This window comes from Sodalis sp. dw_96, assembly GCF_018449575.1.
Lineage (GTDB): Bacteria > Pseudomonadota > Gammaproteobacteria > Enterobacterales > Enterobacteriaceae > Acerihabitans.
On record NZ_JAAVUT010000004.1, the window covers coordinates 344,225 to 401,895 of the forward strand.

Annotated in this window: 54 protein-coding genes (2 of these 54 running past the window's edge); 23 read left to right on the forward strand and 31 right to left on the reverse strand. The window is 54.9% G+C overall.

The features are described 5' to 3' along the window. The 3 genes from HB631_RS09285 to dolP form a co-directional block, all read left to right on the forward strand. Nucleotides 1-273, forward strand: partial view of a YraN family protein gene (locus HB631_RS09285; protein ID WP_213990855.1) — the 3' portion only. Its footprint begins 123 nt before the window's first position; only the last 273 of its 396 coding nucleotides appear in the window; its start codon lies off the left edge, out of view; it ends in the stop codon at nucleotides 271-273. Between the two features lie 162 nt (nucleotides 274-435). Further along, nucleotides 436-1,026: a DnaA initiator-associating protein DiaA gene (gene diaA / locus HB631_RS09290; RefSeq protein WP_213990856.1), complete on the forward strand. Its 591-nt coding sequence runs from the start codon at nucleotides 436-438 to the stop codon at nucleotides 1,024-1,026. A 9-nt stretch (nucleotides 1,027-1,035) separates the two neighbouring features. Further along, nucleotides 1,036-1,611, forward strand: coding sequence for a division/outer membrane stress-associated lipid-binding lipoprotein (gene dolP / locus HB631_RS09295; protein ID WP_213990857.1), 576 nt, complete (start codon nucleotides 1,036-1,038; stop codon nucleotides 1,609-1,611). 32 nt (nucleotides 1,612-1,643) lie between these two features. Here the strand turns inward: dolP and mtgA are convergent, their stop codons facing one another. The 4 genes from mtgA to HB631_RS09315 all read right to left on the reverse strand — a co-directional run bounded on the left by mtgA (nucleotide 1,644) and on the right by HB631_RS09315 (nucleotide 6,693). After that, nucleotides 1,644-2,378 (reverse strand): monofunctional biosynthetic peptidoglycan transglycosylase, encoded by a 735-nt coding sequence (mtgA, locus tag HB631_RS09300; protein WP_213990858.1) that lies wholly within the window; start codon nucleotides 2,376-2,378, stop codon nucleotides 1,644-1,646. Further along, nucleotides 2,375-3,034: an isoprenoid biosynthesis glyoxalase ElbB gene (gene elbB, locus HB631_RS09305; protein WP_213990859.1), complete on the reverse strand. Its 660-nt coding sequence runs from the start codon at nucleotides 3,032-3,034 to the stop codon at nucleotides 2,375-2,377. Before elbB ends, mtgA begins: the two co-directional genes overlap by 4 nt. A 235-nt stretch (nucleotides 3,035-3,269) precedes the next feature. Next, a complete protein-coding gene (gene arcB / locus HB631_RS09310; protein ID WP_213990860.1) occupies nucleotides 3,270-5,606 on the reverse strand; it encodes an aerobic respiration two-component sensor histidine kinase ArcB in 2,337 nt (778 codons plus the stop codon). Between the two features lie 148 nt (nucleotides 5,607-5,754). Continuing rightward, the gene (locus HB631_RS09315; RefSeq protein ID WP_213990861.1) at nucleotides 5,755-6,693 is read right to left on the reverse strand and encodes a TIGR01212 family radical SAM protein; all 939 of its coding nucleotides are present in this window, start codon (nucleotides 6,691-6,693) and stop codon (nucleotides 5,755-5,757) included. A gap of 693 nt (nucleotides 6,694-7,386) precedes the next feature. Between HB631_RS09315 and gltB the strand changes: the two genes are divergently transcribed. Next, complete coding sequence (gltB, locus tag HB631_RS09320; RefSeq protein WP_213990954.1) at nucleotides 7,387-11,847, forward strand: glutamate synthase large subunit; 4,461 nt, start codon at nucleotides 7,387-7,389, stop codon at nucleotides 11,845-11,847. Nucleotides 11,848-11,857: 10 nt separating this feature from the next. After that, nucleotides 11,858-13,276, forward strand: coding sequence for a glutamate synthase small subunit (locus HB631_RS09325; protein WP_213990862.1), 1,419 nt, complete (start codon nucleotides 11,858-11,860; stop codon nucleotides 13,274-13,276). Between the two features lie 116 nt (nucleotides 13,277-13,392). Here HB631_RS09325 and sspB read toward each other — a convergent pair whose 3' ends face one another. The 5 genes from sspB to zapE all read right to left on the reverse strand — a co-directional run bounded on the left by sspB (nucleotide 13,393) and on the right by zapE (nucleotide 17,215). Continuing rightward, on the reverse strand, nucleotides 13,393-13,896 hold the full coding sequence (sspB, locus tag HB631_RS09330) for a ClpXP protease specificity-enhancing factor (protein ID WP_213990863.1): 504 nt from the start codon (nucleotides 13,894-13,896) through the stop codon (nucleotides 13,393-13,395). 4 nt (nucleotides 13,897-13,900) lie between these two features. Continuing rightward, nucleotides 13,901-14,542 carry a stringent starvation protein SspA gene (sspA, locus tag HB631_RS09335; protein ID WP_132923553.1) on the reverse strand — a complete coding sequence of 214 codons (642 nt, stop codon included), beginning with the start codon at nucleotides 14,540-14,542 and terminating at the stop codon, nucleotides 13,901-13,903. Nucleotides 14,543-14,869: 327 nt separating this feature from the next. Then, nucleotides 14,870-15,262, reverse strand: a complete 393-nt coding sequence (rpsI, locus tag HB631_RS09340; RefSeq protein ID WP_213990864.1) for a 30S ribosomal protein S9 — start codon at nucleotides 15,260-15,262, stop codon at nucleotides 14,870-14,872. A 15-nt stretch (nucleotides 15,263-15,277) separates the two neighbouring features. Next, nucleotides 15,278-15,706 (reverse strand): 50S ribosomal protein L13, encoded by a 429-nt coding sequence (gene rplM / locus HB631_RS09345; RefSeq protein ID WP_213990865.1) that lies wholly within the window; start codon nucleotides 15,704-15,706, stop codon nucleotides 15,278-15,280. Between the two features lie 381 nt (nucleotides 15,707-16,087). Further along, complete coding sequence (gene zapE / locus HB631_RS09350; protein WP_213990866.1) at nucleotides 16,088-17,215, reverse strand: cell division protein ZapE; 1,128 nt, start codon at nucleotides 17,213-17,215, stop codon at nucleotides 16,088-16,090. 434 nt (nucleotides 17,216-17,649) lie between these two features. Between zapE and zapG the strand changes: the two genes are divergently transcribed. From zapG to HB631_RS09375, 5 genes are all read left to right on the forward strand, one after another. Further along, nucleotides 17,650-18,054 (forward strand): Z-ring associated protein ZapG, encoded by a 405-nt coding sequence (zapG, locus tag HB631_RS09355; protein ID WP_213990867.1) that lies wholly within the window; start codon nucleotides 17,650-17,652, stop codon nucleotides 18,052-18,054. Nucleotides 18,055-18,222: 168 nt separating this feature from the next. Further along, nucleotides 18,223-19,599: a serine endoprotease DegQ gene (gene degQ / locus HB631_RS09360; RefSeq protein ID WP_213990868.1), complete on the forward strand. Its 1,377-nt coding sequence runs from the start codon at nucleotides 18,223-18,225 to the stop codon at nucleotides 19,597-19,599. Between the two features lie 94 nt (nucleotides 19,600-19,693). Continuing rightward, nucleotides 19,694-20,761 (forward strand): outer membrane-stress sensor serine endopeptidase DegS, encoded by a 1,068-nt coding sequence (gene degS / locus HB631_RS09365; RefSeq protein WP_213990869.1) that lies wholly within the window; start codon nucleotides 19,694-19,696, stop codon nucleotides 20,759-20,761. A gap of 384 nt (nucleotides 20,762-21,145) precedes the next feature. After that, a complete protein-coding gene (locus HB631_RS09370; protein ID WP_213990870.1) occupies nucleotides 21,146-22,306 on the forward strand; it encodes a hypothetical protein in 1,161 nt (386 codons plus the stop codon). A gap of 536 nt (nucleotides 22,307-22,842) precedes the next feature. Beyond that, a complete protein-coding gene (locus tag HB631_RS09375) occupies nucleotides 22,843-24,852 on the forward strand; it encodes a hypothetical protein (RefSeq protein WP_213990871.1) in 2,010 nt (669 codons plus the stop codon). A 193-nt stretch (nucleotides 24,853-25,045) separates the two neighbouring features. Here HB631_RS09375 and murA read toward each other — a convergent pair whose 3' ends face one another. The 7 genes from murA to mlaF all read right to left on the reverse strand — a co-directional run bounded on the left by murA (nucleotide 25,046) and on the right by mlaF (nucleotide 29,905). Further along, on the reverse strand, nucleotides 25,046-26,305 hold the full coding sequence (gene murA, locus HB631_RS09380; RefSeq protein ID WP_213990872.1) for a UDP-N-acetylglucosamine 1-carboxyvinyltransferase: 1,260 nt from the start codon (nucleotides 26,303-26,305) through the stop codon (nucleotides 25,046-25,048). 52 nt (nucleotides 26,306-26,357) lie between these two features. Further along, nucleotides 26,358-26,612 carry a BolA family protein gene (ibaG, locus tag HB631_RS09385; protein WP_213990873.1) on the reverse strand — a complete coding sequence of 85 codons (255 nt, stop codon included), beginning with the start codon at nucleotides 26,610-26,612 and terminating at the stop codon, nucleotides 26,358-26,360. 160 nt (nucleotides 26,613-26,772) lie between these two features. Beyond that, entirely contained in the window at nucleotides 26,773-27,081 is a 309-nt protein-coding gene (gene mlaB / locus HB631_RS09390) for a lipid asymmetry maintenance protein MlaB (protein WP_213990874.1), read from the reverse strand. Beyond that, complete coding sequence (gene mlaC / locus HB631_RS09395) at nucleotides 27,074-27,712, reverse strand: phospholipid-binding protein MlaC (protein ID WP_213990875.1); 639 nt, start codon at nucleotides 27,710-27,712, stop codon at nucleotides 27,074-27,076. Before mlaC ends, mlaB begins: the two co-directional genes overlap by 8 nt. 13 nt (nucleotides 27,713-27,725) lie before the next feature. Then, nucleotides 27,726-28,301, reverse strand: coding sequence for an outer membrane lipid asymmetry maintenance protein MlaD (gene mlaD, locus HB631_RS09400; protein WP_213990876.1), 576 nt, complete (start codon nucleotides 28,299-28,301; stop codon nucleotides 27,726-27,728). A gap of 4 nt (nucleotides 28,302-28,305) precedes the next feature. Then, nucleotides 28,306-29,088 (reverse strand): lipid asymmetry maintenance ABC transporter permease subunit MlaE, encoded by a 783-nt coding sequence (gene mlaE, locus HB631_RS09405; RefSeq protein ID WP_213990877.1) that lies wholly within the window; start codon nucleotides 29,086-29,088, stop codon nucleotides 28,306-28,308. 7 nt (nucleotides 29,089-29,095) lie between these two features. After that, nucleotides 29,096-29,905, reverse strand: a complete 810-nt coding sequence (mlaF, locus tag HB631_RS09410) for a phospholipid ABC transporter ATP-binding protein MlaF (RefSeq protein WP_213990878.1) — start codon at nucleotides 29,903-29,905, stop codon at nucleotides 29,096-29,098. A gap of 249 nt (nucleotides 29,906-30,154) precedes the next feature. Here mlaF and HB631_RS09415 point away from each other — a divergent pair, with 249 nt between their 5' ends. The 11 genes from HB631_RS09415 to npr all read left to right on the forward strand — a co-directional run bounded on the left by HB631_RS09415 (nucleotide 30,155) and on the right by npr (nucleotide 38,327). Next, the gene (locus HB631_RS09415) at nucleotides 30,155-31,111 is read left to right on the forward strand and encodes a calcium/sodium antiporter (RefSeq protein ID WP_213990879.1); all 957 of its coding nucleotides are present in this window, start codon (nucleotides 30,155-30,157) and stop codon (nucleotides 31,109-31,111) included. A 34-nt stretch (nucleotides 31,112-31,145) separates the two neighbouring features. Further along, nucleotides 31,146-32,132: an arabinose-5-phosphate isomerase KdsD gene (gene kdsD / locus HB631_RS09420; protein WP_213990880.1), complete on the forward strand. Its 987-nt coding sequence runs from the start codon at nucleotides 31,146-31,148 to the stop codon at nucleotides 32,130-32,132. 14 nt (nucleotides 32,133-32,146) lie between these two features. Next, nucleotides 32,147-32,710: a 3-deoxy-manno-octulosonate-8-phosphatase KdsC gene (gene kdsC / locus HB631_RS09425; protein WP_213990881.1), complete on the forward strand. Its 564-nt coding sequence runs from the start codon at nucleotides 32,147-32,149 to the stop codon at nucleotides 32,708-32,710. Next, nucleotides 32,707-33,285 (forward strand): LPS export ABC transporter periplasmic protein LptC, encoded by a 579-nt coding sequence (lptC, locus tag HB631_RS09430; RefSeq protein WP_213990882.1) that lies wholly within the window; start codon nucleotides 32,707-32,709, stop codon nucleotides 33,283-33,285. The genes kdsC and lptC overlap by 4 nt, the downstream gene beginning before the upstream one ends. Continuing rightward, nucleotides 33,254-33,853, forward strand: a complete 600-nt coding sequence (gene lptA, locus HB631_RS09435; RefSeq protein ID WP_213990883.1) for a lipopolysaccharide ABC transporter substrate-binding protein LptA — start codon at nucleotides 33,254-33,256, stop codon at nucleotides 33,851-33,853. The genes lptC and lptA overlap by 32 nt, the downstream gene beginning before the upstream one ends. A 17-nt stretch (nucleotides 33,854-33,870) precedes the next feature. Beyond that, complete coding sequence (lptB, locus tag HB631_RS09440; protein ID WP_213990884.1) at nucleotides 33,871-34,596, forward strand: LPS export ABC transporter ATP-binding protein; 726 nt, start codon at nucleotides 33,871-33,873, stop codon at nucleotides 34,594-34,596. A gap of 48 nt (nucleotides 34,597-34,644) precedes the next feature. Then, nucleotides 34,645-36,081 carry an RNA polymerase factor sigma-54 gene (rpoN, locus tag HB631_RS09445; protein ID WP_213990885.1) on the forward strand — a complete coding sequence of 479 codons (1,437 nt, stop codon included), beginning with the start codon at nucleotides 34,645-34,647 and terminating at the stop codon, nucleotides 36,079-36,081. Between the two features lie 23 nt (nucleotides 36,082-36,104). Beyond that, the gene (hpf, locus tag HB631_RS09450; RefSeq protein WP_213990886.1) at nucleotides 36,105-36,392 is read left to right on the forward strand and encodes a ribosome hibernation promoting factor; all 288 of its coding nucleotides are present in this window, start codon (nucleotides 36,105-36,107) and stop codon (nucleotides 36,390-36,392) included. A gap of 228 nt (nucleotides 36,393-36,620) precedes the next feature. Then, the gene (gene ptsN, locus HB631_RS09455; protein WP_213990887.1) at nucleotides 36,621-37,100 is read left to right on the forward strand and encodes a PTS IIA-like nitrogen regulatory protein PtsN; all 480 of its coding nucleotides are present in this window, start codon (nucleotides 36,621-36,623) and stop codon (nucleotides 37,098-37,100) included. 106 nt (nucleotides 37,101-37,206) lie between these two features. Then, nucleotides 37,207-38,058: an RNase adapter RapZ gene (gene rapZ, locus HB631_RS09460; RefSeq protein ID WP_132923576.1), complete on the forward strand. Its 852-nt coding sequence runs from the start codon at nucleotides 37,207-37,209 to the stop codon at nucleotides 38,056-38,058. Further along, the gene (gene npr, locus HB631_RS09465; protein ID WP_213990888.1) at nucleotides 38,055-38,327 is read left to right on the forward strand and encodes a PTS phosphocarrier protein NPr; all 273 of its coding nucleotides are present in this window, start codon (nucleotides 38,055-38,057) and stop codon (nucleotides 38,325-38,327) included. The genes rapZ and npr overlap by 4 nt, the downstream gene beginning before the upstream one ends. Here the strand turns inward: npr and HB631_RS09470 are convergent, their stop codons facing one another. From HB631_RS09470 to HB631_RS09515, 10 genes are all read right to left on the reverse strand, one after another. Further along, nucleotides 38,328-40,247, reverse strand: coding sequence for a PRD domain-containing protein (locus HB631_RS09470; protein ID WP_213990889.1), 1,920 nt, complete (start codon nucleotides 40,245-40,247; stop codon nucleotides 38,328-38,330). Between the two features lie 145 nt (nucleotides 40,248-40,392). Next, on the reverse strand, nucleotides 40,393-41,589 hold the full coding sequence (locus HB631_RS09475) for a lactonase family protein (RefSeq protein WP_213990890.1): 1,197 nt from the start codon (nucleotides 41,587-41,589) through the stop codon (nucleotides 40,393-40,395). Between the two features lie 26 nt (nucleotides 41,590-41,615). Continuing rightward, the gene (locus tag HB631_RS09480) at nucleotides 41,616-42,356 is read right to left on the reverse strand and encodes a KDGP aldolase family protein (RefSeq protein WP_213990891.1); all 741 of its coding nucleotides are present in this window, start codon (nucleotides 42,354-42,356) and stop codon (nucleotides 41,616-41,618) included. Beyond that, on the reverse strand, nucleotides 42,353-43,471 hold the full coding sequence (locus HB631_RS09485; protein ID WP_213990892.1) for a DgaE family pyridoxal phosphate-dependent ammonia lyase: 1,119 nt from the start codon (nucleotides 43,469-43,471) through the stop codon (nucleotides 42,353-42,355). Before HB631_RS09485 ends, HB631_RS09480 begins: the two co-directional genes overlap by 4 nt. Beyond that, a complete protein-coding gene (locus HB631_RS09490; RefSeq protein WP_213990893.1) occupies nucleotides 43,455-44,594 on the reverse strand; it encodes an amidohydrolase/deacetylase family metallohydrolase in 1,140 nt (379 codons plus the stop codon). The genes HB631_RS09485 and HB631_RS09490 overlap by 17 nt, the downstream gene beginning before the upstream one ends. Nucleotides 44,595-44,717: 123 nt before the next feature. Then, nucleotides 44,718-45,362: a DUF4310 family protein gene (locus HB631_RS09495; RefSeq protein ID WP_213990894.1), complete on the reverse strand. Its 645-nt coding sequence runs from the start codon at nucleotides 45,360-45,362 to the stop codon at nucleotides 44,718-44,720. 19 nt (nucleotides 45,363-45,381) lie between these two features. Beyond that, nucleotides 45,382-46,158, reverse strand: coding sequence for a DUF4311 domain-containing protein (locus tag HB631_RS09500; RefSeq protein ID WP_213990895.1), 777 nt, complete (start codon nucleotides 46,156-46,158; stop codon nucleotides 45,382-45,384). A 30-nt stretch (nucleotides 46,159-46,188) separates the two neighbouring features. After that, entirely contained in the window at nucleotides 46,189-46,485 is a 297-nt protein-coding gene (locus HB631_RS09505; RefSeq protein ID WP_213990896.1) for a DUF4312 family protein, read from the reverse strand. Further along, nucleotides 46,485-46,850, reverse strand: coding sequence for a glycine-rich SFCGS family protein (locus HB631_RS09510; protein WP_213990897.1), 366 nt, complete (start codon nucleotides 46,848-46,850; stop codon nucleotides 46,485-46,487). Before HB631_RS09510 ends, HB631_RS09505 begins: the two co-directional genes overlap by 1 nt. Nucleotides 46,851-46,868: 18 nt before the next feature. Beyond that, nucleotides 46,869-47,168, reverse strand: a complete 300-nt coding sequence (locus HB631_RS09515) for a glycine dehydrogenase (RefSeq protein WP_255556912.1) — start codon at nucleotides 47,166-47,168, stop codon at nucleotides 46,869-46,871. Between the two features lie 1,106 nt (nucleotides 47,169-48,274). Here HB631_RS09515 and HB631_RS09520 point away from each other — a divergent pair. Next, nucleotides 48,275-52,192: a DUF6543 domain-containing protein gene (locus HB631_RS09520; RefSeq protein ID WP_213990898.1), complete on the forward strand. Its 3,918-nt coding sequence runs from the start codon at nucleotides 48,275-48,277 to the stop codon at nucleotides 52,190-52,192. A 163-nt stretch (nucleotides 52,193-52,355) separates the two neighbouring features. On the opposite strand, the gene cybC is transcribed toward HB631_RS09520, so the two are convergent. Continuing rightward, nucleotides 52,356-52,745 carry a cytochrome b562 gene (gene cybC, locus HB631_RS09525; RefSeq protein ID WP_213990899.1) on the reverse strand — a complete coding sequence of 130 codons (390 nt, stop codon included), beginning with the start codon at nucleotides 52,743-52,745 and terminating at the stop codon, nucleotides 52,356-52,358. Nucleotides 52,746-52,758: 13 nt separating this feature from the next. Beyond that, nucleotides 52,759-54,099, reverse strand: coding sequence for a metalloprotease PmbA (pmbA, locus tag HB631_RS09530; RefSeq protein WP_213990900.1), 1,341 nt, complete (start codon nucleotides 54,097-54,099; stop codon nucleotides 52,759-52,761). Nucleotides 54,100-54,590: 491 nt separating this feature from the next. On the opposite strand from pmbA, the gene yjgA reads away from it, so the two are divergent. Further along, on the forward strand, nucleotides 54,591-55,139 hold the full coding sequence (gene yjgA / locus HB631_RS09535; RefSeq protein WP_213990956.1) for a ribosome biogenesis factor YjgA: 549 nt from the start codon (nucleotides 54,591-54,593) through the stop codon (nucleotides 55,137-55,139). Nucleotides 55,140-55,213: 74 nt separating this feature from the next. Here yjgA and HB631_RS09540 read toward each other — a convergent pair whose 3' ends face one another. The 3 genes from HB631_RS09540 to aaeB all read right to left on the reverse strand — a co-directional run. Further along, nucleotides 55,214-55,483, reverse strand: coding sequence for a hypothetical protein (locus HB631_RS09540; RefSeq protein WP_213990901.1), 270 nt, complete (start codon nucleotides 55,481-55,483; stop codon nucleotides 55,214-55,216). Nucleotides 55,484-55,582: 99 nt separating this feature from the next. Then, a complete protein-coding gene (locus HB631_RS09545; protein ID WP_213990902.1) occupies nucleotides 55,583-57,040 on the reverse strand; it encodes an NAD-dependent succinate-semialdehyde dehydrogenase in 1,458 nt (485 codons plus the stop codon). A gap of 59 nt (nucleotides 57,041-57,099) precedes the next feature. Further along, nucleotides 57,100-57,671, reverse strand: partial view of a p-hydroxybenzoic acid efflux pump subunit AaeB gene (gene aaeB, locus HB631_RS09550; RefSeq protein WP_213990903.1) — the 3' end only. The gene runs 1,387 nt beyond the window's last position; the window shows 572 of its 1,959 coding nt (coding positions 1,388-1,959); the start codon falls outside the window, past its right edge; the stop codon is at nucleotides 57,100-57,102.

A 57,671-nucleotide genomic window follows, 5' to 3' on the forward strand; every position in this document is an offset into this window, starting at 1 on the left:
AATATGCGGGTGCGCGGCGGCGAAATCGATTTAATCATGAAAGATCAACACACCTGGGTGTTTGTCGAGGTGCGTTATCGCCGCGATAACGCCTTTGGCAACGCCGCCGAGAGCGTCACTCCCCGCAAGCAGCGCCGGTTACTGCACGCGGCAGCGGTTTGGCTGTCGCGGCAGGGCGGGAGCCTGGACACATCCGCTTGCCGTTTCGATATTTTGGCAATTACCGGTTACCGGCTAGAATGGCTGCAGAACGCCTTCGGCGCATCGGGTTAATATACCCTAGAGAATTCAAGTTGCGGGAAGGCGGCAACGCAGCGAATCCCCAGGAGCTTACATGGGTAAGTGACTGGGGTGAGCGAGGAAAGCCAACGCATCCGCAACTTGAAGTATGACGGGTATAACTGTTTCCTCCATTACTTATTAGGTTCAACGACTGTGCTGGAAAGAATAAAAGGCTGTTTCACCGAAAGTATACAAACCCAAATCGCGGCGGCGGAAGCCTTGCCTGACGCGATTTCACGCGCCGCCACCGCCCTGGTGCATGCCCTGCTCAACGGCAATAAGATATTATGTTGCGGCAACGGCACCTCCGCCGCCAACGCGCAGCATTTCGCCGCCAGCATGATCAATCGCTACGAAACCGAGCGGCCGAGTTTACCCGCGATAGCCCTGAACGCGGACAGCGTGGTGCTCACCGCCATCGCCAACGATCGCCTGCAGCAGGAAGTCTATGCCAAACAGGTGCGCGCCCTCGGCCAGGCCGGCGATATTCTGCTTGCCATCTCCACCCGCGGCAACAGCCGTGATATTGTGAAAGCGGTAGAAGCCGCCGTGACCCGGGATATGACCATTATTGCCCTGACGGGATATGACGGCGGCGAACTGGCCGGATTGCTCGGCCCCCAGGACGTCGAAATCCGAATTCCCTCCCACCGCAGCGCGCGCGTACAGGAAATGCACATGCTGACGGTGAATTGTTTATGCGATTTGATTGATAATTCATTGTTTCCTCACCAGGACGATTAAGGAGCTCGAATGAAGGTGCATTACCCATTTGTACTGCTGTTCGCCGCCCTGATGCTTCAGGGATGCATCGGTGCTGTCGTGGTCGGCAGCGCCGCGGTGGCGACCAAAACCGCCACAGACCCCCGTACCGTAGGCACACAGGTTGATGACGGCACGCTGGAAGCGCGCGTGGGCAACGCCCTGTCCAAAGATCAGCAGATCAAGAAAGAAGCCCGTATCGTGGCAACCGCCTATCAAGGCAAAGTATTGTTAACCGGCCAGGCGCCCACCACCGAACTGGCCAACCGCGCCAAACAAATCGCCGTCGGCGTCGACGGCGCCACCGAAGTATACAATGAAATCCGCCAGGGCCAGCCGGTCAGCATGGGGCGCGCCTCGATGGACACCTGGATTACCACCAAAATCCGTTCACAGCTGCTGGCCAGCGACGCGGTGAAATCATCCAACGTAAAGGTCACGACGGAAAACGGCGAAGTATTTTTATTGGGGCTGGTGACCAATGCAGAGGCTAAGTCGGCAGCGGACATCGCAAGCCGGGTTAGCGGCGTACAGCACGTCACCACCGCCTTTACCATCCTGAAATAACCTTCTCCCCCGGCCACGGCGGCCGGGGTCGGCTACTGAAGATGGTTTTCCCGCAGGAATTGATCCCCGCCCATTTGGCGCATCTGCCGCAATATCCACTGCTGACGCATCTGCACATAGCGTGAGGGCGCCTCGGCGCGAAAATGCAGCGGGTTGGGTAATACCGCCGCCAGCAGTGCCGCTTCCGACGGCGTCAGGCGGGCGGCGGGCTTATGAAAATAGCGCTGCGCCGCGGCCTCGACGCCAAAGGTGCCGCGACCGAATTCCGCCACATTCAAATACACCGTCAAAATACGCCGTTTGGTCCAGACCGTTTCCATCGCCAGGGTTAAACCGGCCTCCAGGCCTTTTCTGAAGTAGCTGCGCCCTTCCCATAACAACAGATTTTTCGCCGTTTGCTGTGACAGGGTGGAAGCGCCGCGAATGCGTTCACTGCGCTGATTGTGCGCGGCGGCGGCCTGTATGGCCTCAAGGTCAAACCCCCAATGCCAGGGAAATTTTTGATCTTCCGCCGCAATCACCGCCAGCGCCATGGAGGGGGCAATATTATCCATCGCCACCCAACGGGAGTGGGCCACATAACCGCCGTCGCCGTGCAGCCAGGCCCCCACCTGGCGCTCCACCATCACCGCCGAGAAAGGCACCGGCAAGAAGGCGAACAGCAATATGGCCGCCACCCAGACAGCGATAATGGCCCCGCAGCCTATCAGCAGCCACCGTGCCGACCGGCGAAGAAGTCCATAACCCTCGCCGGACCGAAACTTCATTCGCACAATGCCAGCACCCGAGACACCAGTTTATCGATACCTTTGGCCAGTTCGACGAGGGAAGTGGCCAACATATATCCCGGAGTGGTGACGACTTTGTTTTCAGCATCCACCACGATATCGTCCACCGGACAAACCACATGGGAAGCGCCCATATCCTCAATCATCTCCGCCGTATCGCTGTCAGTGCCGACGGTTAACCTCAGGGGTTCGGCGGTATCGATGAGTTTCGGCAATAATGCCGGAGCGATGCAAATAAAACCAATTGCTTTATTTTGCTTATGTATTTGCCGGGTAAGCTGTCGTAAATCGGCATCAACTTCCCCCTCGATTCCCCTTAAGGCAATGTCGCTAAGGTTGCGCACGGCACCAAAACCGCCGGGCACAATCAGGGCATCGAGCTTATCCGCGTTCGCCGCCGACAGGGGGTGAATTTGTCCCCTGGTAAGGCGCGCGGACTCCACCAGCATGTTGCGTTTCTCCGCTGCTTCTTTGCCTGAAAGATGATTTATTACAATAGGTTGCATCTTATCCGGCGCAAAACAAATGACCTCGACGCCCGCCCGCTCCAAGGCCAGTAACGTCAGTACGGTTTCATGTATTTCGCTGCCGTCATACACCCCACAGCCGCTCAAAACGAGGCCCACGCATTTCATAGAAATCTCTCTTCTGTCATCTCGGTCAAAATCTTATTTCTATTGACAAAGTCTATTCTACATCCCAAATTTTAATGGTTCTTGTAACATTATCTCGTTCTTTTGCTATGTTAATTACTACCGCGTAATGAATTTTAGTAACTTGCCAACCAAGAACGCCCGATAAATAAACAGTGGCGAGAATCAGTTTCCCTGGTGTTGGCGCTATATTCGCGCACCCCGGCTAACGTCGGGGTCATTTTTTACCCGCTTCCTGTGTCCAATCCCGCAGTATCCGCACATCTTTCGGCCATTCCTGATGCAAATCATCTACCCAGCCCTGCACGTTATCCCACCACCCGGGCAATTCTGGCGACTGTATCTGTTGCGCCAGCCGCTGTAGATGCAATAAACCGATGGAACCGGCGGCGCCTTTAATTTTGTGCCCTTCCTCGGCAATACCGTGTTGATCCCGGGCGGCCATGACGGCGTCAAGGGCCGCCATATATTCCGGCATCATCTTCTCGAACATCTCCAGGCTTTGATTGATAAGCGATGGACCCACCAAATCCAGGTATTGTTCAAGCATGGTGGTGTCCAGGATGACAGGATCCTCATGTTCCGGCGCCGGTTCATCACCCTCATCGTGGGAAGCCTTATCCGGCTGGTCCCAGAATTTCTTGATCATGGCGGTGAGGGCTGAAACCGACAGCGGTTTGCTCAGCACATCGTCCATGCCGGCATCCAGATACTCTTTTTTATCTTTCAGCACATTGGCGGTGAGGGCGATTAACGGCGGCAAATGCCGTTCGCTGTAACGCTTGCGCAGCTGACGCGAAATATCCAGGCCGGTCATATCCGGCAACTGGATATCCAGCAACACCAGGTCGTATTCGTCCGGATCAAACATGGTCAACGCATCGTGGCCGTTCATGGCGACATCCACGCTGCTGCCCAGCTTTTCCAGTACCGAGCGCGCCACCACCACGTTGAGTTCGATATCTTCCACCAACAGGACATTAAGCGCCGGCAATGGCAGTTCATCCTCTTCATTTCCTTCGGCGGGAGCCACCTCCGGCGCGACAATGGACAAGCTGAAACAAGAACCCTCACCCCGCCGGCTTTTCACCTGGATATCGCCGCCCATGGCCTGCGCCAGGCGTTTTGACACCGCCAAACCGATACCGGTGCCGGTGGCGGGTTTGCCCCCCTGCTGGTCTTTGACCTGGTAGTACATGGCAAAAATTTTATCCTGTTCTTCCTCCGGAATACCGATGCCGGAATCCTGTACGTCAAAATACAGCATATCCGCGTCTTCCCGATGGATGCGGATAATGATTTTCCCCTGCTGGGTGAATTTCACCGCATTGCCGATAAGATTCCACAGGATTTGCCGCAATCGGGTACCGTCGGCGATAATATTGCGCGGCAGCGGTTCCCGGGTTTCCATCACCAGCTTCAGTCCTTTGGGCTGTACCAGCAGACCGGAGAGATTCTCCAAATCCACCAGGAAGGCGGTGAAGTCCAGCGGTTGATTATCCAGCTGGACGTGGCGGCGCTCCAGTTTGTCCATTTCGATTATATCGTTGAAAATATTGCCCAGCGTAATGGCGCTGACGTGAACGGTTTTCAAATAGTTGAGCTGTTCTTTGTTGAGGTCGGTATCCAGCAGGATGCGACTTAACCCGACAATGCCGTTAAGGGGCGTACGCAGCTCGTGGCTGATAGTTGAAATGAAGGTGGTCTTCTCCCTACTGGCGTTCTCCAGCGCGTCCTGGTAGCGCTTACGCTCGGTTATATCGCGGCCAAAACCCATAAGCCCGTGCCGTTTGCCTACGCGGTCGTAAAACGGCACCTTGCGCAGTTCGAAACAGGCCCGTCGTCCGTCTGGATAGGTCAGCCATTGTTCGTAGGTCAGCGAGACGTTGTGGCGGAAGACCTTTTCGTCGGTTTCAATCACTTTGTCGGCGATTTCCGGTCCATAGACATCCTTGGGCGTCAGGCCTATCAACTGCTTCTCGCTTTTGCCCACCAGCAGTTCCATCGCCCGGTTACAGCCGGAGAATTCCTTATTTTCGTTGCGGTAATACACCAGGTCGGGGGAAGCGTCCAAAAAAGAACGCAGCAGGGAGGATTGCTGTTCAAGTTCGATTTGCGCCTGTTCGCGCCGCGCCATTTCTTCGGTGAGCTTTTTCATGGCGCCCTGGCGGGCGTCTTCGGCTTTTTCGCGATCGGCGATTTCCTGGTTTAAATGAGCGATGTTGTCCTGCAATTGCTGATTGAGCAGTAGATCGCGGTTGCGCATCTCTTCCAGTTTATCCACCAGCCGGGCCAGCCGCTGACGCGATTCTTCAAGCTGTTCCACCACCACCGAGAGGAAATAGACCGCCCAGGGAGTAATCAGCAGACCGAAAAAGATTGATCGCACCACATCGATGCTTTCCACTTCGCCGCGCAATAGCATCGTCACGGCCATCTGCACAATCATCGCCAGCACCACCAGCGCCGAGGCCAGCAGGAGCGAGAAACGCACTAACCCCAATTTCACCATCAAATCGACGTAATATTGCGCCAGCAGGCGGATTTGCTTCATAACCGTTTCCTTAAGTAGCATTGCGGTCAATGATACCCCAAAAAACAGTTTTTTAGCCAAATCCGCGGCATGTCATTGCCTGGGAAGAAAGAACATCGAGGTTTATGATAAGCGCGGCTTACCCGGCTGGGTGTGCAGGCAAACTTAATCAGAGTCGGTAAGGCGGGACAGGATGATAAGGTGTGCCGAGGGCGGCGCCCTGGGAACCATTGGCCAGCAGGTCTTGATAGATGGCATTCATGCCGGTAAACGTGTTTTCGCACCATAACGGTGCAAGCAGCGTCGGCCGGCGGGCGCTGGCGCTGATCCGGTGAAACAGCACCTCCGGCGGCGTGCGGCGAATAAGTTCGCCGGCCAGGGCGGTATATTGTTCAAGCGTCAGCACCGGTAATCGGTCCGCCCGCCAAGCGGCCGCCATGGTGCTGCCTTCCACCACCAGCAGCGGATGCAGCTTCAGTCCGTCAACCCCGGCGGCCAGCACCTTTTCCAGGGTATCCCGATTGTGGGTAACGTCCTCACCCGGTAAACCGACGATCAAATGGGTGCACACCTGCAAACCCCGTTGCCGCGCCAGGACGGCGGTTCGCTGATAGCAGGCGAAATCGTGACCGCGATTAATCCGGTGCAGAGTTTTATCCTGTGCGCTTTGCAACCCTAATTCCAGCCAGACTTCATAGCCCTGTTGCCGGTAATCCGCCAGTAAATCCAGTACCGCCGGCGGGACGCAGTCGGGACGCGTGCCGATACATATACCGACGATATCCGCCTGCGCCAATGCCTCCCGGTAGAGCCGATCGAGTTCCCGCACTTCTGCATAAGTACTGGTATAGGCCTGGAAGTAAGCCAGATAGCATTTTGCCCGATCAACGCGGGTTATCTGTCCGGCGAACTGCTCGGCGACGCTCTGGAATTGCCGATCCTCATCGGCAAACGAGGCAACATTGCAAAAAGTACAGCCGCCCCGGCCCAGGGTCCCGTCACGGTTGGGACAGCTAAACCCGCCATGCAGCGAGAGTTTATAGACCTTCTGTCCGTATCGGCGCAAAAGATCTCCGCCAAACATATTGACTACTTGCGGCAACTGCATATTCTTTACATCCGATTCGGATAGGGCCGCTTATGCTAACTGAATTATCCTCTTGGCATGATGATGCTGATCAAATCCTATTGACGCCTTTAGTTTTAAAGCATAATTATGCATTAATGATGAGAAAAAAATCATACGCACTATGATTAATATTTCTTATTTAAGCCCGGTGGCTCATTCAAATAGTCACTAAGTTGTAAAAACAGAGACAAAAGTCGTAGAAATTCTCCATATCAGCATATCCTGCTGGTAAAGGTGTCCGCCCTAGCATGGTGCAGAGATTCAAGGGCTGCACTATAGTGCGACAGCGCATCACCCATAGGCGCTGATTTGCTGGGATAATGGTTATTAATTATCTATTAATTTATTTTTGATCAATCAGTTAATAGAGTTTTACTCCTAACCGGGGCGGTGGGTAGGCATATTTGACCTGCGTGGTGTTTCTCGTTAATTTGGAAGACCGCTGGAAGAATTCCGGAGGGGCTGACGACGCGTCATAATTATGCAGTTAATGAGACTCCTTCTTAAAGCAAGTCGTTTATCATGAGTAAGACCGCCACGATAAGGTTTTTCGCGGAGCGGGCCGGCGGGAAAACAACGTGTTAACGCGTTTGACCCGTTGCCGCTCAATATCGATGCGCCTGTTCGCAGTAGGTTGTAAGAGTCACCTGGAGCCTGGGGAGGTCCATGAATATGTTGTACGATGAATCCCAAGTAAAAGACAACTGCGGCTTCGGCCTGATTGCCCATATCGAAGGCGAGCCCAGCCATAAAGTGGTGCGTACCGCAATTCATGCGCTGGCCCGAATGCAGCATCGCGGCGCGATCCTGGCCGACGGCAAGACCGGCGACGGCTGCGGCCTCCTGTTGCAAAAACCGGATCGGTTTTATCGCATGGTGGCGCAAGAGCGCGGCTGGCGATTGGCGAAGAACTATGCGGTGGGCATGATTTTCCTCAGTCAGGATGAAGAGGAAGCCCGCGCCAGCCGGCAGATAATGGAAGAGGAACTGCAAAACGAAACGCTGTCCATCATCGGCTGGCGCGAAGTTCCCATCAACCCGGATGTGCTGGGTGACATCGCCCTCTCCTCGCTGCCGCGCATTGAGCAGATTTTCGTTAACGCCCCGGCCGGCTGGCGCGATCGCGATATGGAGCGCCGCCTGTACGTGGCGCGCCGCCGCGTCGAAAAGCGTGTGACCGACAGCAGCTTTTATGTATGCAGCCTCTCTAACCTGGTGACCATTTATAAAGGTCTGTGCATGCCGGCGGATCTGCCGCGCTTTTACCTGGACCTGGCGGATCTGCGGCTGGAGTCGGCTATCTGCCTGTTCCACCAGCGCTTCTCCACCAATACCGTGCCGCGTTGGCCGCTGGCCCAACCCTTTCGCTATCTGGCCCACAACGGCGAGATCAACACCATCACCGGTAACCGCCAATGGGCGCGGGCCCGTGCTTATAAGCTGAAAACCCCCCTGATACCGGATTTGCAGGACGCCGCCCCGTTCGTCAACGAAACCGGCTCGGACTCCAGTTCCCTGGACAATATGCTGGAATTGTTCCTCAGCGGCGGCATGGACCTGATTCGCGCCATGCGTTTGCTGGTGCCGCCGGCCTGGCAGAACAACCCGAACATGGATCCGGAACTGCGCGCCTTTTTCGATTTCAACTCCATGCATATGGAGCCGTGGGACGGACCGGCCGGCCTGGTGATGTCCGACGGCCGTTTCGCCGCTTGCAACCTGGATCGCAATGGCCTGCGTCCGGCGCGTTATGTCATCACTACCGACAAGCTGATCACCTGCGCCTCCGAAGTGGGGATATGGGATTACCAACCGGACGAAGTGGTGGAAAAAGGCCGCGTCGGCCCCGGCGAGCTGATGGTTATCGATACCCGCAACGGCCGTATTCTGCATTCGGCGGAAACCGATGACGATCTGAAAAGCCGCCATCCCTATAAAGAATGGATGGAAAAGAATGTCCGGCGCCTGACGCCGTTTGAAGAACTCTCCGACGAGCTGGTGGGTCATCGCGAGCTGGACGATAGCCGGCTCGCCAGTTATCAAAAGCAGTTCGGCTATTCTAATGAAGAGCTGGATTCCATATTGCGCGTGCTGGGTGAAAACGGCCAGGAAGCCACCGGCTCGATGGGGGATGATACGCCGTTCGCCGTGCTGTCCAGCCGGCCCAGGGTGATTTACGAGTACTTCCGCCAGCAATTCGCCCAGGTAACCAACCCGCCCATCGATTCCCTGCGCGAAGCCCATGTCATGTCGCTGGCCACCTGTATCGGCCGGGAAATGAACGTGTTTTGCGAAGCGGAGGGCCAGGCATATCGGCTGGCCTTTAAATCGCCGATCCTGCTCTATTCCGACTTTACCCAGCTCACTACCCAGGAAGAGAGCCATTATCGCGCCGACACGCTGGATATCACCTACGATCCGACGCAGCAGAATATGCAGCAAACCCTGCTGGCAATGTGTGATGAGGCGGAAGAAAAGGTCCGTCTGGGCACGGTATTGCTGGTGCTTAGCGACCGGCGGATTTCCCCGGCCCGGCTGCCGGTACCGGCGCCGATGGCGGTGGGGGCCATACATACCCGTCTGGTGGAAAAGAACCTGCGCTGCGACGCCAATCTTATCGTTGAAACCGCCAGCGCCCGCGATCCCCATCATTTCGCGGTACTGATTGGTTTCGGCGCCACCGCTATCTACCCCTATCTGGCCTATGAAACCCTGGCGGCCATGATAGACAACGGCACCCTTGAAAAAGATTACCGTACCGTGATGCTGAATTATCGCAACGGCATCAATAAAGGCCTGTACAAAATCATGTCCAAAATGGGCATCTCCACCGTGGCGTCATACCGCTGTTCAAAGCTGTTCGAGGCGGTGGGTTTGCATCGCGAGGTGACCGATCTGTGTTTCCAGGGTGTGGTAAGTCGTATCGGCGGCGCAGGCTTCAGCGATTTCGAACAGGATTTGCTGAATCTGTCCAAACGCGCCTGGCTGAAACGTAAACCGCTGGATCAGGGCGGCCTGCTGAAGTATGTCCACGGCGGCGAATATCACGCTTACAATCCCGATGTGGTGAAAGCGCTGCAAAAAGCGGTGCGAAGCGGCCAGTACAGTGAATATCAGGAATATGCCAAGCTGGTGAATGAACGCCCCATAGCCATGCTGCGCGATCTGCTGGCCATCAAGCCCAACGGCCAGGCGGTTACCCTCGACCAGGTGGAACCGGCGGAAAATCTGTATAAACGCTTCGATACCGCCGCCATGTCCATCGGCGCATTGAGTCCGGAGGCCCATGAATCCCTGGCGTTGGCCATGAACGGTATGGGCGGTTTCTCCAACTCCGGCGAGGGTGGAGAAGACCCGGCCCGCTACGGCACCAACAAGGTATCGCGGATCAAACAGGTGGCTTCGGGGCGTTTCGGCGTGACCCCGGCCTATCTGGCCAGTGCCGATGTTATACAGATCAAGGTGGCCCAGGGCGCCAAGCCCGGCGAAGGCGGCCAGCTGCCCGGCGACAAGGTGACGCCTTATATTGCCCGCCTGCGCTACTCGGTGCCCGGCGTCACGCTGATTTCACCACCGCCCCATCACGATATCTACTCCATCGAAGACCTGGCGCAGCTGATTTTCGATTTGAAGCAGGTGAACCCGAAAGCCCTGGTATCGGTAAAACTGGTTTCCGAACCCGGTGTCGGCACCATCGCCACCGGCGTGGCGAAGGCCTATGCCGATTTGATCACCATCGCCGGCTACGACGGCGGCACCGGAGCCAGCCCGCTCTCCTCGGTAAAATATGCCGGCTGTCCGTGGGAACTGGGTCTGGTGGAAACGCAGCAGGCCTTGGTGGCCAATGGTCTGCGCCATAAAATCCGCCTGCAGGTGGACGGCGGCTTGAAGACCGGGCAGGACATCATCAAAGCGGCGATTCTCGGCGCGGAAAGCTTCGGTTTCGGCACCGGCCCGATGGTGGCGCTGGGCTGTAAATATCTGCGCATCTGCCATCTGAATAACTGCGCCACCGGCGTGGCGACCCAGGACGAAAAGCTGCGGCGCGATCACTATCGCGGCCTGCCGGAGTTGGTGACCAACTACTTCCATTTCATTGCGCAGGAAACCCGCGAAATGATGGCGGAGCTGGGGGTGACCCGACTGGTAGACCTTATAGGCCGCACCGATTTGCTGCATGAACTGGACGGTATCTCCGCCCGGCAGCATAAACTGGATTTGTCGCCGCTGCTGCAAACCGCACAGCCGCATCCCGGCAAGGCGCTTTATTGCACCGAGAGCAGCAATCCGCCGTTTGATAAAGGCTTAATGAATAAAACTCTGCTGGAGCAGGCCATGCCCCACGTGGAAACCCGGCAGAGCAAGACCTTTTATTACGATATTCACAATACCGATCGTTCGGTGGGTGCCACGCTATCCGGCGCCATCGCCGCGCTGCATGGCGATCAGGGATTGGCCGCCGATCCCATCAAGGCCTATTTTACCGGGACAGCCGGCCAGAGCTTCGGCGTATGGAATGCCGGCGGCGTGGAACTGACCCTTACCGGCGATGCCAACGACTATGTGGGTAAAGGCATGGCCGGCGGCAGCATCGTGATTCGCCCGCCGGTGGGTTCGGCGTTCCGCAGTCACGAGGCGACGATTATCGGTAATACCTGCCTGTACGGCGCCACCGGCGGCAAACTGTTCGCCGCCGGACGGGCCGGGGAACGCTTTGCCGTGCGTAATTCCGGCGCGATTACCGTGGTGGAAGGCATCGGCGACAACGGTTGTGAATATATGACCGGCGGGATTGTCTGTGTGCTGGGGCGCACCGGCGTGAACTTCGGCGCCGGCATGACCGGCGGATTCGCTTATGTGCTCGATGAGACCGGCGAGTTCCGTAAACGGGTCAATACCGAGCTGGTTGAAGTGTTGGACGTTGATCAACTGGCTATCCATGAAGAGCATTTGCGCGGCCTGATTACCGAACATGTGCACTTGACGGGGTCGCACCGCGGGGAAGAGATCCTGGCGGATTGGCCGGCCTGGGCCTCCAGGTTCACCCTGGTAAAACCAAAATCAAGTGATGTGAAAGCGTTGCTGGGTCACCGTAGCCGTTCCGCAGCGGAACTACGCGTACAAGCGCAGTAAGAGGTTAATAATGAGTCAAAATGTTTATCAATTTATCGACTTGCAGCGTGTTGATCCGCCGAAAAAGCCGCTGAAGATTCGAAAAATTGAGTTTGTGGAAATCTACGAACCCTTCTCCGACTCGCAGACCAAAGCGCAGGCGGATCGGTGCATCTCCTGCGGCAACCCTTATTGCGAATGGAAGTGCCCGGTTCATAATTATATTCCGAACTGGCTGAAGCTGGCTAACGAAGGTCGGATTATCGAAGCGGCGGAGCTGTCGCACCAGACCAACAGCCTGCCGGAGGTGTGCGGTCGCGTGTGTCCCCAGGATCGCCTGTGTGAAGGGTCCTGTACCTTGAATGATGAGTTCGGCGCCGTCACCATCGGCAATATCGAACGTTACATCAACGATAAAGCCATTGAGATGGGCTGGAAGCCCAGCGTCGGCGACGTGGCGTCCACCGGCAAGCGGGTGGCGATTATCGGCGCCGGTCCCGCGGGTCTTGCCTGCGCTGATGTTTTGATCCGCAACGGCGTGCAGGCGGTGGTGTTCGATCGTCATCCGGAAATCGGCGGCTTGCTGACCTTCGGTATTCCGTCGTTCAAGCTGGAAAAAGAGGTGATGATCAAGCGGCGGGAAATTTTCAGCGAAATGGGTATCGAGTTTCGTCTGAATACCGAGATTGGCCAAGATATTATGCTAAGCGATTTGCTGGGTGAATTCGACGCGGTATTCCTCGGCGTCGGCACCTATCAATCCATGCGAGGCGGCCTGGAGAATGAAGATGCTCCCGGCGTGGTGGACGCGCTGCCGTTTTTGATAGCCAATACCAAACGGCTGATGGGCTTTGAAAATCCCCCCGCCGCACCTTATGTTTCCATGGAAGGCAAGCGGGTGGTGGTGCTCGGCGGCGGCGATACCGCCATGGACTGCGTGCGGACCGCTATCCGCCAGGGCGCATCCAGCGTGATCTGCGCTTACCGCCGCGATGAGGCCAATATGCCCGGTTCTCGCCGCGAGGTGAAGAACTCCCGCGAGGAAGGGGTTGAATTTATGTTCAATCTGCAGCCGGTGAGCATTGAAATCGACGGCGCCGGGCAGGTATGCGGCGTCAAAATGGTGCGTACCGAAATGGGCGAGCCCGATGCCCATGGCCGGCGCCGTGCGGAAATCATCGCCGGTTCGGAGCATGTGCTGGCGGCGGATACGGTCGTACTGGCGTTTGGTTTTCGCCCGCACTCTATGTCCTGGCTGGCGGATTTCAGCGTGGAGCTCGACGGACAGGGGCGGATTATTGCGCCGGAAGAGAGCGAATCCGCCTTCCAGACCAGCAATCCGAAAATCTTTGCCGGCGGCGATGCGGTACGGGGTTCCGATCTGGTGGTCACGGCGATTGCCGAAGGCCGCAAGGCCGCCGACGGCATCATGAATTATCTCGAGGTTTGAGCCTTATTGTCCCGCCCGAACGGGCGGGAATATCTGTGCTAAACGTTTGTTCAATGACCTGTCATTACGTGCGTCAAACGCTTATGCCACCACGCGCGCAATGACGCGCGCTATAACTATTTAACCACGCGTAATGACGGACGGCCACCGCGGGGCGGAGTGGGCGGTTCATCATCGTCCGGACGGGTATCGTCCTGGCTATTATCGGGGCGATCGCCGTCGATAATGGACATGATCGTTTCCGGGCTGTTATCCGGGGCCGAGGCGCCCTCTTCAGCGCTGTATTGTTCATAACCGACTTCCGGCTCAAACATGGTGCCGGCGCCGTTTTCACGGGCGTAAATCGCCAGTACCGCCGCCATGGGCACGCTGACCTGGCGCGGTATGCCGCCGAAGCGCGCATTGAAACTCACCACATCGTTGGTCATTTCCAGCGAAGCTACCGCGCGCGGCGCGATATTCAGCACAATTTGACCGTCACGGGCAAATTCCATCGGCACAGAAACGCCGTCAACGGTAACATCCACCACCACATGCGGCGTCAGCTCGTTATCCAGCAGCCAATCATAGAAGGCCCGCAGCAGATAGGGGCGACGTGGGGAAAGTTGGGAGACTTCCATACCGCTAACCCCGGGTTTGCAGGCGCATTTCGCGCTCGGCTTCAGTGAGGGAGGCCAGAAAGGCGTCGCGTTCGAATACCCGCGTCATATAGCCTTTCAACTCTTTGGCGCCGGCACCCGCCAGTTCGATACCCATTTGCGGCAAACGCCACAGCAGCGGGGCCAGGTAGCAATCCACCAGGCTGAACTCTTCACTCATAAAATAGGGCGCCTCGTTGAATACAGGGGCCACCGCCAGCAGCTCTTCGCGCAGTTGACGACGTGCGCTCTCCGCTTCCTGAGCGTTGCCTTGTTCGATTTTACGCATCAGGGAATACCAATCGCTTTCAATGCGATGCATCATCAAACGACTGGTGCCGCGAGCCACCGGATAAACGGGCATCAAGGGCGGATGGGGAAAACGCTCATCCAGATATTCCATGATGATCCGCGATTCATACAGGGTCAGTTCGCGATCGACCAAAGTCGGTACGGTGCGGTAAGGGTTGAGGTCAATCAGGTCCTGGGGCAGATTATCCATTTCTACCTGCTCAATTTCGACACTGACACCTTTTTCCGCCAGTACGATACGTACTTGATGGCTAAAAATGTCGGTCGGGCCGGAAAACAGCGTCATCACCGAACGTTTGTTGGCAGCGACAGCCATGAAAACCTCCAAGTTTATCTAGAAAATACCGCGAATAGCCATACAACCCGGCTACTATCCTGAATTGTTTCATCGATACCCATCGTTACTTAACCGGCGTGCCCGCAACCAACCCTGATTGCAGCATCATGACAAAACATCGGCCAAGTAAAAACAGGCATAAAAGTGTGGAACAGTTTACCAGATTTTTGCGTGTTTAGGGGGATGGAGAGGGCAATTCATGTTGAATAAATGGACGCAATCAGAGATTTGAAGGCAAATCAACGTTTGAGAAATAATAAAGCCCGGACAACGCCGGGCTTCGGTGGCCATAAAAACGGCCGGAAATTAACGCTTGGAGAACTGCGGACGGCGACGTGCTTTACGCAGGCCGACTTTCTTACGTTCAACTTTACGGGCATCACGGGTAACGAAACCTGCTTTGCGCAACTCGCCGCGCAGGGATTCGTCATATTGCATCAGTGCACGGGTGATACCGTGACGGATAGCACCGGCCTGACCGGAAATACCACCACCGGAAACGGTGATGAACAGATCGAACTTTTCAACCACGCCGATCAGTTCCAACGGTTGACGAACCACCATGCGGGCAGTTTCACGACCGAAGTATTGATCCAGGCTACGCTGGTTGATAACGATATTACCGCGACCCGGTTTGATGAAGACCCGTGCGGAAGAGCTTTTGCGGCGACCAGTGCCGTAGTATTGATTTTCAGCCATTGCCTATAATCCCGATTAAATGTCCAGAACTTGCGGTTGCTGAGCCGCGTGGTTGTGCTCGTTGCCCGCGTAAACTTTCAGTTTACGGTACATTGCACGACCCAGCGGGCCTTTTGGCAGCATGCCTTTAACCGCGATTTCAATCACACGCTCAGGATGGCGGGCAATCATCTCTTCAAAGGTCGTTTCTTTGATACCGCCGATGAAACCGGTATGGTGATAATAAATCTTGTCGGTACGCTTTTTGCCGGTGACGGCAACTTTTTCGGCGTTCAACACAATAATGTAATCACCGGTATCAACATGCGGCGTAAATTCCGGTTTATGCTTCCCGCGCAGGCGACTAGCCAGTTCGGTTGCAAGACGACCCAGGGTTTTACCGCTGGCGTCGACAACATACCAGTCGCGTTTAACGGTTTCTGGTTTTGCTGTAAATGTTTTCATTAAAAGCTTACCCAATTTAAGTTACACGTTGGTGAACACCCAAACGTTAAGAGTTATGAGGCTCACACGGCTATCTAGTCCAGCAAACCCACCCCTTCGAGTAGCCGTTGCTGGCGCGATCGAAGTTTTCGGGAAAAAAACTTCTTGTAACGTGGGGTCGCAAGATTATAGAGAAGTCCTGGGCAAAGGTCGACTACTATTTACGGCGCGTGGCGCGCGCTCCCTTTGACGCGCTCGTTGCACGATCGGTGATCGCGGGCCTACCCTGCCATGGGGCGCTCCGCGGCCGACAATGGCCGCTTCGACCCCATTGGCAGGCTCTCCCTTTAACACGCCCGGTTTAAACTCCGGCGATCGCGGGCCTTCCGTGGCATTGGGCGCTCAGGGCTGATGCGGCTCCGCCAGGTACTCTTCGCTCTGCATTTCCCGCAGGCGGGAGAGGCAGCGGCGGAATTCGAACTTCAGCAGATCTCCCCGGTACAGGTCCGCCATCGGAACATCGGCGGCCATCACCAGCTTGACCCGGCGCTCGTAAAATTCATCCACCAGGGCGATAAAGCGTCGGGCGGTGTTCTCCTCCGTGGGGCCCATGGCGTGTACATTGTGCAGTAATACGCTGTGGTAGAGGCGAGAGAAGACGATATAGTCATTTTGGCTGCGGGGGCCGGCGCAAAGGGTGTCGAAATCCAGGGCCACCACGCCCCCCTCGGCGCCAAGGGTGGGCAGCGGGCGATGATTGACCTGGAGCACCGGCGCATTGCCGGAACCTTTGCCCGCCAGCCGGGTGAATATCCGGGCCATGGCGTCGGCGGCTCGCGAGTCGTTGGGCGTCAGGTAAAGATTGGCCTGGGTGAGCGTGCGCAGCCGGTAATCGATACCGGCGTCTACATTCATGACTTCGCAGTGGCGTTTAATCAGTTCAATGGCCGGCAGAAAACGCGAACGCTGCAAACCATTACGGTATAAATCGTCCGGCGGTATATTGGAGGTGGCCACCAGGGTAATGCCCCGGACGAACAGCGCCTGCATCAGCGTGCCCAGCAGCATGGCATCGGTAATGTCCGAGACATGAAATTCATCAAAGCAAAGTATGTCGGTTTGCGCTTTGAAACCGTCGGCAACGGTCTCCAGGGGATTCTCGCGTCCTTGCAGGGCAACCAGCTCTTCATGGACCCGCAGCATAAACCGGTGAAAATGCAGGCGCAGTTTGCGCTCTTCCGGCAGGCTTTGATAAAACAAATCCATCAGCCAGGTTTTGCCGCGCCCCACCCCGCCCCACATATACAATCCCCGCACCGGCGCTGCGCCGGCGGCGGGCTTACCCAATAATTTCTTGCCCAGGCGTCCGAAAATACCGCCGGCATCCGCCGGTGTCTCGGCGCGGCGCGCCAGCAATTGGCGGTGCAGTTGATCCAGCTTACCGATGGCCTCGGCCTGAATAGCATCGGCCTGATACTCCCCTTCCGCCAGCATATGCTGATAAAGGAACAATGGCGATATGTCTTGCATGATGAAGGATGTTCCCGGCTAATGACATAATTTGTATACCCAAGAGCTTTCGAGTTGCAGCAAGGCAGCAAGGCGGCAAGCCCGTGACAAATCTGTCTGGAACAGATTTGAACAGCGCGTGCGCTGGCCCGCAGGGTGAACCTCAGGGATGAGGGTCATAATCCCTAAGAGCTTAGATAGCCTTCCATAACTACGTGACTGGGGTGAGCGGACGCAGCCAACGCAGTTGCAACTTGAAAGATGATGGATATACGCATTTTCCTGCCTGAGACATCCTAAACAGCCCTGCGGCGGAACACAACCCGGCAACAAACAATCGCCCTTTGACGGACATCATGCTAACGGGTTCCACTCCGGCCGGGTAAACGGTTATAGTGGGTGCCATAGAGTCTGAAAAACCCTACGGGACAACGAAGTCAAATATAGGAGTCATTATGACCTGGGAATATGCGCTGATAGGATTAGTCGCAGGTATCATCATCGGTGCGGTCGGAATGCGGTTCGGTAACCGTAAACTACGTCAGCAGCAGACATTGCAGCATGAACTTGAAAAAAGCAAAGCGGAACTGGAAGAATACCGGCAGGAATTGACCGGCCATTTTGCCCGAAGCGCGGAGTTGCTGGATAATATGGCGCACGATTATCGCCAGCTTTATCAGCATATGGCCAAAGGCTCCGATAGCCTGCTGCCGAACCTGCCCGGAGAAAGCAACCCTTTCCATTATCGTTTGACCGAGGCGGAAGCCGATAACGATCAGGTTCCCCCTGGCATGCAGCCGCGGGATTATCCCGAGAGCGCCACCGGTTTGCTGCGCACCACGCGGGAACCGCGTAAATAATTTATCAGATGTCGGCGGGAAAGGTTCGCACCGCTCCGCCGGCGCAACCTTTAGCGGCGTCACTGAACTTTCGCCACGGCCACAGGGTCATAGAGTCATTACGTGGCGTTTTATTAGGATCCTTTATTAATGACGTCGTCCACAGACAGCAAGCGAGTTAATATCTTAATGAAGAAAACCCCCATAATCAGCGCACTGGCACTTTGTATCGGACTCGGTTTAACTCCTTTTATTCCTGCCGAAGCGGCACTCCCCGCCGCTGTACCGGGGCAAACCATGCCAAGCCTGGCCCCCATGCTCGAAAAAGTTCTGCCGGCGGTGGTCAGCGTGCATGTGGAGGGCACCCAGCAGGTACAGCGGCAAAACCTGCCGAAAGAATTCAAATACTTCTTCGGTCCCAACGGGCCGGTTGATCCGCAACAGGGAGATACCCGTCCGTTTGAAGGGCTGGGTTCCGGTGTGATCATCAATGCCGCTAAAGGTTATGTCATTACCAATAACCATGTGGTCAACGGCGCCGATAAAATCAAAGTCCAGTTGAATGACGGCCGCGAATTCGATGCTAAATTGGTGGGCCGCGATGAGCAGACCGATTTGGCGTTACTGCAGCTGCCTAATCCGACAAACCTGACCGAAATCAAAATGGCGGATTCCGACGCGTTGCGGGTTGGGGACTTCGCCGTGGCGGTAGGCAACCCCTTCGGCCTGGGGCAAACCGCCACCTCCGGTATCATCTCGGCACTAGGCCGCAGCGGGCTGAACCTGGAAGGGCTGGAAAACTTCATCCAGACCGATGCCTCTATCAACCGCGGCAACTCCGGCGGCGCGCTGATCAATCTTAACGGCGAGCTTATCGGCATCAATACCGCCATCCTGGCTCCCGGCGGCGGAAATATCGGCATCGGCTTCGCCATTCCCAGCAACATGGTGCAAAACCTGAGCCAGCAGCTGATTGAGTACGGTACGGTCAAACGCGGCCTGCTCGGCATCAAGGGCAGCGAAATGACCGCCGACATGGCAAAGGCTTTCAATATCGACGCACAGCGCGGCGCGTTCGTCAGTGAAGTCTTGCCCGGCTCCGCCGCGGCCAAGGCCGGCATCAAGGCCGGTGATATCATCGTTTCCATTGAAGGTAAACCCATCACCAGTTTCGCCGAGCTGCGGGTGAAGATCGGCACCACCGCACCCGGTAAAGCCGTCAAGATAGGGTTGTTGCGCAGCGGTAAACCGCTGGATGTCACCGTAACATTAGATGACAGCGCTTCCAGTACCACCAGCGCCGAGGTGTTATCACCTTCGCTGCAGGGTGCGTCATTAAGCGACGGTCATCTGAAAGACGGCACCAAGGGCGTCGCGGTGGATGATGTGGTGAAAGATTCCCCCGCCGCGCAAATTGGCCTGCACAATGGCGATGTGATTATCGGCATCAACCGTGAACGAATTGAAAATATCGTCCAGTTACGCAAGGTGCTGGATACCAAACCGCCGGTCATGGCCATGAACATTATCCGTGGCGACGAGAGTATTTTCCTGTTATTGCGTTGATTTGACAAAAAATCGGGTACCGGCACTGCGGTGCCCGATTAACTCATGTTATCCTTCCGCTATTTCCCCCATCCATTATTGATAGTCGGTTCCCATGCTGGTAAAGCTTATACGTGCGGTTATTTTCGGTTTTGTCATAGCGGGCATTTTACTGATTGCGGTGCCTAGGTTGCGTTCAACAACCGGCGCGCTGCTAAGTGGACATTCCAGCGGCAATGACGAAATGCCGATCAGTTTCAATTCGGCGGTCCGGCGCGGCGCTCCCGCTGTGGTAAATGTCTATAACCGCAGCATGAATACCGATTCCCATAACGAGCTGCAAATCCGTACCCTCGGCTCCGGGGTTATCATGAACCAGAAGGGTTATGTGCTTACCAATAAGCATGTGATCAATAACGCCGAGCAGATTATCGTGGCACTGCAGGATGGCCGGGTGTATGAGGCTTTACTGGTGGGCTCAGATAGCCTGACCGATCTGGCGGTGTTGAAAATCGACGCCAACAACCTGCCGGTCATCCCCATCAACCCTGACCGCGCGCCCCATATCGGCGATGTGGTGCTGGCCATCGGCAATCCCTATAACCTGGGCCAGACCGTGACTCAGGGCATTATCAGCGCCACCGGCCGTATCGGCCTCAGCCCGTCCGGACGGCAGAATTTTCTCCAGACCGATGCCTCCATCAATCAAGGCAACTCCGGCGGAGCGCTGATCAACACCCTGGGAGAACTGGTGGGCATCAATACCTTGTCATTCGATAAAAGCAATAACGGCGAGACCCCGGAAGGCATCGGTTTTGCCATTCCCACCGCTCTGGCCACCAAGGTCATGAATAAACTGATCCGCGACGGCAGGGTGATTCGCGGTTATATCGGCATTGGCGGGCGAGAAGTGGCGCCGTTGCATGCCAGCAACGCCAACATGGATCGCATCCAGGGCATTATAGTGAATGAAGTTACCCCCGGCGGCCCGGCGGCGCAGGCCGGTATTCAGATCAATGACGTAATATTGAGCGTCAATAACAAAGCGGCGGTGTCCGCTATTGAAACAATGGATCAGGTTGCGGAAATCAGGCCGGGTTCTGTGATCCCGGTGGTGATTATGCGCAACGGCGCCAAAATGACCTTGCACGTGACGATTCAGGAGTATCCGGCGTCTGAATGAGCCAAGGAAAATAACTATCTTGCCGTTATTGCGCCCGGTAACAGCGGCCCGAATAATGTTTAATCCTTTCTCACCGTGACCTATTTGATGGAGTCACGGCTCTAACCCCTAATAGCCGGCGCTATATTGGGGCTGATAGCGATGATGGCGCGCCCCTCTCCTCAATGTTTAACGGTAATCAAACAGGAAACGGCTTGCCTGCTAGGTTGAATTGACCTTGGGTTATAATCATTGTCCCGAACATCGGGCAATCAATGTCATATAGCGTTTGGTCGATAATACCGGCGCGACCGAATTTCTGACCAGCGCTGTCTTCTATACGGGCTTGGCGCCATTAATCTCTTAAAAATAATTCAAGATAGATATTACTTAGGATCACTCTAAATGAATCCAACTGATCAGGTAGCACCGAATATAACGGTTTCAGATATGAATCATTTTTTAAAAGATACTCAGGCTAATAATAGCGGCAACAAGCGGATATCCGCCCTTTCAGCCGTTAGCAATAGCGGTCAGGAACCTAAGTCCAATATGATATTTACGGGTATCATACCGGAGAAAATCCCGCGGCTTATCGAACAGACAACTCCTCTCGCGGTTCGCCCATCTTTGGCGGAGCCACTCGATATAGACAGGGGTGCATACGGATATATTGACAAAAAAGTTAAATTACAGGAATTCATTTCGAAGACAGTGGAGAAGATAAGCACACCGGAAGACTTTCGCGCTGCGCTTAGGGAAATACAGTACATGTCTCTGGTAGATATGTGTGTGGCGTTGAAAGCGGTCATTGGAGGCATTCTCAATTTCGCCGATCGGAATAATATAGGATCCGCCGTTATCGAGTATGTAGCGTTAGCGCGGTTATATTGCCATCGATGTCCGCCGCTCAGGGATTTAATCGACATCCTGGATGGTGAGAACAATATCGATCAATTAACTAAAAATTTTCGTGAATTTATTTATCATCAGCTCGAGACCGAAAATAATTGCCTCAGGGTTGCCATCAGTTATGGTATCACCGATGAGCCATTACTGCACGATCTCGAGCATCATCTTTTCAATAGGCTATCCAATGAGGAAGTTCAAAAAAGCCTTTCCCCTGAGAAGATTGCCGAGAAATACGGCATTTATGAGTCCAGTGTTCTAGAGTTATTGGAGCACAAGTTTGTTGATTATCGGGCCGGAGTTGAGGTATTAAAGGGAGGAAGTGTGGATGATGTCGCTGTTAAATATAATATAACCTCACCGCCGGGCCGCAAGCGGTTATCTGAATATGACGATATTGCGATAAAAATCAAGGCTGGCGGTAATTGTTTTCAGCTTAGTCAGTTATATGATATTGATCTTCACAATGAAACATCTCGTATTGCTATGGAAGAATTATCTATTAAACATGCAGCAGGAGCAGCGTTGCTTCAGACTGAAGATTGGCGTGGGATAGCCGATAGGTACGGTATCTTAACAAGCAGAAGCCGGAAAAAATTGCGGGAAATCTTCTTTCTGAACGCGCCGTTAAACAAGATCAACATGGCAATGAAATAATGCCAAGAGAAAACCTAATAAGCTATCGCCCCTCTCCTGCAAAAAAAAGAGATGCTAGGGGTCGATTAAAGAATGCATTTCCTCCTCAGGGAACGCTATCGTAAAATGCCATATAAACCGAAGTTAACATGGCGGCGGTTTTACCTGGATGGTTTATTCCCCGGTTAACTGAGTGATGATAATTATTTAAAGGATGTTTTATCTCCTGGTTGCCATTTATCCCCCGGCCGATAAACGTTTGGCATCGTTAACAGCCATATCGTCCATACCAAGCATCTTTACCAGGAACGGGTAATGGCAACGCTAATTATTCATCCTATCTTATTTAAGGATAATGAGGAATGCTGCCCATCACACCGGCTTTATCCGGAAATTTTCCCTTTGTAAATGTTTTAAGCGGCGTTAATGAAGTAATGAATTCTGTCAGTCCCGTATCGTCCACCCTGACTCGGCTTCGCAATAGTGTCTTAAGGCGACCCTCGAAAGAGACCAGTGACGATGCCTTTGACAGTAAACGCACAGGATCTTCAAAGACAGTGGCGCCCACGCTGACGGATATGCCGGAACTGGTGCTGAAATTTATTATCGGCTATATCCGGCCCGAAGATATCGTGCCCCTGACGGCGGTGTTTAATCCCCAGCAGAAGGTCTATTTCTCGCGGGAAATCAATTATGGCCGTATCGTTCGCGATAGTTTGTCCTGGGTAAATTCAATCAGAGATTTCGATATGGCTCTGGCGAAAATACAGGCATTGACGGCAAAACAGCGTGCTCTGCCGCTGATACGTCTAGGCGGACATGTTTACGAGATGAAACCCGAGGATCGGCCCATCGCGATGGCGCTCTATGCCGCTGAGGCAAGGCTTCATTATGAAAGTACCCCGCATCTGGCTCATAAGCTGCGAGCTGTCCAGGACGCAACGTCCTTTTGTCGCTTACTGGCTGGAGAGGTGACCGCCGAACGCGGCTTACGGGATATTGCCGCGATGTACGCCGTCACCAGCCCATCCGGCCTGCAAGAACTTGAACGGCTTATCGTTAATACCATGGCGGGCAGGGGAGGATGGGCGGGGAAAAATGCCCGTGACGTGGCTGCTAAATTCGGTATCAACGATAAGGAGAGCACTGCGCTGCTGGAGCAATATATATTTACCGAGGTGTATAGGAGCCAAATTAACGAAACGGCCACCTGTGGGGATATTGCCGAACGATATGGTATTTATAGCCCCTCAGGGCGCGAGCAGCTTGAAAAATATAGGGTCAAACAATCCATCGGTATGGAAGCGCAAAGCGGCAGGAACTGCGTTTTCCTGGCGCACCGATATGAGATTATTACCGCCGCCGCGCGGGAATGTCTGGAGCACTATGCGGCGGAGGGCGACATGGGAGCGGAAGCGCAGTCCGGCGGTAATTGCCTTATGCTGGCTGAAAAATACGGCATATCTACACCGGTCGTAAGAAACCTGATTGAGAACATTTCCATTCGTAACCGGCTCTGGGGAATGGCGCATGCCGGGTATAACTGTCATGATCTGGCCACGCTCTACGGTATTGTTACGCCTGAAGGACGCACATTGCTTGAAGGCTATGCCGTTATGGGTATAGCCAAAGCGGAAGTACAGTTCGGTAAACACTGCGACGTCGTGGCCAAAAAATACGGAATAACCAGCCATATCGCCCGGAGCGCATTGGAAATTCATGCCGTCGGCGGTCTGGCCGGGGCGAATGCCCGTCACGGTATGGACTGTAACCGGTTAGCCTCCCAGTACGGAATATTTTCCCGAAATGCCCGTATTGCCTTGGAAAAATGCTCTTTGGAGAGTTTGATTGCGCGAAAATGCAACATGAAGCGCGATTGCCAACAGATTGCCGACAAATATGGCATCATCACCGATGAAGTGCGTGCCGCTTTGGAAAATCACGTGGTAAACACCCGGGGGAAGCGGGAAATCCGCTATGGGAATGACTGTCATGACATCGCCAAAAAGCTCAGCCTAAAGACCGTAGCCGCACGGCTCACGCTTGAATTATCCACTATTGAACATATTTTCGGCGCCAAAACTGAAGGCCGCCTTAATGCCCGTAAAATCCGCGATAAATACCAGATCACGCATCCAACGGCAGTGAAAATGCTTGAACTGAGCCTGATCAAAAGCGAGTACGTGCGGGAAGAAATCCATGCCGGTCAGCATTGGTGGGACATTGCCGGGAAATACGGCATCACCATGATGGCTTGTCTCGACGAGCTGCAGTTAAATTGCGTTAATGCCATCGCCGGCAACGCGTTGGGTATCGGTGGAAATTGCCACACCCTCGCCGCGCGATTCGGTGTTATCGCCCCAACCGCGCGCATCGCACTGGAAGAACAATACTTGGACCGTGCCATGGCGGACATCCGTACCGGTGGAAACTACCGTGTCATAGCGGCACGTTATGGCATTAATTCCACTCCGGTACTGAACAAGCTGATAAAGCAGTATGTTTTATATCAATACGGCAATGATCGCCCCATTCCTGAAACTCAGCAGAATGGCGCCGCAGTTTAAACCTGTGACCAGCCTGTGGATAAGCTGTGGATGCCCATGCAATCTAGCCTTTATGGCGTCAAAGCGCCTGGAGAACGATGGCATCGACCCGCCGGGGTTATCTTACCATCGTTCTCGTCGCAATAGTGTCCCTTCGCGATGACTCATCGTATGGCAAGCCGACTCCGCCGGCGGCCCGTTTCGGGATTACCGCCTATTCACCGCTGATGCGCTCAATGTTTGCGCCAAGCTTGCGCAGTTTCGCTTCGATACAATCATAACCGCGATCAATATGATAAATGCGATCCACCAACGTGACGCCTTCGGCGATACAGCCGGCCAGTACCAGGCTTGCGGACGCGCGCAAATCGGTGGCCATGACCTGAGCGCCTGATAAGGTTTCCACGCCGTGGCATATCACGGTGTTGCTTTCGATTTCCGCCCGGGCGCCCATACGAATCAGTTCCGGCACATGCATAAACCGGTTTTCGAAGATGGTTTCGGTGATAACGCCGGTCCCCTCCGCCACCAGATTCAGCAGGCTGAACTGCGCCTGCATATCGGTGGGGAAGCCCGGATGCGGGGAAGTACGCACTGTAATGGCCTTCGGGCGTTTGCCATGCATATCCAGGCTTATCCAGTCTTCACCGATTTCAATATCCGCGCCGGCTTCACGCAGCTTGGCCAATACCGCGTCCAGCGTATCGGGGCGAGTTTCGCGGCATACGACATGGCCGCCGGAGATGGCCGCCGCCACCAGGAAAGTGCCGGTTTCGATGCGATCGGGCAGGACGCGATAAACACCGCCCCCCAGATGGGCTACCCCTTCAATGGTGATTTTATCCGTGCCGGCGCCGCTGATGTTGGCGCCGAGGGTAATCAGGAAATTGGCGGTGTCGACAATTTCCGGTTCCCGGGCGGCGTTCTCAATAATGGTGGTGCCGTCCGCCAGGGTGGCGGCGCTCATAATGGTTACCGTGGCGCCGACGCTGACCTTATCCATGACGATATGCGCGCCCCGTAGGCGACCGTCGACGGAGGCTTTGACATAACCCTCTTCCAGCTTGATGGTGGCGCCCAGCTGCTCAAGACCGCTAATATGCAAATCCACCGGCCGGGCGCCAATGGCGCAACCGCCGGGCAAAGAAACCTGGCCCTGGCCAAAGCGTGCCACCAACGGCCCCAGCGCCCATATTGACGCGCGCATGGTTTTCACCAGATCGTAAGGGGCGCAGAACACATTGACCGCACCGGCATCCACATGCACCGAACCGTTGCGTTCCACCTTCGCCCCGAGTTGGCTCAGCAGCTTCATGGTGGTGTCGATATCTTTTAATTTGGGGACGTTTTGTATTTCAACCGGCTTTTCCGCCAGCAAGGCGGCAAACAATATCGGCAACGCAGCATTTTTGGCGCCGGATATGGTCACTTCGCCGCTTAATCGGGTCGGACCCTGGACACGAAATTTATCCATTACTACTGCTCTCTATTTAACGGGTGTAATGCCGCCGGACGCCGCCGACAGCCTAAAAACCGTTCAGTTTACGATCGCGCTGCCATTCATCAGGCGTATAGGCTTTGATGGAGAGCGCATGTATCCGATTATCCGAAATATAGTCCGCCAACGGGGCATACACCGCCTGTTGCTTTTTGATCCGGCTCATACCGGCAAATTGCTCACTCACGACGATGACCTGGAAATGGCTGCCGTCGCCCGATACATGCGCCTCTTGCAGCGCCAGGGCGCTCATCAGAACTTCTTTGATTTCGTGGTTTTCCATAAGGGTCAAATCACTGTCATGGGTCGGGAAACAAGCCGCTATCTTAGATGAATACGCCGCCATCGGAAACAGGCATAACGATAATCCTTTTGCCTTTAAGCACGGCCGAACAAAAACGCCTTGGAGGACAGAGGGTTATTATCAGGGGAACGAAGCCGGCTTAGGCCGGCTTATCATCTATGAAGGGAAGAATATCTTGCAGCCTATAGAGGGTAATCAGCGTGCGCAGTTTTTCAGTGACGCCGGTTAATGCCAGCGCCCCGCCTTGTCTAGCCTGTGACGCGCATATATGCAGCATCATGGCCACCCCGGCGGAATCCACGCGATCCAGCCGGGAGACATCCAGAAAACAGATACCCGGCAAGAGGCTATCCCGCTGCGTCCAGAAGGAGAGCAGCGTGTCGCGATCCAGCTCACCCCGCAATCGCAGGGTGTCGCCCTCGGCTTGCCAGCTCAGGGACTCAGCCATTATTTTGCTTATCCAGCGTAATGGGATGAGCGGCGGCGGCCTGTAATTGCTGCGTCAGGCCGTCGATGCCTTTCTGGCGCAGGGTAGATGCCCACTCGTTTTGTTTAGTGGTAATCATGCTCACGCCTTCGGCGATCATATCGTACGCCTGCCAGTTGCCCGTTTGGCTGTTCTTGCGCCATTGGAAATCCAGCCGCACCGGCGGGCGGCCGCCCTGATCCAGGATGGTCACCCGAATGGCGATAATCGTGGCATCACCCAGGGGTTTTTCCGGCTCAACCTGGTAGGTCTGGTTGCGGTACATGGCCAGGGCCTGTCCGTAAGCCTGCTCCAGATAGCTCTGGAACGCCTTGAAATAGGCATCGCGCTGGGCAGGGGTCGCTTCGCGATAATAGGTACCCAACACCAGGGCGCCGGCATATTTTATCTGCACATAGGGCAGCAGCTCGTCCCGCACGATGGTGCGCAGATAGTCGGGATTCTGCCGGATCTGGCTTTGCTCGCTTTTCAGGCGGGTAAAGGTTTTTCCCGCCGCTTCATTCATCAGGGCATAGGGGTTGGTCTGGTCCACCGCCTGCGCCAAAGGCGCTATCACTACCAGCAGGGCTATCATTATCAAACGTTTAAACATAAGTCACTTCCTCTCAATGATTCGTCGCAGCCGGCGTATTGCCGCTGCCACTCGCGGGGGCCGGCGCGCTGTCCGTTCCGTTCGCAGGGTTCTTGGTGCTATCAGGCGTCGCCTTGCTGTCGCCACCGCTCTTGTACAGGAACTGGCCGATCAAATCTTCCAGCACCAGGGCTGACTTGGTGTCTTGGATGGTGCCGCCATCCTTGAGAATGGAGGTGCCCATATCGGGATCTTCGAAGCCGACATTCAGCGCCAGGTACTGTTCACCCAGCAGGCCCGAGGTCCGGATGGCCAGGGAGCTGGTATCCGGTATATGGTTATAGCTGGATTCGATATCCATCGTTACCTTGGGCGTATAGGTCTTGGGATCGAGGGTAATATCCGCCACCCGGCCGATCACCACGCCGCCCACTTTCACCGGCGAGCGTACCTTCAATCCGCCGATATTATCGAACGACGCGGAAATGCGATACGTGGCGGTATTTCCCACGGAGCGTATGTTCGCCACTTTCAGGCAGAGAAAGACGACGGCGCATAACGCGATAATCATGAACACGCCAACCCATACTTCGCTTTTTTTCGTTTGCATTAACTCACTTCCCAAACATCAGTGCTGTCAGCACGAAATCCAGTCCCAACACCGCCAGGGACGCATAAACCACGGTTCTGGTGGTTGCCCGGCTGATGCCTTCGGAGGTGGGAATCGCATCATAACCGTTGAACAACGCAATCCAGGTCACGGTAATGGCAAAAACCACGCTTTTAATCAGGCAATTCACCAAATCCTGATGCCAGTCCACCGCGCCCTGCATAGCGGACCAGAAATAGCCGCTGTCGATACCTTTCCAATCCACGCCCACCATCCCGCCGCCCCAGATACCCACCGCGACAAAAATCGCCGTCAGCAGCGGCATACTGATCACCCCGGCCCAAAACCGCGGAGCCACAATGCGACGCAGGGGATCCACCGCCATCATTTCAAGGCTGGATAATTGCTCGGTGGCTTTCATTAAACCAATCTCGGCGGTGAGCGCCGAACCGGCGCGGCCGGCGAACAGCAGGGCGGTGACCACCGGCCCCAGTTCGCGCAGCAGCGACAGCGCCACCATCATGCCCAGGCTGGCCTCGGCGCTGTAGGTGGTCAAGATGATATAACCTTGCAATCCCAACACCATGCCGATAAACAGCCCCGAAACGATAATAATCATCAGGGACTGCACCCCGACGCTATACAACTGTTTAACCAGTAGCGGCCACTGTTGGCGGAAATCGGGTTTCCCCACCAAGGCGTTAAACAACATCAGGCCGGCCCGCCCGAAGGCAAGGCAGACGTTGATGCCCCTGCGTCCAAAGGACGCTAATGCTTGTGTTAACATGGCTCGGTCAACTCCCTGAACCTAATAGCTGCGTTTTATAATCCGTGGCGGGATAATTGAAGGGAACCGGTCCGTCGGCTATGCCGTCCAGAAATTGGCGTACACGGGGATCGCCATTGGCGCGCAGCTGCTCCGGCGTCCCTTCCGCCACAACGTGCTGTTCGGCCACGATATAGGCATAGTCGGCAATACTCAGCACCTCCGGCACGTCGTGGGACACCACAATGCAGGTGACCCCCAGCGCGTGATTCAATTCATCAATGAGCTTCACCAGGACCCCCATGGTAATGGGATCCTGTCCGACAAAGGGCTCGTCGAACATGATGAGCTCCGGATCGAGGGCAATGGCCCGCGCCAGCGCCGCCCGGCGTGCCATACCGCCGGAAAGCTCCGACGGCATCAGGGATGCCGCGCCGCGCAGCCCCACCGCCTCCAGCTTCATCATTACCGTGGTACGCAATACCGGCTCCGGCAAGCGGGTATGTTGCCGCAGGGGGAACGCCACATTCTCGAACACGTTGATATCGGTAAACAGCGCGCCGGACTGAAATAACATGCTGATTTTCTTGCGCACATCATACAGCCGGCGCCGCGACAGGGCGGGGATATTATCACCGTCGAACCAGATCTCGCCGCTGTCGGGGGCCAGTTGCCCGCCTATCAGACGCAGCAGGGTGGTTTTGCCGATGCCCGAGGGCCCCATGATGGCAGTGATTTTCCCTCTGGGCACATGCAGGGTAATGTTATCGAAAATCGGCCGGTTACCACGGCGGAAACTTAATCCGCGGATGTCGACCAGAGGTGCCGTTTGATTCATATTATTTCACTGCCCATACGTTCTCTTTGAATGCCCCAGCCTACGATAATAAATCAATGGCGCCGAATCATCGAACTTTTACAAAAACTTACCTACCCGGCGTTAAGATTGAATAGACAACCCGATTTTACTTTTAGTTTGATGACAGTCAAAATTATACAACGCCACAGATGAGGTGTGCTTATTTATCCCGCCGCGGGGGAACAGCCCGCCGAGAGGCCAGGATTATAGCCAGATCAAGGATTTTACATGTTTTTGACCACGTCATTACTCGTTATCGGTTTTATTCTACTGGTTTATGGCGCGGATAGATTGGTTTACAGTGCTGCCGTCCTTGGCCGCTCGTTGGGAATCGCGCCTTGGCTTATCGGATGCACCGTCGTGTCGTTCGGTACCTCCCTGCCGGAACTGATGATTTCCGTTACCGCCGCCCTGAACCATGAAAACGATTTGGCGGTGGGAAATATCATCGGCTCCAACATCACCAATATCCTGCTTATCATTGGCGGAGCGGCGCTTTTCAGACCGATAACGTTCCACTCGGATATCCTGCGGCGAGAGTTGCCGTTGCTGATGATTGCCACGGCATTGTGCGGCATGTTGCTGGCGGATAACATCCTGAGCCGCCGGGATGGTATGATACTGTTGTTGGCGGCCGCGGGGTATATTGCCGCCGTGGTGAAAATGTCCCGGCCGGCGGTACGTTCCCGGGACGACAGCCTGACCCGCCAGCAGCTGGCGGAACTGCCGCGGGGCGGCGGCAACACTGTAGCGGTGCTATGGCTGGCGCTGGCATTTCTCATCATGCCCGTCTCGGCGCATATGATTATTGATAACGCAGGCGTACTGGCGCGACAGCTGGGGGTGGGGGAACTGGTCATCGGACTGACGGTGGTGGCCGTCGGCACCAGCCTGCCGGAGCTGGTGACGGTGATTGCCGGTGCGCTGAAAGGCGAGGACGATATTGCCCTGGGAAATCTCATCGGTTCCAATATCGTCAATAGCCTTATGGTGCTCTGCGTCCCCGCCCTGCTTTCTCCGGGTCCGTTCAATCCGCTGACGATTCGGCGGGATTATTGGGCCATGCTGGCGGCAAGCGTGGTGTTAACGGCGTTCTGTTTGCGAAAACGCCGCAGGATCAATTCACAGATGGGCGGTCTCTTGTTATGTGGTTTCGCCGCCTATCTTACGGTGCTGTTTATTTAGCCCGGATACACCGCCGGGCCATCAGGATGAATTTATGTCACATTTGTCATTAGCGCCGGATTTTGATTTCCCGGCAGCCGGTAAACAGGTTCTCGCCGTAGAGCGGGCCGGTTTGGCGCAACTGGATCAGTATATCAACGACGATTTTCGCCGCGCCTGCGAAAAAATATTTTTTTGCAGCGGAAAGGTCGTGGTCATGGGCATGGGTAAATCCGGCCATATCGGCCGCAAGATGGCGGCGACCTTCGCCAGCACCGGCACGCCGGCTTTTTTTGTCCATCCCGGCGAAGCCAGCCACGGCGATTTGGGCATGGTTTCAGCCCAGGACATCGTCATTGCGCTGTCGAACTCCGGCGAATCCAATGAAATCCTGGCGCTGATTCCGGTACTCAAACGTTTAAGCATTCCACTGATCTGCATGACCGGCAAGCCGGAAAGCGCCATGGGCAAAGCAGCGGATATCCATATTTGCGTCCATGTTCCCCAGGAGGCCTGCCCGCTCGGCCTGGCGCCCACCACCAGCACCACCGCCGCCCTGGTCATGGGCGACGCCATGGCGGTGGCGCTGCTGCAGGCTCGCGGCTTCACCTCCGAGGATTTCGCGCTTTCCCATCCCGGCGGCGCGCTGGGCCGCAAATTACTGCTGCGCGTGGCGGATATCATGCACAGCGGCGACGAAATCCCCGTCACTGCCCACGACGCATCCCTGCGGGACGCCCTGCTGGAAATCACCCGTAAAAATCTCGGCATGACGGTTATCTGCGATGATAACCGGAACATTGAGGGAATTTTTACCGACGGCGATTTGCGGCGGGTTTTCGATATGGGAGTGGATCTCAATAAGGCGCGCATCGCTGACCTGATGACGGCGGGCGGCATCCGCGTCACCCCTAATACCCTGGCGGTGGAGGCGCTGAATCTTATGCAATCGCGGCATATCACCTCGGTGCTGGTAGCGGAACAAAACCGGCTGCTGGGCGTAGTGCATATGCATGATATGCTACGCGCCGGCGTCATTTAACAAGGAACAGCGCCATGCATGATACCTCACGTATTGATACGTGCTACGGACCGGTGGAAGAATCTGTTTTACGGCGTGCCCGGGAGATTCGGCTGCTGATTTGCGACGTCGACGGCGTTTTGTCCGACGGCCTGATTTACCAGGGTAACCAGGGCGAGGAACTGAAAGCATTCAACGTGCGCGACGGCTACGGCATCCGATGCTTGCTGACATCCGGCATCGAGGTCGCTATTATTACCGGCCGCTCCGCCAAATTGGTGGAGGATCGTTGTAAAACGCTGGGAATAACCCATCTTTATCAAGGTCAATCGGATAAGCTTTTGGCCTTTGAAGCCCTGTTGGTTAAACTTTCCTTAACCGCGGCGCAGGTGGCTTACGTCGGCGATGATCTTATCGATTGGCCGGTGATGGCGCGGGCTGGTTTGGGTATTGCCGTAGCGGATGCCCATCCGCTGTTATTGCCGAAGGCCGACTACGTGACGCATATTGCCGGCGGTCGCGGCGCGGTACGTGAAGTCTGTGATGTGTTGCTGCTGGCGCAAGGGAAGCTTGAGGATGCCAAAGGGCAGTCGGTATGAGTAAGACTAAATATTGGGTAACCCTGTTGCTGATCGTCGTGGCATTGGTGCTCATCGGCTGGAACCTGGCAGATAACGACAACTCGCTGGCGCCGGTGGCGACGGATACCAATGAGCCGAACTACCAGAGCGAACATACCCTCACCATGGTATATAACCCCTTGGGGAGCCTGAACTACCGGCTGATATCGGATCACGTAAAACAATATGCCGTTGAACAGATCACATGGTTTACCCGACCGGTGGCGACGATGTACGATGAAAATAAGGTTGCAACCTGGACAGTCAAAGCCGATCGGGCCAAGCTGACCGGTGATAAAATGCTTTATTTATACGGCCATGTTCAGGTGGACAGCCTGACCGACACCTCTCAGTTGCAGCACATCAGAACCGATAACGCGGTAGTGAATCTGGTTACGCAGGATGTGTCTTCTGATGACGTGGTCACCTTATATGGCGTCGGCTTTAACTCTGTAGGCACAAAGATGCGCGGAAATCTGCGAAGCAAGACTGCCCAGTTGATTGAAAAGGTTAAGACCTCTTATGAAATTCAGACCCAGCAGCAAAATCCATAATATTATCGCGGCCGGCGCACTGTTATTACTCAGTGCCAAAGCCATGGCGCTGACCGGCGATACCGACCAGCCGATCAATGTCGATTCCGCGCAGCAGGCGGTGGATATGCTCACCAATACCGTGACGCTTACCGGCACGGTAGTGGTTAAACAAGGCTCTATCGATATCCGGGCGGACAAAGTCGTCATCACCCGTCCCAACGGCGTTCAGGGCCAGGAAGTGGTGGAAGGCTACGGTAATCCCGTCACCTTCTACCAGATGCAGGACAGCGGTAAACCGGTGAAGGGCCATGCGCAGAAGGTGCGTTACGAATTGGCCAACGACTATGTCATTCTCACCGGCAATGCTTACATCGAACAAGTGGACAGCAATGTCAAAGGCGATCGCATTACCTATCTGGTGAAAAAGCAGCAGATGGAAGCCTTCAGCGACAAAGGCAAACGGGTGAATACCGTGCTGGTGCCTGCCCAGTTGCAGAATAAAAATCCGGCCGCGCCGGGCGCGCCCGCTGCTAAAGCCGCACCGGCCAAGAAGGCCGCACCGGCGGTTAAACCCGTCGCTAATTAACAAGAGTAACAGCTCCTATGGCAACATTAATCGCGGAAAATCTGGCTAAAGCGTACAAAGGCCGCCACGTGGTGGAAAACGTCAGCCTTAAGGTCAGTTCAGGCGAGATTGTCGGATTGCTGGGACCCAACGGCGCGGGCAAAACCACCGTGTTTTATATGGTGGTGGGCATCATCCAGCGCGACGCCGGCCGCATCATCATCGACGATGAAGATATCAGTATCCTGCCGCTGCATACCCGCGCCCGCCGGGGTATCGGCTATCTGCCGCAGGAAGCCTCCATTTTCCGCCGCCTCAGCGTCTATGATAATCTGATGGCGGTGCTGCAAATCAGGAATGATCTGAGCGGCGCCCAGCGCGATGACCGGGCCAACGCCCTGATGGAGGAGTTCCATATCGCCCACCTGCGCGATCATATGGGGCAATCTCTCTCCGGCGGCGAACGGCGCCGGGTGGAAATTGCCCGCGCCCTGGCCGCCAACCCCAAATTCATTTTGCTTGATGAACCTTTTGCCGGGGTGGATCCGATTTCCGTTATCGATATAAAAAAAATCATCGAGCATTTGCGCGACAGCGGGCTCGGTGTGTTGATTACCGATCATAATGTGCGCGAGACGCTGGACGTGTGCGAGCGCGCTTATATTGTCAGCCAGGGTAAACTTATCGCAAACGGTTCCCCGGCTGAAATACTCCAGGACGAGCAGGTGAAACGTGTTTATCTGGGCGAAGAGTTCCGCCTCTGATAAGGTGTCCTGAAGAATGAAGGGCCAAGAGGTTAATTAACGCATCATATGAAGCAAGGTTTGCAACTCAGGTTTAGTCAGCAGCTGGCCATGACTCCGCAGTTACAGCAGGCGATACGTCTGTTGCAATTGTCCACGCTTGAACTCCAGCAGGAAATTCAGACTGCGCTGGAAAGCAATCCTTTACTCGAACAATCGGACGTTCATGAAGAAATAGATACACCAACCGAAGCTCCCGCCAGTGAATCCCTCGATACCCGCGAGGCGATGGAACAAAAGGATATGCCGGAAGAACTGCCGTTGGACGCCACCTGGGACGAGATGTATTCCGCGGGCACCCCTTCAGGCACCGGCACGGATTATCGCGACGAAGAGCTGCCGATTTATCAGGGCGAGACCATTCAGACGCTGCAGGATTACCTGATGTGGCAAGTGGAGCTGACGCCTTTTTCCGATACCGATACCGCCATCGCCACCTCCATCGTGGATGCGGTGGATGAAACCGGTTATCTCACCGTGCCGTTGGAAGATATACTGGAAAGCATCGGCGACGACAGCGTGTCCATGGATGAAGTGGAAGCGGTGCTGAAACGAGTCCAGCGATTTGATCCGGTGGGAGTGGCGGCGCGGGATTTACGGGATTGCCTGTTAATCCAGCTCTCGCAGCTGTCGAAGGATTTTCCCTATCTGGCGGAAGCTCGGCTGATTGTCACCGACTACCTGGATTTGTTGGCCAGCCACGATTTCCGCACCCTGCTAAGGTCAACCAGACTGAAAGAAGAGGTGCTGAAATCGGCGATGGCGCTGATTCAATCCCTGGATCCCCGCCCAGGCCAATCCATCAATACCACCGAATCGCAATATGTGATACCCGATGTCCTGGTGCGCAAGGTGCATAACCGCTGGACAGTGGAGCTTAATACCGACAGCATCCCCAACCTTAAAATCAATCAGCAATACGCGGCTCTGGGCAATACCACCCGAAACGATTCGGACGGGCAGTTTATCCGCAGCCATCTACAAGAAGCCCGCTGGTTGATTAAAAGTCTTGAAAGCCGTAATGATACGCTGTTGAAAGTCACCCGCTGCATTGTGGAACAGCAGCAGGCGTTTTTCGAACAGGGGGAAGAATTTATGCGTCCCATGGTGCTGGCGGATATCGCCCAGGCGGTGGATATGCATGAATCAACCATATCTCGCGTCACCACGCAAAAATATCTGCACAGCCCGCGCGGTATTTACGAACTTAAATATTTTTTCTCCAGTCACGTCAATACCGAAGGCGGCGGCGAAGCCTCCTCCACGGCCATTCGCGCACTGGTGAGAAAACTGATCGCCGCGGAAAACCCGGCGAAGCCGCTCAGCGATAGCAAGCTGACCACCCTGCTTTCCGATCAGGGTATTATGGTAGCGCGGCGTACCGTAGCAAAATATCGAGAGTCTTTATCCATCCCGCCGTCGAATCAGCGTAAACAATTGGTTTGACCTCTATAGAGAAGGAAGACACTATGCAGCTGAATATTACCGGACAACGTATTGATATCACCGATGCCCTACGCGATTTCGTTACTGCGAAATTTTCCAAGCTTGAACAATACTTCGACCGGATCAATCAGGTATATATTGTTCTTAAAGTCGAAAAGGTGCAGAAGATCGCTGAAGCGACAATACATGTCAACGGTGGCGAGCTGCACGCGACCTCGGAAGCGGACGATATGTATGCCGCTGTCGATCTGCTGATGGATAAGCTCGCGCGTCAGCTTAATAAACATAAAGATAAATTGAAACAGTTTTAATTCACTGTAGCCATTATCGCTACCTAACCTCGCATCGGCTCGTAGTGTAGAGAATATACCCAAAAGATTTCGGGTTGCAGGAAGGCGGCAAGAGAGTGAACCCCGATGAGCTTACTTCGGTAAGTGATTCGGGTGAATGAACGTAGCCAACACACCTGCGACTCGAAAGATGAAGGGTATAACGGGCCGATGGGTCTTAAAGGTAAATCAGCGCCTAAGTGAAACGAAATGACTAACGACACAGCAATGCAAATCAATACGGTGTTAAGCCTTGAATGCACCCGCGGCTCCATCCAGTGCCAGAGCAAGAAACGCGCGCTGGAAATTATCAGCGAACTGGCGGCCAAACAGCTGAACCTGGCGCCTCAAGTGGTGTTTGACGCCGTATTAACCCGTGAACGTATGGGCAGCACCGGTATCGGTAATGGAATCGCGATCCCTCACGGCAAACTGGAAGAGGACACGCTGCGGGCGGTAGGCGTATTCATCCGCCTGGAACAGCCCATCGCCTTCGATGCCATTGATAATCAACCGGTGGATTTGCTGTTTGCCTTGCTGGTGCCGGCGGAACAATGCAAAACGCACTTGCACACCCTATCGTTGGTAGCCAAGCGCTTGGCCGATAAAACGGTCTGCCGAAGGCTGCGCGCCGCACAAAGCGACGAAGAACTTTATGAAATTATGACGGAAGCAGAAGCCGGGTCTTAACACGCAGTATCCTTAGCTTACCGACCCGCGGGGTTTGATTGGCGAAAATGCGGAAATAGCGATCTCTTCGCCAATGCGTCGATGTTAATGCCAGAGGGGAGTCGTCATGGTGCTGATGATTGTCAGCGGTCGATCCGGTTCAGGGAAGTCAGTAGCGCTTCGCGCGCTGGAAGATATGGGGTTTTATTGCGTCGATAATCTGCCGGTGGTATTGCTGCCGCAGTTGGCAGCTACCCTGGCGGATCGCAATATCTCCGCCGCGGTGAGTATTGATGTGCGTAACATGCCCGAAACGCCGGAAATTTTCGAGCATGCGATGGATAACCTGCCGCAGAGCTTTTCGCCGCAGCTGCTGTTTCTCGACGCCGAGCGCAGCACCTTGATCCGCCGTTACAGCGATACCCGGCGCCTGCACCCGCTATCGAGCAAAAACCTGTCGCTGGAAAGCGCCATCGATCAGGAGAACGAACTGCTGGAACCGTTGCGCTCCAGAGCCGATTTGATTATCGACACCTCGGAAATGTCGGTGCATGAACTGGCGGAGATGCTCCGGACCCGGCTGCTGGGCAAACGCGAGCGTGAATTAACCATGGTGTTTGAATCCTTCGGTTACAAACACGGCCTGCCCATCGATGCGGACTACGTATTTGACGTGCGTTTCCTGCCCAACCCGCACTGGGATCCGAAACTCCGGCCGATGACCGGTCTGGATAAGCCGGTGGCTGCGTTTCTCGACCGGCATACCGAAGTGCATAATTTCATCTATCAAACCCGAAGTTATCTTGAACTGTGGCTGCCGATGCTGGAAACCAACAACCGCAGCTATTTAACGGTGGCCATTGGTTGTACCGGCGGCAAACACCGTTCAGTGTACGTCGCGGAACAACTGGCGGATTATTTCCGCTCACGCGGCAAGAATGTTCAATCCAGACACCGAACCCTGGAAAAACGCTCATGACAGTCAAGCAAACGGTGGAAATCAAGAATCGTCTCGGCATGCATGCCCGGCCGGCCATGAAATTATTTGATCTGGTGCAAAGCTTCGACGCCGAGGTGCTGCTGCGCAACGACTTCGGCACCGAAGCGGAAGCCAGCAGCGTTATCGCCTTGCTGATGCTGGATTCCGCCAAAGGCGGGCTGATTGAGATAGAAGCCACCGGCCCCGATGAGGAACAGGCCCTGGCGGCCATTATCGAACTCTTTAACGCCGGTTTTAACGAAGACTGATCAAGCCCGGCTCAAGCTATCGATGGCCACCGCCTTGAAGCCGGCGAAATCGCGGCACTCCCGCAGCCTGGGCATGGCGCGTGCGCGGACAAAATTCACGAACAGCTCGTAAATCGCCATCGCCTCTTCATAATCGGTCTTATTGATCGCCAGCAAAAAAATCACATAGGCGGTTTCGCCATCGCCCCATGGGATACCCTGAGGCGCCAATATGGTGTAAATCACCGTTTTTTTCGCCAGCAAACCCAGCGAATGGGGCAATGCGATACCGTCCCCCAGCAGCGTGCTGACAATGGCTTCACGCTCAACCACCGACGGATAAAAATCTTTACCCACCAGCCCCTCGCGTTTCAGTTGCCCGCACACACGCTTAAACAGATCCTGCTGATCCATGGGTTTTTCGACGATCATAAAATACTGTTCATGGAAAAACTTTTCCAGCATATAGGGCCGGGTGCGATCCACCAGCACCAATTTGCCCAATTGCTCAAGCTGATAATCACTGGGAAACGGCGCCAACACCATTACCGGCTTGTCCTTTTCCTCAAGCCTAACGGTGGAAATCACAAAATCTTCTTCCAGAACCGGCAATTTCTCATATTCCCGTAACGAAATGACCCGGGTCACGCTGATTTGCGGGTATTTGCGGCTCAGCAACGCCTGAATCATGCGTACCGTAGAGTTACCGCTATCGCACACCAGCACCACCTGGGGATGGCGCTGATAACCGATATCATAATGGCGCTCCAGACCCACCCCGATATGCAGCACCAAAAAGCCGATTTCATTTTCACTTATCACATAAGGGGTATATTTGCCCCAGCTGGTCACCGCCGCCAGCGTGACGTCATAGGCCATGGGATAATGCTGTTTGATATTGGCCAACAGCGGATTGGGAATAGTAATCTGGTATTTCACCCGGGTAATCATGGTCTTGATATGAGTGAGCAGATCGGTGCATAACTGCTTATCGCCCCGTAAATCGTAGTTATAATGAGTATTGATATAGGACAGGATATAATCCACCAGCGACTCGTCGTCATCGGCGTTAATATCGGTGGGCAGGATATTCTGTATCCGCCGCGCGGCGATATTCACCCGCAGATAAGCCTCTTCCGCCGCCGGGATCTCTTTGCCCACCAGCGATTTCAGCTCCGCCATCAGCCGCACGGATATCTGCTTTACCGCCGGATCGCCCTCTTCCGCCTCGAACTCGGTCAAGGGAAAACCGCCGGCGATACGTTTGATGGCCACCCCACAATAAAAATTCAGAAAACGCTCGCTTTCATCGGTCAGGCGAATGGATGATTGCGCCAGTAACTGATGCATGGAACGGGTAAGCTGTTCATAAGTTTCAGGACCCAGACTCTCGGTTTTCAGCAGCGGATGGGTATGATCCCGCGCGTCGAGCTGAAACAACAAATCGGTCAAACAGGCCCGAATAGACAGCTCGGTACCGAACAGCTTCATGCCGTAACGCGGTTTGGTTTCAATATTCAGATTATGGCGCGCCAGATGCTCCCTCACCTCGGCCATGTCATTTTGCAGCGTCCCGCGGCTGACAAACCATTCATCCGCCAGATCTTCAAGTTTTAACGAGAACGCCGAGGTTAAAAAGCGGATTAACAGATATTCCACCCGCTCGGCGGCGGTGCGCGGCGTCGGGTTGACGCGCCGGCTCGCGGTTTGTTGCAAGGTGGAGAATAGCGAAGGATCGTCCACTTTTAATTGATAGCCGCTGCCGCGGTTATAGACAAAGGCGGCGCCGTACTGCGCGATAATTTCATTCAGGGCGATAATATCCGCCCGCACGGTACGTGTTGAGACTGCCAGGCGTTTTGCCAGCTCGTCCTGCGGCAGCGTTTCAAGCTGCAACGCGTCAAACAAGTGGGCCAATCGTTGATAGGGAAATCTCACCATTATCTTTCCAATTCATTAGTGCCGGAAAACCGCGCTTTCACGCCGGCCAGGGACGGCATCCTGTCATCCCGGGCCGGTGTTATTGCAAACGCCGTCAGCCCGGCGAACCTCTTTTTGGGATTACTCTTTTCGAAGAACACTCTTTTCAAGGAACAAGAACCATCTGCGACGGGCTGCCCACCGGTACATAATCGTCAACAAACGCCAGCTTACCGCTGCCGGCGGCAATCCGGAACCGGGTGATGTTATCGCTTCGTTGATTCATAGCAAAAATATATTTACCGTCCGGCGACATCGTCAGTGTGCGCGGGTAATCACCGCGCGTCCAGGTCTCCCCGCCCCAGGTCATGACGCCTTCGCCGGTGACGTTGATTTGCGATATGCTGTTGTGCAGGCGATTGGCGACATAGAGGCGGCGACCGTCTTGACTCAATACGATGCCGGCGGCGAAATTGGTGCCTTTGAAATTCGCCGGCAGCGAAGAGAGGCTGTGGAGCTGCGTCAGGGTTCCCTTCTCCTTGTCGAAGCGGTAGCTGGTGAGCACCGAGGCCTCTTCATTTATCAGAAACACCACTTTACCGTTGGGGTGGAATACAAAGTGACGCGGGCCGGCGCCGGCCGACGAGGCGTTGATAAAGGGCGGATCGTTGGCCTCCAACGCCCCGGTGGCATCGTTCAGTTTCCATTGATAAATCCGATCCAGCCCCAAATCGGTGGAGAACACGTATTTTCCGCTGGGATCGGCGGCGATCATATGGGCATGAGGACCATTATGATCGCTGATGGCAAAACTGCCTTCGGTCGCCGCCGCCGGTTTACCCGCCCCGGCCGGACCCGAGTCCTGCCGGCTGGCGCCGGCTTCACCGAGTTTGCCGTCGGAGTCGATGGGGAAGGTCGCCACCAGGCCGCTGATATAATTCGCCACCAACAGGTGGTCGCCCTTCGGCGTCAGCGAAAGAAAAACCGGGCCGGCGCCTTGGGAATCCACCTGATTGATAAGGTTCAGGCTGCCGTCCCTGGGATCGATATGGTAAGCCGCCACCGCGCCGTGCTTGCCGCCGTTGTAATTATCGATCTCATTGCCGATAAACAGCGTTTTGCCGTCGCGGGCCGCCACCATTTGCGCCTGATTCGGCAGTTGGCTCACCAGCGTCCGCTGGGTAAGCGCCCCGGTTTTGCCATTAAAATCAAACCGGTAAACCCCCTCGCCATTCGGATTATAGGTGCCGACGTAAGCATAACGGGCGGCCGGGGCCTTTTGAGCGGCATACAGCGGCGTGGCGGATACCGCCAGCATCGCGGCGGTTAAACCGGTAATCAGAAACCCGATGGTATTTTTCATATTTTTCCTTACACCTCACGATTGGTTCAGCCCAACAGCTTTTTCACCATCGCCAACAGAGCCTTGACGTCCGCCGGACGAGTCCGCCCGCTGTCGTTGTCGATAATCGAGCTGTAGATATGGGGGATAATTTTGCTGACGCCGGCTTCCAAAGCGATATTTAAAATCGGCTCAAAATTTTCCAAATCAATGCCGCCGGTGGGTTCCAGGGCGAAATCATGTTGGGCACAGGCCCGGGCCACCGCCGCAAACTCTTCCCGGGTTTTTAATCCACCCATTGGGAAATACTTCACCGAACTGCCGCCCATGTCCTTTAACAGCGCGATGGCGGTTTCAATCGGGACCACGGCGTCGGGCGCCGCCGAGCTGAGCGGCCCGGTGGAAATCTTCACCCAGCCCGCTTTGCCGGTGGGGGAGACCAAACCGTTCACCACGCTCTCTCCCTGCCCCAGCAAGGCGCGGCTGGCGCCGACGCCGGTAAAGACCTGGTTCACATGCTGTGGCTGGATCTGCTGGGAAATCAGGCTGACCATCAGCGACTGACGCGGGTCCCCCGCCCCCAGTCCCACCGACAACGCATTATCAATCAGCGCGGCATAGTCCCGCATATCCGCCACGGCGGACGGCACATCGGCATAATTTTTCGACAGCACGCCCACCAGGACATGGCCCTCGGCGGCGGCGTAGATGGCGCGGGCGTTATCTTTGGAACCCGCCAGCACGTTCAGACACACGCGGTCCAGGTAATAATTTGGCGTCAGCTTCATGCCGCCCCTCCTTTGAACAGATTTTTGATACAGGCGGCAATGGTCTCCAGCTGCGGCGGCGTAACGCTGCGCACGTCCACTTCGACCTTGCCTTCATTGGCGCGATAGCCCCGGAAGTAAATGGCGATGTCGCCGTTCTTGAGGTCATCCACAATCTTCTCGGTTTTCCAGCCGAGCCTGGCTTCGTCGAATGCGATTTCCGTGCGGGCGATATCACGCCCCGCGCTGTCCCACACCACCCGTGCCGATACGCCGTCCAACGCGTTCAGACTGTTGATAAACGGCGTCATTTTGTCCATCATCTGCTGCCCGGTGGTTTTCGGTAGGGTGATATAACGCTCTATCGCCTGGGTCAGGCCGAGGATGCCTTCCTTGCCCACTTTCATGGCGCGGCCGATACCGTTGGACTGCAGCTTCACCCACTCCACGAACTGTTTTTTACCCAGCACCAAGCCGCTGGTGGGGCCTTCAATGGCTTTTGCGCCGCTGTAAATCACCAGGTCCGCCCCCAGTTGGTAATAGACCGTCAGATCTTCTTCGGCGGCGGCGTCAACAATGAGGGGCACATGATGTTCACGGGCGACGGCAGCGGCCTGTGCCACCGACAGCATGCTTTTTTGCACCGAATGGTGGGATTTTATGTAAAGAATGGCGGCGGTTTTTGGCGTGATACAGGCCGCCAGCTGGGCGGCGGAGCATTCGTTGGCATAGCCGGCCTCCACGACACGACCGCCCCCCAGCGTCACCATGGTGGCGACCGGCGCGCCGAAATTCACGTTGTGGCCTTTGGGCAACAGGATGTCCCGAGCCACGTCGGAATCCGAACCGTGCAGATTTTCCAGCAGCCAGGCATCGTCTTTGACAATCACCGCGGCGACGGATTGGGCAATGCCGGCGGAGGCGCAGGAAACCACCACCGCGCTTTCCACCTTCAGCAAGCCGGCAATATAGGCGCCGGTTTTATTGACCAAATCCTTCATTTCGAAAAAGTGGTTCAAACCGTAATTCACCACTTCCGCCACGTCCGCGGCCGGGGTCGACACCCCCAATATCGTCATGCGTCCGGAGGCGTTTATCACCTGCTTGAGCTGATATTTTTCATAAATTGAAGACATGCTTTGATTTCCCTTCATCGGTTAACAAGACTTTACCCGCCACCACGGCCGCCAGCGGCACCAGATGACGTTCTCCGGTCACGGAAAGGCCTTCGGAATCAACCAAGACCTGCGCTCCGGTACGGATGTCAAACAAGGTCAAATCCGCATCGGCGCCGGCGGCCAGATGTCCTTTGGACGGTAAACGCACCACTTCGGCGGCGTGGCCGGTGACGCAATCGATGACCTCATTAAGCGTCATACCCAGGGTAAAGAATTTCGACATTACCGCAGCCAGGCCATGTACCGGGCCGTCGATGCGGTTTCGGCAATAAATATCGGAGCTGATGGTGTGCGGCAAAATGCCTTGTTTGATAGCCTGTTCGGCGACGGCGAAACTGAAGCTTGCGCTGCCGTGGCCGACATCAAGGCGCACGCCGCGCCCCAGCGCGCGTTTTATGGAAGCGCGCAGTTCGCCTTTCAACGATAAAATCCGGTTCGGCTTGCCGTTAAAACAATGGGTGATAATGTCGCCGGAGGTCAGCAAATCGGCAATCTCATCAAGGCTCGGCGGGTTATTGCCAATGTGCACCATCAGCGGCAACGCGGGGTTTTCCCGTTGAATCTCCTTGGCGCGCACCAGGGGTTTGATGCCGTTGCCGCCCACCACGCTGCTGCTCATGCGCGCTTTGAGACCGATAATAAAATCGGGATGGTTTTGCAGCGCTTCGCGGACGGCAACCGGATCGATTCGGGCCATGTCCGACAGTTCATCCTGTGTGACGATGCCGGTGCGGGCAATATTTAAAAACGCGTACACCTGGGTCTCGGCCTCGCGGGTGAGCCGGTAGAAATCGTCCACGTCATCGGCCCCGGTGCTGCCGGCGTCAATCACCGTGGTGACCCCGCCGGCGACCCCCACCAAATCCGGCTCGTCGTGATACACCGGCGACTTGGCATAACAATGGACATGTGCATCAATCCAGCCGGCGCTGACGAAAATCGCTCCCTGCAGATCGAGGGTTTGCGCGGTGGCGGCATGGTCGTTCACCGTCCCGACAATCGCTATCTTGCCGTTGCGGACGGCAATATCCGTCAGGCTGCCGTCAAGGTTTTTTGCCCGTCTCACGATCAGATCATACATTTGCCATTCTCCGTATAACGCACGTGCAATACGTGGTAATAGACGCCACTCCGAATGTTCCGGGCGGCGGGCGATTGTGCTCTTGTATAACCCTGAGTCCGTTTCGGTTTCCCAGGGGAAGGTTTACAGCGCGATGGGTAAGATTGCGCCGAGGATCATCGCCCCCAGGATAGCGCCGCCGGTTATGGGCTTGTTCCAGAGATAAAACAGCAGCGCGCCCAGCAGCGAGCCCAAACCGATGGGGATCGACGCCGTGATGGCGGACAGGATAATCAGCGGGCCGAGAAAACGGCCCGAGGCGTTACCCGCGCCCATCATGACATCCGCCCCGTAGGTGGAATTGCTCTGGTTGATGGTGAACTTCCGCGCCAGGACAATCAGGCAGCCGATAATCACCCCCAGCACCAGGCCGGTAGCCAGCGCCGCGGCAAAATTTTGCAGCGGGTATTTGATGCCGGCCCCCAGCAACAGCGCCGGCACTCCCAGTCCCACGCCGGTCTGCAGTGCGCCGCCGATATCCAGGATCCCCACCAGCGAACCTTCAATAATGCGGGCAAACAGAAAGCTGGCGCCAAAGGCCGCTACCGCGCCGTACACCCCGGTATCTATGCCGGTGCGCAGCATGGAGACAAACGCCACTTCATTAAACGCCCCGATGCCGTAGAGATAATACATGTGGGTACCGGCGAAAATGCCGGCGGACAGCACCCCGACAAAGATCGGGAAAGACCAGTCGGCATACCAAAAACCGCGTTTTTCTTGTTCCATTTTCAGGATCCCCTCGAGGTTATTTACCGCTCAGCTGGTTATGTATAGCGTCCAGCCAGCCGGGGACGCCCAGGCTGAAAGACTGCAACATTTTCATATCGAAACCGCGGAAAAAGCCGCTCAGGACAAACAGCGCAACGATAGCCGTCATCATGATGCCGGTAATCTTGTTCCAGCCGCCCTCTTCCACTCCTTTGCCGATCAGAATCCCCAGTACCAGTCCGGGCACGGCGTTGCCCATAATCAGCTGAGCCAAGCCGCCGAAAATTGTCGCCCAAAAACCCGAACGTTTGCCGGCATCGATGGCCGCCAGCCAGAAGATAACCGGCATCACGGTATTCACCAGGATATTGGCGGCGGGGACCAGCACCTTCACCGCCGTCACTTGCAGCGCTGCCGGAACGGCGGAGGCGGTGGAATTGAGGAACGCTACCACCAGCATGCCGATGATGCTGCAGGCAATGGCCATACGCCGCGGGTCGTGCATGGTTTCGTCGAGCCGGCGATTTTTTATCATCAGCACCGCCGCACCCCAATGGGGAATAATGCGATGGTCCACGTCCTGGGTAAAAGAACCGGCGGCCACCGATGACGCCCAGGCGTTAAAGAAAAATCCCAGGCCGAAGGAAAAATGGGACGCGGGATCCCCTTCGCAGGAATTCAACTCTCCCAAGGTACGAAACGCCCCCATCCCCTGAATGGTGGGAGCATGGAACATGCGGGCCGCTCCGGCGCCCACGCCGAACCCCACCAGCCCGCCGATAATAAGTGACTTGATTAAAATGATGAGAAACATCGGATTATCCTTTTGTATTAACCCACCTGATTAACGCTGAGAAAAAGGGATTTTTTCGGGATCGATCATGATGATGCTGACCGTAATATCCAACACCACGCTGTAGCTCCTCTTTTCACGGGGCAGAAAGAAAAAAAGAAATTTCTCCACCGTTCGAGTTTCTTCCGCGCTCACCACATCCACCTGCATCGGTTCGATACGCAGCAAAACATTCCCGGTGGATTTCATTACCGACGGCTGAACCTGGCTCAACGCGGCGGCCAGCGCACCGTTTTTGGTTTCGCTTTTACCCGCCACCCTGACTTTAATGACCGACTGCTCTTTCATCAGGCGGTGCCGTATTTTTTAAGCCAGGTTTCAACCAGTTTTCGCCCCAATTCTTCTTTATCCATAAAACCAAAACCCAGCACTTTGCACCCTTCCTGAATAGCCGTGACGCCCTCTTCAATGGACCGCATGCCGTATTTCGCTTTATAACCGTATTTATTCTGCGCGGTAATGGCGCCGGCGCCGCCGCTGCCGCAAAAAGAGATACCGAAATCCGCCTGTTCTTTTTGCATCACATCGCCCAGCTTCATATCCGCGGCCATGCCGGGCACGACAATCGCTTTACCACCGGCCTGCTCGATGCCCTGCGCCACTTTCTGCCCTTTCCCCAACCGATCGCCGATGACCACTGTTACCTGACCCATAAGATGCCTCCAGCATTATTAAGCGTTGTTGTCTTTCGCCACTTCAAAATGAACCGATAATAAATAGGCCTCTTCCACCGGTAAATTACCCAAGTCGTTTACCACTTTTTTGGCCATTGACATGGAATCCGACGAAATTTCATCAAACAGGCCTTCATCCACTTCGGGTAACGGTTCGCCGGTAAGGGAACGCAGAACCATTGCCCGTACATGGGAATGCAGCATTTGCTCCTGTACCGCATTGACCCGAATATTCCGCGTTTTCATCATCTCCATAATGCCCGCCAGCACTTTTTTGGTCAGCGCCGCGGACAACAGATCCTGCTCATTGTTACCCCCGGTCGCGGGTACGGCTTTATCAACCACTGTTTACTCCCGTATCATTCGTAGCGAAATGAATATACCCAACAGATCCCAATTTGCAGCCAACATAGTTGCAACGCGAAAGATAATGGGTATAGCGATATTCCATCAACGCAGATTATCCATTGCCCTATCCCACTTCATTGATGTTTTACCCTAACGTTAATATTGCCGGGTTTGTAGCCGCTATTTTTCCAGTTTGAAACGGAAATAACCTTCACGAAAGTGATCTGACCCGCGTTATGCCCCCTCAAAGTACTTTCCATCTGGTCGTACCGCCATAAGCAGCATGAAAGTTCAGCTAATGATGAATGACTAAAATAATATTTCTTTTTTAAAATATAAGTTTAAACTATAATGAAATTTGATATTTAATCCTCTCGCTCAAAAACAACCAATACGTGATTCCCTCTCTAACACAATGAAATTAAAGAATACAGGCACGTTTCATCCTCTAATGGAGGTTCGACAATCCTGGAAATAACCCACCCTTTCAGCCCACCCAAGATGCCGTTATGCCGCAAACCATATGAGGTTCCTATCACCTATGCTTAGGGTCAAAGGCAAATACCGCGCTCAATGAGACATCATTGCCATTGAATGCAGTCCAGTACCGCAATGGCTTAACGCCTTGGGCGGCCATGACGATAATTTCCGCATCATTTCCGTTAAAAAACGACGGTAATACAGCCAATATTATTAGTCCATTCATCTTGTTTATTTAACACTCCATATTAACATCAAGCCATTTTCTTCTTATTATTTTTAGGGATAAAAGGTTATTTACCGACTATCAGCCGGAAACCCAGCGTTCCGTTTTTTATTATGGGTTAACTTCTCTTATACAGTGTTTAAGTGAAATACCACTCGAATAGCATCGCGCCAAAACTCATAAATATTTTACGGGGGAATGGATGTATATCACCGAAGGCTACAAAGATTATTATAATATTTACGCAAATGATTCTGAAACGGAATTTTTTGATTGTGCAGATCTATCCCAGGGATTAGATTATGATAATGAAATTTATTACGATCTACCGGAACAAATAACGGAGCCGGTGGTACCGCTCACGGAAGATGTTAAACGTACCCTGGTTCATTTGATTAATATAGTGACCTCCTATGAGGCGGACCGCTTTTCCATTTCCCTATTGTATAAAGCCGGCCTAGGCATCCCTTTTTCCTTGCTGACAGCCGCCCATTCATTTTATCGCAGTTGGAGCAGAGGCGAAAATATCGGCGCCGTGCTTATGGCCGGATTTCCCTTGTACGCCCAGGCTCTTTTACCCCATAGCGGACAATTACTGCTCTTGGCAAACTATATTAAAAATCAGATTGAGGATTGGGTCGGGGCCGATAGTCTCCCTTTCCCGGCGGGGTATGGCGAGCCATCGGAGAACGTTTATTTAGGGCTGGGTATTCTCGCATTGCTGGGTGAATACTATCTTGCCGGCCATACCGTGCCGCCCCCAAAACGCGCCGGTTTGAAGCTGCCCGTGACGTTGGCGCAGCTGTTTAGCCGCATCTGCCGATACTGGCATATCTTATGCGCGGCCTCCGCAGCGGACGACGCGCCGTCGACGGACACGTTCGGCCGCATGGCCTTGAACGCGGCGGAGAAAAGAGAGCAAAGAGAGGGACGTACGCTGGCGCGGTTTTGGGCCGGGGACATTTATCATCGGCAGATCGGGATGGAGCGGCTGGCGCAATCCTATTACGGTATCGAAAAACCGGTCTTGCCCGCAAAAAAGGCCAGTTCGATTAAGGATCGCGGCCGGCATCCCCCGGCTCTTTCGGCGGGCACCACCCCCTCCTTGCGCGATGTTTCATTTACCTCATTTATTGCACCTGCGGGCCGCGTACTGCACGCACTCGAGCGGGGCTTGCTCTTCGCATTGATGCCTTTCCCCGCCGTCAGCGGGACACCGTCAACGCCGTCATTCGCTGTTTCGCCGTCGCCGGAGACGGTCAGCATTGATCCTGTCAGGGCGGCAAAGTTGAATCTGTCGTCCGGGGCATTGGTACCGCCGGAGATCACCACCGTTAACGATTACTATCCCGGCCCCCGGCTGACGACGCTTTTTACCCAGCTTCATCAACACTTGCTCCAACGCTATCCCGCCATAAGCAATATGATGGCGCAGCGTATGACCGAGTCCATCAGCCGGCATTTTGGCATTGTGCTTAACCCCGATAGCTGCTATTTACAGCGTTTTGAACGTCCCTGTCCCGACCCTTGCCCGTCCGCCGGGCGGGGCCAGGGAAGCATGCAAGTTCGTCCCCTTACGCTTACCGATCTTTGCTTGAGAACATATTTTACCGATGAGTTAGACAGTCTGGCGGCGCTGGATGATGATTATGGCTTCTACAGGGACGACGGAGGCGCGCCGGATTCGTACCGGCACAATCCGCTGTCCTTACGGCCGTCGGACCTGGATCAACTGTTGGATAAGCTGGATCTCCCCGACGTTTATCAACATGAGCTGTACCATTTCTGGCAGGACAATTATAAATTCCATGTCTTGGCGACGTTTCACAATGTGTTGTACGCGCTTGTCCGCCATAAGAAACGTCTGACGCCACAGGACATTGACCTCTATATGCAGGCACTGGGTTTCAGCGACGCCGGCCGCTATCGGGTCAAAATATCCCTCTTTGATATCAACGGCTATCTTGCAACCGATATCGCGGTCATCGAGGCGCAAGGGCTGCCGGGAATGTCGCTTTATCTACCCAGGGCCCATTTGCCGTTCCAACGTTTTGCAAACAGCGCGGACATGCGGGAATGGATCATCACGCAAAGCCGGGACCGCCTCCTGCGGCAAAATATCCTTGACCATTTCCCCTTGCGGGACCGGGCGGACAGCGGTTTTATTTTCGGCAGATGGGGGGTGGAGCATTGGTTGGAAGCCATAGCGGATTATCCGGAACATATCTGGCAGAAAAAAGAAAACGTCAGCGGGCGTCTTTATGAAATATTGGCCCACCGGCAGAGGGAAAGGACATTGGCCGATGCGGCGCATCTCCCCCAGTTCAGGCGATCCCTGCCGGGGAATAAAAATGTCGAAACGGTTCCCTGGATCAACGGGCTTTATGCTCTGCCCCTGACGCCGTCCATAACGATTACGCGGCGGGAAGCACACCGTTCCAGCCCACATCCCCCGCCTGCCCACCCGCCATTTATCCCTGATTCAGTTCAGTCGGCCTTATCGCTGATGACATCCGCCGCCGGGGAAATATTGCCCTGCGATGATAACGGCATCATTCAATTTTCAGCGGGTCCTAAAATAGCGCTGTCATTATTTCAATCCATTATCAATTATGATCTGCAGGCAGGGAAAATATCCCGGAACGCCACCGGGGGAGAAGCCCGGATTTTGGAGGCGTTGTCGATCATGCCTGAAGGGTATGTCCGCACCCACCGCCGATGGCCCAATGGCAGGATTGACATGCATTTCAGCATCACCCTGCGGCTCGCCGACGGACAGCGGCGAGAGAATCTCCCGGCGATCCGCATGTTTGATAAAATATTGCCGCTGCGCTTTAATACCCGCCTTAAAGCTTATGAGATCTATGATATTCATCATGGGGGCAAAGTCGGTTATCCGGTATGCCTTAATGCGGAAAACCATTGGCAATTCGGACGATTAACCGGTCATAAATATCATGAGCGGACCGCCGTTTCCATGGCAATTTATAGCCATATTTCCATCAGGCTTTATGAAGTGCTGACGAAAAATCTCAATGACCTTTGCAAAAGCGTCACCGATATCACACCGGTTAATAGCATGGGTATCGTGCAGGACGCCGATGGTATCGAGTATTTAACGATGAATAATCATTATTTTGAAATGAATAAGGGGCCTGCTGAAAGAGTATTTTTATTGCGGGGTGATAATAATGTCGAATTAAGAATAAAGTTAGACAATAAAAAGAGAAGATTCTTTTATATTCCCGGCAGCGTTAGTGCGCCTATTCCCAAGGAGCCTATTCCAAAGGAAAACCCGTTAGCCTCGGAAACAGTGATAAACGCGACCGATTCCCGCCTCAGCTATCGGCAAGGCTTCCGGTTATCAGAAAATACGTCTAGCCTGTTGGCCCTGGCAGCGGAAAAAAAACTGGTTTATTCCGGCTTGAAAAAAATCATTTATTACGGGCTCTCCGAACAGGAAATCGCCCTTGACCCGCGCTATTCGCCGCAGGCAAACGCCATGGGTAAAGCCCTTGCTCATTGTGACGCGATTGTGAGGGAATTGGCGTCGAAAAGGGAGCATTCGGCGCTACGGGATGCATTGTTTGCCGCGCTTCACATCTCCGATGCCGGCCCGAACCCGCAATACCGGGCCTGGTCTCTCTTCAATAACAACCTGGAGAAACTACTGGCCCTGTTGGACAGCCACACAGGGGATGGCTACCGCCGGATATGGGGCGCATCCTTCGATCCCTTCACCACCGCCTTGATAGCCCAGAAATCCGATCCGCTGAAGCGGATATGGTTTAATGTCCGGTTCCGCCAGCCGAAGGGGCCGCATAGCCATTATCTGGCACAATATTGCCATTACGGCTGTAAAGAGATCCCTCTGGAGGAAAATACCGCCTCCGTCAGCCGTTCAACGGATAAAGACCCCGTCGGGGAAGACGAGCTGTTTGTCAATCCGGTCTTTAAAGACGATTTTCCAAAGCTTATCGGCAGGCTGAAAGAGGGGAGTATGAGGAGCAATGAAATCAACTCCCTGGTGAGCCTGCCTGAAGCGGGAAATATTCAGTATCTGGCCTTTTTATCCGACAGGAAGCTGGCCAAAAGATTGTTCCGCACGAAAGCGACCGCGCGAATCAAGATGATCCTGACCGATGCCGACCGGTTTAGCCATTTATTGCTGCATCTCCATGCCACTCTTAGCGATCGGTCCTGCGAACATCCCTATCAGGACTCCGTCAGGATGACGCTGTATATGCTGGCCTGGCAGGGGTTATAAACGTTGCCGGCAGTTTTATGACGGTTTAGTTGGCGGTAGCGCAGAAAACAACATCATCGAAGATCGCTTGGCGGGCGGTGACGGTAGCAATCAGGCGTTATGCAATGACCGGGGCTTTATCCACCGTTGCCCCAAAGGGTAACGGTGGACGGCATGCGGGTAATTAACGGAATTTAGCGTGATTTTCTTTTTCAGTTTGTTTAAAGTCCGCCGCCACCACTTTGGCCTGCTTGATATCCCCTTTTTGCGCCAGGGCCTGCGCCTGCTCTATCTGACCGAGGAGATGGGTGATGCCCTGGCGAAAGTCTTTCATCTGCGCGCTGTCGGCCGGTTGCCCTTTAAGCTTGGGCGGCGTGCCGTTGCGCGCGTCCAGGGCCGCGTCATGCATGCCGCCCAGCGCATGTTGCAGAGTGGCCAGATCGTCGGTTTTCATCACCGCGCTGTAATTGGCCGCCAGGGCGTCCATATCATCGGCGAGCGCGCGGGCCTGTGCCACCAGCGGACTTGACATAAGCAGGGTTAACGACAGCATTGCTACAGTTTTTATTTTCATTATTACTGACCTTTTATTGACCCGCGATTTTCATCATCGGCAATAATATCGAGCCACACTGTATATTGCTTCGGGTCTCGATATCATCACCCACAGTAACGATATTGCGCAGCATGTCCCGCAAATTTCCGGCGATGGTGATTTCACTCACCGGATACTGGATTTCACCGTGTTCGACCCAAAAACCGGCGGCCCCGCGGGAGTAATCGCCGGTTATGGCGCTGACGCCTTGGCCCATGAGTTCAGTCACTACCAGACCCCGATCCATTTGCTTGATCAATGCCGCGAAATCCAGGCCCCGGCCGGCGATGCGCCAGTTATGTATCCCCCCGGCGTGGCCGGTTGTCTTCATACCCAGTTTGCGCGCCGAATAGCTGCTCAATAACCAGGTTTGCAAAACGCCGTCTTTGACAATGGTGCGATCCTCGGTACGCACGCCTTCACTGTCGAAGGGAGAGGACGCCAGCCCTCTCGGCAGATGGGGATATTCTTCAATGGTCATCCAATCGGGCAAAACGGATTTGCCCAGGTCGTTGAGCAGGAACGTGGCTTTACGATAAACGCTGCCGCCGCTGATGGCCCCCACCAGATGGCCGAACAGCCCGGTGGCCACCTCGGCGGCAAACAGCACCGGTGCCTGCATGGTGTCCAGTTTGCGTGGATTAAGATGTTCCAGGGTGCGGCGCGCGCACTCTTCACCCACCCATTCCGGGCTGCGCATGTCGTCAAACACCCGGCTGATGGTATAGGCATAATTACGTTCCATGTTGCCGCCGCTTTCCGCAATCACGCTGCTGGAGATAGAATGGCGGCTACTGTTGTAGCTGCGCAGCATACCGTGGCTGTTGCCGTAAACTTTGGTGCTGTAGTGGCTATTAAAGTTGCCGCCTTCGGTATTGGTAATCCGCTTATCGGCCTTCAGGGCGGTCATCTCGGCCCGCGACGCCAGCTCCGCGCCACGTTCGGCATCCAGTTCGGCGGGATGGAACAAATCCAGCTCAGGGGCATCGAAGGCCAGCAATTCTTTATCCGCCGGTCCGGCGAACGGGTCAGGAGAGGTGTAACGGGCGATATCCAGCGCGGCGCCGACGGTACGCGCAATGGCGTCCGGACTCAAATCGGTGGAGGAAGCGCTGCCTTTTCGCTGCTGATAGTAAACGGTAATGCCCAATGCCCCGTCACTGTTGAATTCGACGTTTTCCACTTCGCCATAACGCGTACTGACACCGATACCGGTGGTTTTGGTCACCGCGACCTCCGCCGCGTCCGAGCCGGCGCCTGCCAGCTCCAGCGCTTGTGCAACCGCGTTTTCCAGTAATTTTCGCTGTTCTGCGACTTGAGTGACTAATTTCATTGATCCGCCAGGTTTATAGGGTTATCCGCAGGAGGGTGACTCTACCGCAAGGCAAGCAGAGTCGGATTGTGATATCCACCGGCCTGTAGCCAAGGTCATCTATTAAGGATAAGTCTATCAGTCCGCAAAGCATTTGGCACGGTGTGCGACAGGGGTGGTGGCCTCAACAACTGTAAACAAAAGCAAAAGCATGACGCTTCATTAAGGGTATGATGGTGTATGTACCCTAAATAATTCGAGTTGTAGGAAGGCGGCAACGCAGCGAATCCCCAGGAGCTTACTTGAGTAAGTGACTGGGGTGAGCGAGGACAAATCTGCCTGGAGCAGATTTGAACGCTGCTTGCAGCGGCCCCGCAGGGGCGAGGCCCATGGAAGGGCCGAGTATTGCCAACGCACCTGCAACTCGAATTATTTAGGGTATAGCGTAAAATAAGGGCATTGAAGATCCTCGGCAACCTGTTAGGATGAGCCTCTTTTTGAGGAACCACATGATGAGCAAACAACCGGACGACTGGCTCGACGAGCAGCCAGACGCACAACCCGATGAAAACGAAGATGAGGTGGTCTGGGTCAGCAAAAGTGAAATCAAACGCGACGCCGAGGCACTGAAAAAACTTGGGGTTGAGCTGGTGGAACTGGGCAAAAACGGGCTGGAAAAAATCCCCCTGGACGACGATCTGCTCGCGGCGATAGAACTGGCGCAGCGGATCAAAAAAGAGGGCCGTCGCCGCCAGATCCAATTGATTGGCAAAATGCTGCGGGCACGGGACGTTGAACCCATCCATCAAGCGCTGGATAAGCTGAAAAACCGGCATAACCAACAAATAACCCTGTTCCATAAACTGGAAACCCTGCGTGATCATCTTATCGAACTGGGTGACGACGGTGTGGCGGAAGTGATAGCCCTCTATCCCGAGGCGGACAGGCAGCAGTTGCGTTCGCTGGTACGTAACGCGCAGAAAGAACAGGCGGCCGGCAAACCGGGGAAAACCGCACGCTTGATTTTCCAATACCTGCGATCGGTTGCCGCGGCGGATTAACTGCCGCGAGGCAGCCTGTCCGTGCACATTTTATCCATGCACATTTTTCCGTGTACATTTTATCCGTGTACATTTTATCCGTGTACATTAAAGTGCAGCTGCCCTTCCAATTCCTCTTCCGCCTCATCAAACAACAATATCAGCGCGCCGAAACGGCGTTTTTTTGCCCCATGCAGATGAACAAATTCGATTTCCACCGGTAAGGGCAAACGGTGGGTGACGGTTTGCCATAATTCGTCCAGGTTGCTATCCCCCTGTTCCGACAGAGCGAACTGATGGTCAAAAGCACGGTAAAAAGCCGGAAGGTCAGGTATCTGGTTGAAATCAAAGGATACTTTCTCCATCTAGCGTTCTCCGCAAAGCATATTATCAATAGTGTCTCTCTCCCGGTATCCAGGCAGCATGCCACACAGTGCCGGCGGTAAGTGTGGCAAAAAGAGTCCTTACAAGCCGCCGATATGCAGCGTTTTGACTTCCAGATACTCGTCCATGCCCAACACCGAGCCTTCCCGGCCCATTCCCGACTCCTTCACACCGCCGAACGGCGCCAGTTCAGTGGACACCGCGCATTCGTTTACGCCCACCATGCCGCTTTCCAATGCCGCCGAAACCCGAAACACCCGTTGCAGGTTTTGGGTATAAAAATAGGCCGCCAGGCCGAAAGGGGTATTATTGGCCCTCTCGATCACTTCCTCTTCGGTATCAAAGCGGAAGCAGGCCGCCAGCGGGCCGAAGGTTTCCTCGTGGGCCAGCGTCATCTGCTCATTGGCATTGGCAATGACCGTCGGCTGATAAAAATTCCCACCCAGGGCATGGGGTTGACCGCCGGTAACCACACGTCCCCCTTTGGCCAGCGCATCCCTGACATGCTCACGAACCTTGCTCACACCGGCCTGGTTGATAAGCGGACCCACCACCACCCCATCATCCATGCCGTTGCCCACGTTGAGCTTTGCCACTTGCTCCGCCAGGCGGCGGACAAATTCATCATACACTCCCGATTGGATATAGAAGCGGTTCACGCTCACGCAGACCTGACCCGCATTGCGGAATTTATTGGCGATAGCCCCCGCCACCGCGGCGTTGATATCCGCATCGTCGAATACGATATAGGGCGCATTGCCCCCCAGTTCCAGGGAAATTTTTTTCATGGTGTCGGCGGCGTGGCGCATCAAGGTTTTCCCCACCGCAGTGGAGCCGGTAAAGGTTATCTTACGGACCTCGGAGCTGGCCATGATGGCATCGCTGATGGCGGCGGTGTCCCCCGCCACGCCGTTCACCACCCCCTTGGGCACGCCGGCCTGGTGCGCCAGCGCCAATAAGGCAAACGCCGAAAGCGGGGTATCATTCGCGGGTTTGATAAGGGCGGTGCAGCCGGCCGCCAGGGCCGGCCCCAATTTACGGGTCAACATGGCCAGGGGAAAATTCCACGGCGTGATGGCCGCCACCACCCCTACCGGCTCACGCGTGGCAAAAATACGGGAATGTGCCTTGGCGGGAGGAATAATCTCGCCATTGGCGCGTTTGGCCTGTTCGGCGAACCACTGGATAAAACTGGCGGCATAGGCGACTTCACCCACGGCCTCTTTTACCGGTTTACCCTGTTCGGCGGTCATCAGCTTTGCCAGGTAAGACTGATTTTCCATGATCAAACCGTACCAGCGATACAAAATTTCAGACCGTTCTTTGGCGGTTTTGGCCCGCCAGCCGGGAAAAGCGGCGCTTGCGGAGGCGATGGCGGCCTGTGTTTCGGTTTTGCCGCTTTTGGCCACTTTGGCAATGACCTCGCCGGTGGCCGGATTAAGCACGTCAAACGTCTCTTTGCCGAGATGCCACTCGCCATTAACCAGGTAGCCGGTGTTAAACAGGATGTGATCCTGAATAGATGAATTTTCGTGCATGGAATCCTCCCGTCTGTTGGAGTAAGTATAGATGCACGACGGAGATAGGGGAGCGGCGTTTAGCCGCTCAGGGCATGCCGGTAACGCAACAGCGTATCGGTCAGTCGTTCCACCGGTTCGATGACGGTGGCGGGCGCGTCGTACTCCAACAGCTTTTGCCGATAAATCCCCAACTCTTCCAACAGACGGCTGAAATGCTCGCCGCGGCGAATTTCATTACGGGCGTTTATCACCCGATCGGCGGTGGCGCGAATCTGGCGGTGATACGCCGACAAATCCGCATTCACCGGAATATCCACCATGCGCAGACGCTGGTGGGAAATAATCAGCATCAACGCCAGGCGATATTTGGCGATATCGCTGGGAAACAACGTTAATAATTGAAACAGTTGCTGGTACAGCGCCGGTAAATGATTTTCCCTGCGCCGGGCTTTATTGGTGGAGAGCGCCGATACCGCGCCAAACACGAACCGGTTCAGCAACACCCGGCCGATGCGGGCTTTGGAACTGTCCCGAATCAACATCACCACCAGCGTCGCCAGCGCACAGCCGATGATTTGGCCCAGGGCGCCGTCGAGAAAACCGTTTATGGAAAACGACATGGGATTGGACAGGCCGATAACCGTGAGCG

Excerpts from the sequence above, each read along its gene's own strand:
- mlaB (WP_213990874.1), bottom strand. The coding sequence starts at position 27,081 with ATGGCTGAGTCCCTGAGCTGGCAAGCCGAGGGCGACACCCTGCGATTG.
- dolP (WP_213990857.1), top strand. The coding sequence starts at position 1,036 with ATGAAGGTGCATTACCCATTTGTACTGCTGTTCGCCGCCCTGATGCTT.
- HB631_RS09315 (WP_213990861.1), bottom strand. The coding sequence starts at position 6,693 with ATGCAGTTGCCGCAAGTAGTCAATATGTTTGGCGGAGATCTTTTGCGC.
- zapE (WP_213990866.1), bottom strand. The coding sequence starts at position 17,215 with ATGCAAGACATATCGCCATTGTTCCTTTATCAGCATATGCTGGCGGAA.
- HB631_RS09475 (WP_213990890.1), bottom strand. The coding sequence starts at position 41,589 with ATGAAAAATACCATCGGGTTTCTGATTACCGGTTTAACCGCCGCGATG.
- HB631_RS09510 (WP_213990897.1), bottom strand. The coding sequence starts at position 46,850 with ATGGGTCAGGTAACAGTGGTCATCGGCGATCGGTTGGGGAAAGGGCAG.
- HB631_RS09505 (WP_213990896.1), bottom strand. The coding sequence starts at position 46,485 with ATGAAAGAGCAGTCGGTCATTAAAGTCAGGGTGGCGGGTAAAAGCGAA.
- mlaE (WP_213990877.1), bottom strand. The coding sequence starts at position 29,088 with ATGTTAACACAAGCATTAGCGTCCTTTGGACGCAGGGGCATCAACGTC.
- HB631_RS09480 (WP_213990891.1), bottom strand. The coding sequence starts at position 42,356 with ATGAAGCTGACGCCAAATTATTACCTGGACCGCGTGTGTCTGAACGTG.
- lptA (WP_213990883.1), top strand. The coding sequence starts at position 33,254 with ATGAAATTCAGACCCAGCAGCAAAATCCATAATATTATCGCGGCCGGC.
- HB631_RS09485 (WP_213990892.1), bottom strand. The coding sequence starts at position 43,471 with ATGTCTTCAATTTATGAAAAATATCAGCTCAAGCAGGTGATAAACGCC.
- HB631_RS09545 (WP_213990902.1), bottom strand. The coding sequence starts at position 57,040 with ATGCACGAAAATTCATCTATTCAGGATCACATCCTGTTTAACACCGGC.
- elbB (WP_213990859.1), bottom strand. The coding sequence starts at position 3,034 with ATGAAATGCGTGGGCCTCGTTTTGAGCGGCTGTGGGGTGTATGACGGC.
- cybC (WP_213990899.1), bottom strand. The coding sequence starts at position 52,745 with ATGAAAATAAAAACTGTAGCAATGCTGTCGTTAACCCTGCTTATGTCA.
- ptsN (WP_213990887.1), top strand. The coding sequence starts at position 36,621 with ATGACTAACGACACAGCAATGCAAATCAATACGGTGTTAAGCCTTGAA.
- kdsD (WP_213990880.1), top strand. The coding sequence starts at position 31,146 with ATGTCACATTTGTCATTAGCGCCGGATTTTGATTTCCCGGCAGCCGGT.
- lptC (WP_213990882.1), top strand. The coding sequence starts at position 32,707 with ATGAGTAAGACTAAATATTGGGTAACCCTGTTGCTGATCGTCGTGGCA.
- degS (WP_213990869.1), top strand. The coding sequence starts at position 19,694 with ATGCTGGTAAAGCTTATACGTGCGGTTATTTTCGGTTTTGTCATAGCG.
- gltB (WP_213990954.1), top strand. The coding sequence starts at position 7,387 with ATGTTGTACGATGAATCCCAAGTAAAAGACAACTGCGGCTTCGGCCTG.
- mlaD (WP_213990876.1), bottom strand. The coding sequence starts at position 28,301 with ATGCAAACGAAAAAAAGCGAAGTATGGGTTGGCGTGTTCATGATTATC.
- HB631_RS09370 (WP_213990870.1), top strand. The coding sequence starts at position 21,146 with ATGAATCCAACTGATCAGGTAGCACCGAATATAACGGTTTCAGATATG.
- zapG (WP_213990867.1), top strand. The coding sequence starts at position 17,650 with ATGACCTGGGAATATGCGCTGATAGGATTAGTCGCAGGTATCATCATC.
- HB631_RS09415 (WP_213990879.1), top strand. The coding sequence starts at position 30,155 with ATGTTTTTGACCACGTCATTACTCGTTATCGGTTTTATTCTACTGGTT.
- HB631_RS09540 (WP_213990901.1), bottom strand. The coding sequence starts at position 55,483 with ATGGAGAAAGTATCCTTTGATTTCAACCAGATACCTGACCTTCCGGCT.
- mlaC (WP_213990875.1), bottom strand. The coding sequence starts at position 27,712 with ATGTTTAAACGTTTGATAATGATAGCCCTGCTGGTAGTGATAGCGCCT.
- npr (WP_213990888.1), top strand. The coding sequence starts at position 38,055 with ATGACAGTCAAGCAAACGGTGGAAATCAAGAATCGTCTCGGCATGCAT.
- pmbA (WP_213990900.1), bottom strand. The coding sequence starts at position 54,099 with ATGAAATTAGTCACTCAAGTCGCAGAACAGCGAAAATTACTGGAAAAC.
- hpf (WP_213990886.1), top strand. The coding sequence starts at position 36,105 with ATGCAGCTGAATATTACCGGACAACGTATTGATATCACCGATGCCCTA.
- rapZ (WP_132923576.1), top strand. The coding sequence starts at position 37,207 with ATGGTGCTGATGATTGTCAGCGGTCGATCCGGTTCAGGGAAGTCAGTA.
- yjgA (WP_213990956.1), top strand. The coding sequence starts at position 54,591 with ATGAGCAAACAACCGGACGACTGGCTCGACGAGCAGCCAGACGCACAA.
- mtgA (WP_213990858.1), bottom strand. The coding sequence starts at position 2,378 with ATGAAGTTTCGGTCCGGCGAGGGTTATGGACTTCTTCGCCGGTCGGCA.
- ibaG (WP_213990873.1), bottom strand. The coding sequence starts at position 26,612 with ATGGAAAACCACGAAATCAAAGAAGTTCTGATGAGCGCCCTGGCGCTG.
- HB631_RS09495 (WP_213990894.1), bottom strand. The coding sequence starts at position 45,362 with ATGGAACAAGAAAAACGCGGTTTTTGGTATGCCGACTGGTCTTTCCCG.
- rpsI (WP_213990864.1), bottom strand. The coding sequence starts at position 15,262 with ATGGCTGAAAATCAATACTACGGCACTGGTCGCCGCAAAAGCTCTTCC.
- degQ (WP_213990868.1), top strand. The coding sequence starts at position 18,223 with ATGAAGAAAACCCCCATAATCAGCGCACTGGCACTTTGTATCGGACTC.
- rpoN (WP_213990885.1), top strand. The coding sequence starts at position 34,645 with ATGAAGCAAGGTTTGCAACTCAGGTTTAGTCAGCAGCTGGCCATGACT.
- kdsC (WP_213990881.1), top strand. The coding sequence starts at position 32,147 with ATGCATGATACCTCACGTATTGATACGTGCTACGGACCGGTGGAAGAA.
- arcB (WP_213990860.1), bottom strand. The coding sequence starts at position 5,606 with ATGAAGCAAATCCGCCTGCTGGCGCAATATTACGTCGATTTGATGGTG.
- HB631_RS09500 (WP_213990895.1), bottom strand. The coding sequence starts at position 46,158 with ATGTTTCTCATCATTTTAATCAAGTCACTTATTATCGGCGGGCTGGTG.
- murA (WP_213990872.1), bottom strand. The coding sequence starts at position 26,305 with ATGGATAAATTTCGTGTCCAGGGTCCGACCCGATTAAGCGGCGAAGTG.
- HB631_RS09470 (WP_213990889.1), bottom strand. The coding sequence starts at position 40,247 with ATGGTGAGATTTCCCTATCAACGATTGGCCCACTTGTTTGACGCGTTG.
- mlaF (WP_213990878.1), bottom strand. The coding sequence starts at position 29,905 with ATGAATCAAACGGCACCTCTGGTCGACATCCGCGGATTAAGTTTCCGC.
- sspB (WP_213990863.1), bottom strand. The coding sequence starts at position 13,896 with ATGGAAGTCTCCCAACTTTCCCCACGTCGCCCCTATCTGCTGCGGGCC.
- rplM (WP_213990865.1), bottom strand. The coding sequence starts at position 15,706 with ATGAAAACATTTACAGCAAAACCAGAAACCGTTAAACGCGACTGGTAT.
- HB631_RS09490 (WP_213990893.1), bottom strand. The coding sequence starts at position 44,594 with ATGTATGATCTGATCGTGAGACGGGCAAAAAACCTTGACGGCAGCCTG.
- HB631_RS09325 (WP_213990862.1), top strand. The coding sequence starts at position 11,858 with ATGAGTCAAAATGTTTATCAATTTATCGACTTGCAGCGTGTTGATCCG.
- lptB (WP_213990884.1), top strand. The coding sequence starts at position 33,871 with ATGGCAACATTAATCGCGGAAAATCTGGCTAAAGCGTACAAAGGCCGC.
- sspA (WP_132923553.1), bottom strand. The coding sequence starts at position 14,542 with ATGGCTGTCGCTGCCAACAAACGTTCGGTGATGACGCTGTTTTCCGGC.